Here is a 56,522-nt window from a genome sequence, read left to right on the forward strand (position 1 = left end):
ATGCACAAGGCATCCCGCCTTTCCAAGCTTGTTGTGCGTTCGATACGCCCTAGAAAAGACTCCAATTGCTGAGCAGATCCATGGGAAAGAGTCCAAATACCAGAATCGCGATGGACACCAATCCAAGGAACAGCAGATTGGTCATGGATGCAGACGCAAACACCTTGGGTTCCGGTTTCTCCTCATCGTCGAGCTGAACGACTTGCTCCCGCACATAGATTTCCCGTATCCATTTGAAATAATAATAGATCGAGACCGCAACGCTGACCGCCCCGATCCCGAGCAACACCAGCAGTCCACTCTGGAATGCAGCAACAAAGAGTGAGAACTTCGCCATGAAGCCCACCAATGGCGGAATGCCGGCCAGGGAACCGATACCGATGGTCAAAAGTGCCGCCAACACCGGACGCTGCTCACCCAACTGCGTGTAGTCATACACATCCTGATCCGCATCCTCGGGGATCGATAGGATCGACATCACACCAAAAACCACCAGGGAAGCCAGGAGATAGGCAAACAGATAGAAGAGGATGGATCCGCTCACCCAGCTCACCGAATCCGTATTGAGCATGACCAGAATGCCCATCATTAGAAAACCCGCGTGGGCAACTCCGGACATGCCCAGAAGGCGTTTCAGGTTTGTATAACCCAACGCCACAACATTCCCGTAAATCAACGTCACCGCAGTCACCAGCAAAAGGATCGGTGAGACAAATGCAGCAAGCGGAGCAAACGCACCCGTCGGTGAAAACAAAATCAGCAAAACCGCTACACCCGCTGCCTTTGAGCTGACCGAAAGAAAAGCGGTCGTCGGGGTCGGTGCACCCTGATACACATCCGGAATCCAGATTTGAAATGGTACTAATCCGATCTTGAACGCCACTGAAGCCAGCACTGCCAATGCCCCCATGCGGGCCACAGGATGAGCTGCGTTTTCTGCAAGAAAACTCTGCAAATTGCCAAAAGCGAGCGGATCTGCACTGCTACCCACCAGCATGGGATTTCCACCAATGCCATAGAGCAACGCAATGCCAAGCAGCAGAATTGCCGTATTCGTTCCACCCACCACCAGGTACTTGATGCCAGCCTCAAGTGAGAGCGGACTGTTGCGATCATAAGCCACCATCACATACAAGCCCACCGCGATCGTCTCGAGCGATACAAAGAGAATCACAAAGTGGTTACTGTGCACGAGCAGCATCATCGCTGCCGTAACGATACTGGAAAGGGCATAGAATTCCGTTCGCACGAGTTTGCGATCCCTCAGGTAGTTTCCCGCCAGCCAGAGAATTCCGATATTCGACAGTAGAAAAAAGACACGAAACCACTGGCTCAGCGGTGTGATCACGATCATGCCATTAAAAACGGACTTGGGTTCAATCTCCGTTGGACAGGTACCAGTGCCGCAGCACACAAATGTGAGCACTGCCAGGTTGAGCACAATTCCAATGCGGGGAACCCATCGGTTCAGCCTTGTGGGCAGCATCACATCCAGCAGCAGCAGAAACAATGCGATGCCACAGAGCGTGATTTCGGGAAGCAGCGTCAGCCACTCCTGAGTTGCGGCGATGCGTTGAAAAGTTGAGTAGTCCATGTCGGGCAATCGGTGAGTTTATTCGTTGGGGACCGGAGCAGCAGGTTGCAGGAGCGACTCCGCAGAACGAGCTTCAAGAGTCTGCTGCTGCGCTTCAGGGGCAACACGCAAAACATGAGTTTCCACTGCCCTCGCAATGGGATCACTTGCAAATGATGGGAAAAGTCCAAAAAACAACAACGCTGCCAACAACACAATCGCTGGCAAGCGCTCCATCCCGTTCAGATCACGGATGGGGTGTTCCTTCTTGATTGCTTTCAAGTTCTCCGATACTTCGCCAAAAGCAATGGCAGATACCGCACGAAGTCCATAAATTGCAGAAATCACGATGCCCAGCAGCGCGAGCACCATGAAGAGCGGATTCCAGTCCCACAGGCTGATGAAAATGGTCAGCTCACCCCAGAAATTGGCAAACCCGGGAAGTCCGATGCTCGCCATCGTTGCCGCCATTAGAAATCCGGCCAGAATCGGAGCATCCTTCCCCAGTCCTCCCATTTCATCCATGTAAAAAGTCCGGCAACGATTTTGTACTGCTACCGCCAGGTTAAACAGCAGCGCAGCGGACAACCCATGAGCAAACATCAGAAAAACAGCACCCCCAACACCGATTACAGACAGAGATGCAATTCCCAGGAAAATATAACCCATGTGCATGACCGATGCATAGGAAATCATCTGCTTGAAATCCTTCTGAGCCATCGTCACCAGACCGATCAGCACGATGTTGCCCACCGCAAGCACTGCGAGCAGATTTGACCACTCCAGGGCACCCTCCGCCAGAAGTGGCAACGCAACCTGGATGAGCACGTAAAGTCCAAACTTCTTCAGCACACCAGCATGAAGCATCGCTACCGAAGTGGGTGCTGCTCCATATCCACGAGGTGCCCAGCTGTGAAACGGGAAGAGTGATACCAGAATCCCCAGTCCCACCAACAACAGGGCAAAAAGACTGTTTTGTAGCGTCCCGCTCAGTCCCACAGTTGCAATGTGATCGGACAGCGTGATCAAATCGAATGAGCCAAGGTCATTGCCCGCATAGATTCCAATCAAACCCACCAGTGAAAGCATCGCTCCCAGGGTGAGGTAGATCGTCATTTCCATCGCAGCTGCACGGCGGTGGGTCCCCCCCCAGATGGCGATCATGATGAAGGTCGGGATCAGCGCGAATTCATGAAAAAAGTAGATGTAGAAAAGATCGTATGTGGAAAAAATTCCCATGAGTCCCGTCTGCATCATCAAGAGTAATGCCAGGTAGGTGCGCTTGCGGTCAGCCACCGACAACACTGCGGTGATTCCAGCTGCAAGCCCCACGATGCCCGAAAGCAACAGCAGGATGACGGAAACCCCATTAACGCCAAGTCTCAGAGCAATTCCCAAATTCGACAGTCCGGTATCCACTACTCCCAAAAACTGATACTCACCCGTTCCAGTTGCCAGGTAGGCCAGAAACACCTGGAGGGAAAGCACCGCAGGAACAATGAAACCTGCAAGCCCCAAACCCAACACAAACACGGTTGGCACTTTTTTCGGTAACACCGCAAGCAACAGTGCTGCCGTTGCCGGTGTGAGAATCGAAAGCAATAAAATCAATGACATGGTAAGAGACTTTCCCTTTGGTTCTAACGCATTCCGAAGACCACTGCCCCACACAGGATGAGGCCGACTGCAAACCAGTAAACGTAGTGGTGAACATTTCCCGTGGTCATGAATCGCAGGATCATGCCCAACAACCCAACTCCTCCGGCACTACCCCGCATCCCCAGACCGGAAATCAATACCAGATCGAGCAGAGAGATAAACTCTGCGACGGGTTGCTGGATGCGTCGCACATAAAAGTTGTAAACCTCGTCGAACCATAACTTGCCATCAAGGAAGCGATAAAGCGGGTTTGCATGTTTTTCGAGCATGTCTTCAGTGCTACCGGGTTTGTAGATCATCCATGCGAGAGAAATGCCCGCAAATGCCACTGCAATTGAGAGGATCGGCAGCCAGATCTTGAGGGCACCGTCGGGATGCGGAACCGACTCAAACAGCACCGAGTGCAGGGAATGGGGATACACCCACGACATCCATGCGAATACGGAAAAGAATGCCAGGATGACCAGTGGTAACAGCATGACCCATGAGTTTTCCTTGGCTTCGCCAACATGCTCGGAGCGGGGAACCCCGATAAATACCGTAACAAAAAGACGGGTCATGTAAAAAGCGGTAACCCCGGCCCCCAGCATCAGCAGATAAAAGATGGGAGTGTGGTGCTCCCAGGCAACAAAGAGGATGGCTTCCTTGCTGGCAAAACCAGACATAAAGGGCAACCCACACAATGCCCATACCCCAATGGCAAAGGTCACCGTCGTCACAGGCATGCGTCCCCATACTCCCCCCATGCGAAAAATGTCCTGTTCGTGATGGGCTGCGTGAATGATCGACCCCGCAGCGAGGAAGAGCAGTGCCTTGAAAAAGGCATGCGTTGTCAGGTGGAAAAGCGAGGCACCCACTCCGTAGGCATGACCGTGCGATGCCGCCAAGGTTCCAATGCCAAATGCCGCCACCATGTAACCGAGCTGCGACAAGGTGGAATAGGCAAGCACCTTCTTGATGTCTTTCTGCGTGATGGCACAAAAGCCCGCATAGACGGCCGTGATCGCACCCACCCAGCAAATGACATTCAGCGCCTCCGGCGTGAACAGAAAAACGACCCGGCACATCAGGAAAACTCCTGCGGCCACCATGGTTGCGGCGTGGATGAGTGCCGAAACAGGTGTGGGTCCCTCCATCGCATCAGGCAACCAGACGTGCAATGGCATCTGGGCGGATTTCCCGAGCACTCCGCAGAACAGCAGCAGTCCCATCGCTGTCAGCAATCCAGCCGGGTTCGCATGAGTCAGCTCCTGCAGTTCCGTCAAATCCACTGTGCCAAATGCCCACCAACACCAGATGATACCGATGAGAAAACCAAAATCCCCCACCCGATTCACGATAAAGGCCTTGTTGGCAGCATTGGCAGCCGAGGATTTGTGCTGGTAGTGGCCAATCAGTAGGTAGGAACTCAGTCCCACCAGTTCCCAAAACACAAACATCATCACCAGATTGCTCGAAAGCACGATGCCAGTCATTGAAAACATGAAGATGGAAAGCCCACCAAAAAATCGGCCTCGGCTGGGATCTCCCTTGCTGTATTCCACTGCAAACACATGGATGAGCAGACCGACAACTGTCACCACAAACAACAGAACCGCTGAAGTAGCGTTGAGAAGAAAGCCCATTTCAACGGTCAACGCTCCCATCGAAAACCAGCGAAAGGATGCTTCCAGGCCCTCAGCCGGAAGCATGGCCAGCAGATAAACCGCCTGCGCCGCACAAAAGGTGGCACTGAGCAGTGATACACCAACCGCCAGCTTTCCCTGGCGTCTCAAGAACAATGCGATGATGCCGGATGCCAGCAGTGGAAGCAGCAGCAGGCTGAAAATTTGAACAGTGGGTGACATGATTCTCTAAGCTGAAACGCTAGTTTTTGAGTTCGTTGAAACGACTGATCGTCAGGGTTCCCTTTCGGCGAAACAGTGCGACCATGATCGCCAGTCCAACGGCAACCTCTGCGGCGGCAACCGTGATACTGAAGAAGACGAAGATCACACCGTCCATGCCCATGTTGAAGCGGGAAAACGCCACAAACAGCAGATTTACGGCGTTGAGCATGAGTTCAAGACTCATGAGTACGATGAGCGCATTGGTTCGGAATAGAACGCCAAACAGCCCGATCGCAAACAGCAGGGCAGAAATGATAAGATAGTGAGTCAGTAACATGATGATCTCTCCCTTTTACGAATCCTGATTCGACGATGGTTTCGCTTCAAAACGGCTCCACAGGTCCTTGCTGATCACGATAACCCCAACCATGGCAATCAACAGCAACATGCCCATCACCTGTATGGGGAGCAGGTATTTGCCAAACAATACCGCACCATAGGCAATGGCTCTGCCACTGAATGCCAGAGGATCGGAGGCAGCCTCTGTCGGCATCTCCGGAGCGCTGACAGAAAATTCAGGTGAGAAGGACAGACCCACCAATCCCGCACCCACGAGCACGCAGGCAATCAGTGCCGCCACCAGATTTGGGATGCTGCGCTGTTTCTTCGACTCTTCCTGCACGTCAATCATCATGATGATGAACACAAAGAGCACCATGATGGCACCCGCGTAGACCAATACCTGCAGCGCCGCCAGGAAGTAAGATCCCAGCATGCCAAAAAGCCCCGCAGTGCCAATGAGAGAGAGGATCATGAACATCGCGGCATTCACTGCATTGCGCGATAGTGTCACAAGCAGTGCTGAAGTCACAGTGATCGCAGCGAGAAAATAAAAGAAGAAGGTTTCCATGGCAGAGTAGTTCTGGAGAAGACTTCAGGCAAAGCCTCAGGTATGAGCGCCTCCCTTGAGTTCGGCTTGTTTCTTTTTGTCCCATTTAAAGTGGGAATCTTCGCGCACGCCACCGATCTCGTAGAGTTTCTGTTTCTTGAACTTGAGTTCATCGCGACTCAGTCCGTTGAGACTGTAAACATCCTGCATGAAAATCGCCTCTTCAGGGCAGACTTCCTCACACATGCCGCAGTAGATGCAGCGCAACATGTCGATCTCAAACTCCTGGGGTGCCTTTTCCACATGGATGTTGTCGCTGTCCTCTGAAATCGAGCCTGGAATAATCTTGATCGCCTTGGGTGGACAAACGAATTCACAGAGCTGGCAGGAGACACACTTCTCTCTCCCGTTTGGGTCTTTCACGAGGGCGGGCTGACCGCGATAGTATTCCGGGATCGGGGGCTTCACCTCGGGATACTCCATCGTCACTTTTTTGCGGAAGAAGTTTTTCAGGGTGATGCCCAGGCCACTCACCACCTGGGGAAGATACATCTTCTCCGTGAGCGTCAGCGGCTTTCGTTCCATTACTTTAGATGTGACAGGCATAGGTCAAAATCAGGTTCAGGTTACAGGATCAGGCGATGCGGGGAGTCAGGAAAACCAGGAGCACCATGATCAAGACCAGATTGACAATGGCAGTCGGAAGCAGGATTTTCCAGCCCAGTGTCATGACCTGGTCGTAACGGAATCGCGGGAGCGTCCAGCGAATCCAGATGAAGAAGAAGATCAGTCCACAGGTTTTCAGGATGAACCAGAGCGTTGAAAGCACCGCACCCAGGATACCTGCAGGCCACGGATTTGGCAGGAGTGGCAAAAAGTTAAATCCACCCAGGAAAAGGGTAACAAACAAAGCAGACCCAAAAACAATGTGGGCATATTCTCCGATAAAAAACATGCCAAACTTGAAGGCACCATATTCGGTGTGAAAGCCTCCCACCAGATCGGTTTCCGACTCTGCCATGTCAAAGGGCAGTCGGTTGGTCTCGGCAAAAAGGGTGATCAAGTAGAGGATTGCCGTGAGCGGCTGCAGGTAGAACAGCCAGTGCTGCTCCTGAAACTGCACCACGCTGACAAGGCTTAGTGCGGCTCCCGATCCGGGCTGGTTCACCCACAGGAACACGGGAATGATCGCCAGCGCCATGGTCAACTCATACGAAATCATCTGTGCCGTCGCACGAACACCACCAAGGAAGGGATAGCGGCTGTTGGCTGCCCAACCGGCCAGAACTGTGCCATACACGCCGAGGGATGCCACCGCAAGGATCACCAGGATGCCGATGTCAACGTGGGCGAGGATCATGGCCTTCACCTCACCAGCAGCGTTTTCATAAACACCAAACGGAAGCACGACCACCGGAACCAGTGCCGGAATCAGTACAATCACCGGTGCAAGGTTGTAATAAAACTTCCGGACATGGCCGGGGATGGTTTCTTCCTTGAAGACAAACTTCACCGCATCGGCTACCAGCTGGAAGATTCCCAGGCGGGTCAGGAACCTGCCCAGCACCGGAATCGACCCCAGGATCGGAATCGTGGTGCGATTCGGTCCCAGACGTCCCTGAATGTAACCGCAGACTTTGCGCTCTGCCAATACCGACAAGCCCGCCATCGACATGATGACGCCGATGGCGCCAAATCCGCAGGCAGCTGTGATCAAATAATATGTCCAGTCCATGGCTTCAATCCTCAGGCGTTTGCCGGTTCAGGGTTCACCGCCTGGTAGTGCAGTGATTGCGTTTCACAGAATTTCAGGTGAGCGAATCGGGCAGCATCCATCAGCAATCCCTCATCGGGCAGGTTGCCAAAATGCACCTGTGCCAGTTCAGGAATCTTACTGCGAATGGATTCCCATACGGACTCCATGGAGGCACTGCTTCCCTCACAGCCGATCAATCCCGCAAGATGACAGAGTGTCGACAGGTCGGAAGCGACTCCTTTCGGACCCGGAATCGCCTGTGCAAACTTCTGAATGCGAAAATTCTGATTGATGAACGTTCCGCTCTTTTCAAACACAGTCAGTGAGGGGATGACCACCGTGGCGAGCTGGCTGGTTTCATTCTGCTCCGGACCGATGTAAATCACCTGGACTTGCTCCAGCAAGGAGCGATCCACTCCCGCAGCAATCAAATCCTCTCCCACTACCAACAGGGTTTCCACCGATTTGTGCTCAAGTGCCTCCTTTATCTTAGCGATGTGATCGTATGGAGTTTCCCGGATCAATCCGGTCACAATCGCACCCCGGGTGTTGGGGGTTCGATCATTGGAGATGAGAAATCCGTCTCCCTCTGCCACATGGGGAACCATCCACACCGGTGCCTCAAGTCGGTCTGCCATGTCCTTGAGAAGATGGTGCTCTTCCACCGTGCTGTGCCCACTGACGACCAGGGCAACGCGCTCACCGCGCAGCAGTGCGCCTGCATGTTCCAATGCCTGATCACGGGTAACTGGAGCACCGGCAACTGCGGCTTCAAACAGGCGAAATTCCGATTCAGCCCGGCGGTAAAGGCGACGACCGGAATCGGACATCCAAGTGTCGTTCACGTCATCATTCTGCCTCGGAGTGATGCGATAAATCTTGCCCTCGCGGGACCACACCTCGGTGTTCACTCCCACACTGCTCTCCGTGCAGATGCTCTTCACCGGCTTGAGAAACCACACCCGCATCTTGAAACGGAAATCGTTGTCTGTGAGTGCCCCCACCGGACAAAGGTCCACAACATTGAGGGAATAGTTATTGTCCAGTTCCCTGCCCGGATAACAGGTCAAGGTCGAATAACTTCCGCGATCCACAAATCCAAGGACCGAATCCTTGGTGATCTCCTGGCTGAACCGCACACAGCGCGAACAGAGGATGCAGCGCTCATCGTCCAATGTGATACGCGGTCCGATGCGCGAACGCTTGGGTTTGACGTTTTTCTCCTCAATGTAGCGGCTGTAGCCACGACCATAATCCGTCGAAAACTCCTGCAGGCGGCATTCACCCGCCTGGTCACAGATCGGACAATCAAGCGGATGGTTCAACAAGAGAAACTCCATCACACCATTGCGACACTCCTTGACCATCGGACTTTGGGTGCGGATGTGAAGTCCGGCAGAGGTTTTGGTCGAACAGGCAATCGCAGGTTTGGGCATCCACCCGATCTTAGGTTTGCCCTCCTCCAGGATCACCTCTCCCGAGTCGCGGTCGCGCATCGGCATACCCATTTCCACCAGACACATGCGGCAATTGCCCGCCACGCTCAGCTTGCTGTGATAGCAATAGTGGGGAATTTCCACTTTTGCGTACTTTTTGACCGCATCAATCAGATTCATGCCCACCGGAACATCGACATCCCGGCCATCCACATTGATCGTCACCAAATCGATTTTTACCTCTTCACTCATTGCTTCCTCATCTCCCGGATTTCGCGTGTGGCCCCATCCTCCCTCAGATCAGCGGATATCCCCCATAGGGTGCGCGTTTCACCTCTCCATTCGCCTGGCTTTGAGCCTTGGCGACAAACTCATCCTTGAATTTTGCAATAAAACTTTGAACTGGCCATGAAGCCGCCTCACCAAATGCACAAATGGTCCTTCCGGCGATCTGGTCAGCGATGGATTTCAGGAGATCAGCGTCCTCTTCCCGGGCACCTCCTGTGACCATGCGATGCGTCACCCGCTTGAGCCAGAGCGAACCCTCACGACAAGGAGTACACTGCCCACAGCTTTCATGCTGGTAAAACGCATTGATATTGGCCATGGCCTCCACCATATCCACAGTGTCATCCATCACAATCACTGCGCCCGATCCCGACATGGAGCCTGCGGCCATGGGACCGTCAAAATCGAGCGGAATATCCTCAATACCCCAGTCAAACTCCGTTCCATCCTTTAACGTCCCCTTGTAGCGTTCACCTGCACGGAGAACCTTGGATGAAGAACCCCCCGGAATAACAGCCTTGAGCTTGCGCCCGCCACGGATGCCTCCACAGACGTCATAAATCAGCTCTCCATACGTCAGTGCACCGCACTCAAATTCAAAATAGCCCGGACGTTCAACGTGACCTGAAACGGACCAGATTCGGGTGCCCGTGTTGTTCGGACGGCCAATCTTTGCATATTCCGCTCCTCCCATGTCCACGATGTGCTTGACGTTGCAAAGCGTCTCCACGTTGTTGACCAGCGTCGGGCACTGGTACAATCCCAGCACTGCCGGGAAAAACGGCGGCTTGATCCGGGGATTGGCCCGCTTGCCCTCAAGTGATTCAATCAAGCCGGTTTCCTCACCACAAATGTAGGCCCCTGCCCCACGGTGTACGACAATATCACAACTGTAACCGGTTCCGAGAATGTTTTCCCCTACAAATCCCTTCGCACGTGCCTCTTCGATGCATTTTTCGAGCAAGCGCGCTCCCTCCTGCATCTCACCACGGATGTAGAGAAATGCCTGCGCCGCCTGGATAGCAAAGGCAGTGATCATCATGCCCTCAATCAGCTGGTGCGGGTCCTTGTGAATGATTTGCCGGTCTTTAAACGTGCCCGGCTCCGATTCATCCGCATTACAAATCAGATAGATGGGTTTTCCCGATTTGCGGTCCAAAAACTTCATTTTCATCCCCATTGGGAAACCGGCACCACCCCTGCCCCGCACACCGGACGCCATCACTTCGGAGCAGATGTCCTCGGGCTTCATGCCTACCGCCTTCTGGAGCATGTCGTAGCCACCATGCCGGAGGTAACATTCGATATCCGGAGTGTACCCCTCCTGATCGGCGTGTTTGAGTAAGATTCTTCGTTCTGCAACGGCCATGATGATCCGAAATACGGGTTAAGATTGCTTCGCGAGTGCTTTCAGTTGCTCCACGAATGTGTCCACCTTTTCGGGAGACACATTCTCATGCATGGTTTCATCCACCTGAACCACGGGGCCTGTCCCACAATTGGCAATGCATTCGACAAATTCGATGGTGAAATTGCCATCGGGAGAAGTTTCCCCTAACTTGCACTCCAGTTTTTCCTGCAACTGCTCACAAAGGGAATAGGCGCCGTTCAGCGCACAGGGAAGCGTACGGCAAACCTTCACGTGGATTTTCCCGATCGGTTTGCGTCGGAACATCGGGTAAAAGGTCAGCACTTCCAGTACGGCCATGGGTGGAATGTCGAGCTTCTGCGCGACCCATTCCATGGATGAGTCACAGATATATCCCCGTTCTTCCTGTATGATGTGCAGCAGTGGAAGCACCAGACTGCGTTTTTCCGGATAACGGGGAATCAGCCTTTCGATTCGTTCGAGAGTTTCGGCTTTTAAATCCATTGTGATTCGAAATTCGAGTATTGAGTTACCGGTCGCACTCGCCCATCACGAAGTCGAGACTCCCGAGAATGGTCGTGACATCGGTCAGCATGTGTCCCGGCAACAGCTCGGAGAGGATACTGAGGTTACAAAAACTGGGTCCACGGATTTTCAGACGATACGGAACCCCTCCACCGTGGGACACGACATAGAATCCAAGCGCACCCTTGGGATTCTCCGCTTCAAAATAGACTTCACCCTCTGGAACCTCCGGCCCCTGGGTCACCAGCATGAAATTCTGGATCAATTCCTCCATGCTCGTCAGTACTTTCGACTTGGGGGGAAGGTAGAGTTTCTTCGCATCCTCTGCATACCAGAGTCCTCCGGGCAGCTGCTCAATCGCCTGTTTTACAATGTGCGCACTCTGCTTGACCTCCTCCATGCGCACGAGAAAGCGGTCATAACAATCTCCCGTCGATCCCAAAGGCACCTCAAAATCGTACTTTTCGTATCCCGAATAGGGTTTGTCCCGGCGCAAATCCCAGTCAATTCCGCAGCCTCGCAAATTGGCTCCGGTTAAACCATAGTCGAGCGCCTTTTCTCTGGAAATCACCCCCACCCCCACACAGCGGTCGTAGAAAATACGGTTACGCGATAGCAAACCATCCACCTCATCGAGGGTTCGGCGAAACTCGTCAAGAAACTTGAGCACCTTATCCGTCCAGCCTTCAGGCAGATCCCGCGTCACGCCGCCAATACGCGTATAGCTGGTTGTGAATCGTGCACCCGTGAGTTCTTCAAACAGGTCAAAAAGTTTTTCGCGCTCGGTAAAGCAGTACATGAACGGCGTCCATGCTCCCGTGTCCATGGCAAACACTCCGATGCCCAGCAGGTGGGACGAAATGCGGGCAAGCTCAGCAGTGATCACGCGAATTGCTTCACAGCGCTCGGGCAACTGTATCCCGGCGAGTTTTTCCACTGCAATCGCATAGGCCATGTTATTGGCCAGGGGTGCCAGGTAGTCCAGTCGATCCGTGTAGGGAACAAACTGGTTATACGTCATATTTTCGGCGATTTTTTCATCTCCCCGGTGAAGATAACCCACCACAGGATCCACACGATGAATGGTATCGCCATCAAGGTCCATTACCAGACGAAGCACACCGTGAGTCGTCGGATGAGAAGGACCTACATTGATCGCCATTTTTTCGGAATGCAACGCATCGGCTCTCGCCTGCGCATCTCCGATCGAAATTTCTTTGGTTTCAGCCATGATTTGATCCAGTTCGTATCCTATTCTTGCTGGCCGCTCAATCTTTTGCGTGTTGCTCCGTCCAACTCTGGTCTTTGCCTCGCGGCTCCCGTGCACTCATCGGACCTGCCGAAGCAGCAACAAACGGTCCACCAGCCATCGGAGCAGGTTTGACGACCAGACCGGTGCGTTCCACCACATCCTCTTCCGGGTATTCCTCCTCAATTCCGGCAAGCGGAAACTCCTTTCGCAGCGGAAAATGCGGATATCCGTCCCACATGAGAATGCGCCGGAGATCCGGATGCCCCTTGTAGGTAATGCCAAACATGTCGTAGGTCTCACGCTCATGCCAATTTGCTGCAGAATAAATTGAGGTCACCGATGGAAGTGTCGGAGTTTCATCTCCCTCTGCATCGACACGCAACCGCAGATACTCCCGTGTCTCCATGTTGAGCACATGGTAGACTCCGCAAAACCGTGGAGAGCTGCCTGGACCATTGTCCACTGCGGTCAAATCGGCGAGCATTGCATAGCCTGCACTGTCCCGAAGGTAGGTCATCACCGCAACCAGGTCAGATGCCGGACAACGAAAACTGGGGCAGTCGATGGAAGCGATGGGAACGAGGAATTTGAATTTCTGGTTGAGATTCATATTTGCAGGATGGTGCGTCATTTTGGCGGTTTTGCCACGTCAGCGAGGACCGGTGGGAAGGTGCTCCGGATCGTGGCGTCCCTTTTTCATCTGAAACAGGGATTGCTCGTTCTTAATTTTTTCCTGCAGACGCATCATGCCATCCAACAAGGCCTCAGGTCGGGGTGGACAGCCGCTGATGTAGATATCAACCGGCAAAATGCGATCCACGCCCTGGAGCGTCGCGTAGGAACGATACATTCCCCCCGTTGACGCACAGGCTCCCATGGCTACCACCCATTTCGGTTCTGCCATCTGATCGTAAATGCGACGGACCGCCTGTGCCATCTTGTAGGTTACCGTTCCCGCCACAATCATGCAGTCGCTCTGCCGAGGGGAAAAACGCATGACCTCCATCCCAAATCGAGCGATGTCAAACTTTGACGCACCCACTCCCATCAACTCGATGGCACAACACGCCAGCCCCATGGGCATTGGCCAAACGGAATGTCGGCGAACCCAGTTAATCACCGCATCGGCCCGGGATACGATAACCTCTCCCTCAACCTTGCTGTTGTATGCAATTTCCTGCTTCTCAGCGATCATGATCAAACTCTTTCCTTTTCAGCCCTGAAAATATCACCTGATGTCCTCAGGCACGGACTCTGAGGCATCTTCGTTACTTCTCCCAATCAATAGCCCCCTTTTTGACTTCATAAACCAACCCTACCACAAGGATGGCCATGAAACAAAGCACCGGAGTCAAAATCGGAATGCCAACACTCAAAAAATCGCGATAGATCAACGTCCATGGGATCAGAAAAACGACTTCGATATCAAAAAGAATGAACAGCATCGCTGTCACATAGAATCGAATCGAAAACCTCGAACCCATTTCCTCCAGTGGCCGCATCCCACACTCGTATGCCGAATCCTTGATGCGATTCCCAACCACCTTTTGGCCAAACAGATGACTGATCACAATGATCGCCACCGCAGTACCCACCGCGAGGGAAATCTGGATCACAATCGGTATGTAAGAAGCGTCTCCCATGTCGACCTAGAATCAACCCCGCTTGCCATTACCTTCAAGCTTAAAATACAAATTCTTGAAGGTCAGGTGGATCGATTTCGCGCAGCCTGCAAAGGCGGCTCACACAGTGGTTCAGGGACAAGGTTCAATTTCTACTTTGAGTTCCTTGAAAAAACCAGACCTCGCAACGCCAAAATCCACGATCCATGCAGAATTACAGCCACTGCGTACCAGCGTCGGCTCGACTTCAACCTCACTCCAGGGAAAGCCAAACCCTTTGGCATGAAACACAAAGCGAAGGTTACCGGTATTGGGTGAGTCCAACACCTCGGGTCCACGCCAGCGGATCGAAGGTTCCGTGGACTCCACCTGCACCCGATCTCCACTTCCGTGCAAACGCAGTGCTTCAGGTTCCCTTTCGGTCAGTGCCGATGCCAGATCCAGTTCAATCACCCCCGCACGATCATAAGGGAAGGCAAGCCCTGCGGCAGTCAAACATCCTGCCGACAATACAAGCGTGGGAAACAGCAACCGTCCCTTGGAAACCAGTGGAAACTGTGTCTCAGCCTCACAGCCTTCCTCTCGTTCCCAGCGCACCCAGGGAAGAAAACTGTCCAACACCCACGCCAATCCTACGATCAATACTCCTGAGACCAGCACATCCGAAAGGTAGTGACCGCCCGATGCCATGCGAGCAACGCCAAGATAAGCCCCAAACCCAATGGTCACAACCCACCAGAGATGCGACATCCTGCGGTCATTGCGGCGACGACGATTCCAAAACGCAAATGCACAGAGGGAAACTCCGATGGAACAATGCCCGCAGGGAAAGGATTTCCCCCAGTGATCCGCCCGCACATACGCGGCCTGGAATGCCTCAGTTCCATTAAAGGTAACCGTGTCCCTCGGACGGGGACGACCCCAGTGATCTTTGAGAACCGCATTGACCAGCACCCCCGGCCCAAGTCCCAGCAGTAGCAAACAGAACAGGCTGATGGAACGCCATTTGCGAAATCGGTGACTCCAGTATCCGGCTGCAAATATCGCAATCGTTCCCAGTCCCCAGATGCCCGTGAATATCGGAATGCCATGATAGGCAAGCTTCACCCACCACTGGTCCGCCATCGGCCAGTTTCCAGTCGGCCCCTGCACAAAAAAAAGTGCCGCTACCGATTCGTCCAGTGTGCCATCTGCGAAGAGCAAGTAGATCCACCAGAGGATAACAACAAATGCAACACCCTGGAGGCTCAAGCGAAACGCGCGACTGTACAACAAGCCCAACATGAATCGCACGAATTCTTAAGGTATCTCTTCCCGCAATTGCGACTTTTTTGTTGCCTCAAACTATAGTTTTCGATCCGGTTGAAGTCTTGATTTTACCAAATGGAAGTGCCTTCTCATGCGTTCTGACAGAATCGTAATCACAGGAATCGGACTCACCTCTCCCATCGGAAATTCGCTGATGGAAATGCGGGAAAATTTGCTCGCTGGAAAAACGAACATCCAGGAGATCGACTTGCGCCACATGGGAATGACTCCTGCCGGAGTTTGCGAATTTGATGAACGCAAATACCTTACAAGGCGACATTTGCGAGTATGCACACGCGTCGGAAGCATTGCGGTGTTCTGCGCAAGGGAAGCGGTTGCTGATGCCGGTATCGAGCTGGACCACCTGCCAAAGGAGCGTACCGGAATTTATTTGGGAATCACCGAACACGGCAACGTTGAAACCGAAAATGAAGTCCACAACATCTCCCAGTTTGACTACGATGTAAAATTTTGGACACACCACCACAACCCACGCACGGTGGCAAACAACCCCGCAGGAGAGGTGTCGATCCACATGGGCATCACGGGACCTCACTACACGATCGGAGCAGCCTGCGCGGCAGGAAATGCGGGAATCATCCAAGGCTTGCAGATGCTTCGCCTGGGTGAGGTGGATCTGGCGATTGCCGGTGGTGTCAGCGAGAGCATTCGTTCTTTTGGCATCTTTGCTGGATTCAAGAGTCAGGGAGCACTGGCACATCACTCCGACCCCAACCGAGCCAGTCGCCCCTTTGACAAATCCCGCAACGGCATCGTGGTCTCGGAAGGAGGCTGCATTTACATTCTCGAGCGCCTTGAAAGTGCCTTGTCCCGAGGTGCGCGCATCTACGGGGAAATCGCAGGATATTCGATCAATTCCGACGCAAAAGACCATGTCCTGCCCGATTCCGATGGGCAAATCCGCTGCATGCGACTCGCGCTGGCATCGGCCGGTATGCAACCTCACGACATCGACATTCTCAATACCCACGCAACCTCCACTCCGCAAGGTGACATTCAGGAAGCCGGGGCAGTGCGAACAGTCTTTGAGTCCTCCGACCGGACCTGCGTCAACAACACCAAAAGCTTCATCGGGCATGCCATGGGTGCTGCTGGAGCACTTGAACTGGCTGGCAACATTCCCGCTTTCGACGATGGCATCGTGCACCCAACGATCAATGTGGAAGATCTTGACCCCGAATGCGAATTGCCCAACCTTGTGATAAACCAGCCTTTGCAAACCTCGGGTATCCGGACAATTTTTAACAACTCGTTCGGGATGTTGGGGATCAATTCATCTTTGATCTTGAAAAAATTCGAAGCTGGTTCATAAAAGCCCCTTTTTGCAACACAGACCTTTCATAACCTAATGACTGCAGACGAAGTAAAGAAAATCATCTTGGAAATCATCGCGGAGATCGCACCCGACGAAGATCTCAGTGACGTGAAGCCGGACGTACGGCTGCGGGATCAGCTCGATCTCGACTCCATGGATTTTCTCGATATTGTCATGGAGTTGCGCAAGCAACACGGGATTGAAGTTCCCGAATCCGACTACCAAAAGTTAGCCTCTCTGGATAGCTGTGCGGATTACCTTGGACCCAAGTTCAAGGAAACAGCAGCCTGAGGCTGTCTCCACCTGATCGACCGCACCCGCTCACGCTCTCTTGGCAAAGCTCAACGGAAATCATTACGACGTCGTCGTTATCGGAGCGGGCATGTCAGGCCTGGCCGCCAGCATACGGCTCGCGATGTTTGACAATCGGGTGCTGCTGCTCGAGCGTCACAATGCCCCCGGTGGACTCAACAGTTACTACCGCCTTGGAGGCTATGCGTTTGATGTGGGACTGCACGCCCTGACCAATTGGGTACCACCGGGAACGCGAGGGACTCCCCTTGGCAAAATCTTTCGCCAACTTCGCATTTCACGCGATACTTTTGACCTGTGCGAACAGACTCGCTCCGCCATCCGCTTTCCATCGCTGACCCTGGAGTTTTCAAACGATTTTGAACTGTTTCGCTCTCAGGTCGCATTACACTTTCCCCGCGAAATCGATGCATTTGACCGATTCACGCAATTCGTGAGATCCTACCACGCCGTCAATCTGGCTCCCGACTCAAGTTCTGCCCGTGAACAGATTCGCCAATACATCGCAAATCCTGACCTGATCGAAATGCTGATGTGCCCCCTGCTTTATTATGGTAGTGCACGGGAGAACGACATGGATTTCGGGCAATTTGTCGTGCTTTTCCAAGCCATCTTTCTCGAGGGATTCTGCAGACCCTACGAAGGTGTACGACCGATCTTGCGCACACTGCTCCGCCGGGCAAAGGAAGTCGGAGTCGAACGGCACATGAGTCTTGGTGTCAAGGAACTCGAGAGTGATGGCCAGCGGGTGCGCTCCATCCTTCTCGACAATGGAGAGGTCGTCACCGCCAATCACATTGTATCGACGATTGGCTCCAATGAAACTGAGTGCATCTGCTCCGATGCAACAACCTCCATATCAGCCGATGCACCCACCGTCGGCAGGCTTTCCTTCTCCGAGGTGATCGCGATTCTGGATATCAATCCACGCGAACTCGGGTTTGAGCACACCATTGTATTTTTTAACACGGACCCTGTCATGCACTACGAGCGTCCTGGGGGTCTGCTCGATGAGCGAAGCGGGGTCATCTGCGTACCCAACAACTACGATTTTGGGGAGAGGGAACTGCCTGATGGAGTGCTGAGAGTCACCGCACAGGCCAACTATCCCCTGTGGACCGCGCTCGACGAAGCATCCTACCAGGAACAGAAAAATGTAACCACTGAGCGACTTCTTCAAATTGCCGCACAGGTCACACCGAAAGTTCAGCCAGATCTGCTTCGACAGCACATCCGCTTCACAGATTGCTTCACCCCACGCACGATCACGCGCTTCACAGGCCATTTTTCAGGAGCAGTCTACGGTGCTCCAGTGAAGGTAAAGGACGGGCAAACCCGCCTGAAGAACCTCTATCTCTGTGGAACGGATCAGGGATTTCTGGGCATTGTCGGATCCATGCTCAGTGGAATCTCCATTGTGAACTATCACATTTTAAAAGGATCCTGATTTAGAAAATTTTCCCTCCCCTCAGCGCTGTTCCGCCCGAGCACGTTCATATTCCTCCAGGGCACGCGGCATCAATGCCTGCAGACGCTCAATTCGAGTCTCGTGCGCAGGATGAGTCGAGAGGAACTCCGGCACGGATCCCCCACCGAGGTCTCGCATGCGAGTCCAGAAGCTCACTGCAGCTCGCGGATCGTATCCGGCACGCGCCATGTAAAGCAACCCGATCTCGTCAGATTCATTCTCATGCAAACGACTGTATGGTAACGTGGCACCCAAAGTCGTGCCTACCCCATAGGCCAGAAGAATGGCCTGTTGAGTGGATTCAGATTCTTCCCTTACAGCATATCCAAGTGCTAAACCTCCTGTCGTAAACAGCATTGCCTGAGACATGCGTTCGTTTCCGTGGCGGGCCGACACATGAGCCACTTCATGCCCGATGATCGCTGCGAGTTCATCATCACTCTTCGCCACACGAAGGATACCGGTATAAACACCCACCTTGCCACCTGGCATCGCAAAGGCATTGATCACTGCATCATCGTCAAATACGACAAATTCCCACTGATCTGCAGGCGGAAGGTTTCCGGTACTTGCTGCAGCCGCAAGGATGCGCCGCCCCACCCTTTGAACCCGCTCGTTAGGACCGCGGTCAGTTGAGACTCTGGCCTCTTTGCGCATTTCAGCAAATGCCATCGCTGCCTGCTCGGAAAGCATCGATTCCGGCATGAAATTCATCGTCGTACGTCCGGTCTCAGGAACCGTGTAGCATCCCGACAGCAACAGAGCGGACAAGCCCGCAGCCAGTGTGATAAGCTTGGAGTGATTCATGGCATTCAAAAGGTTCACCTCCAAAACATGCGGCGAAGCTGAAAAACTTCAATCGCATTCAAGCAACTCCAAACACTTGAAATGGGCTTGCAGTTCACCACACACCAAAAGTCACTCACAACACTGCAGTTTGCCCATTTCCTCCATTTTGCATTTCCCTCATCATTTGTCTTGAAATAGCCAGGTATCCATACTCGATTGCAGGCGTCGAAACTTGGTTCACTGAGTTTCCCCTTCCACACGGTCCGTACCGAATCTTAACCCATTCATGACTGATTCTCTGCCAAAGTCTTACGTATTGGATACCAACGTTTTGCTGCATGATCCCGACTCACTGCACAAGTTTCAGGAACACACGGTGGTTCTACCCAGTGAAGTGTTGGTGGAAATGGACCGAAAAAAGACGGCGGAAGGTCAGCTCGGCGCGAATGCAAGACGGGTTCACCGCATGCTGCGGGATCTTTTCGACTCGCGGGATCCCAAGGAATGCGCAAAGGGGAATTCGGTGCTCGAAGCACCTCTGCCAAACGGAGGACGCATCCGCTTTGTCATTACGGCAGACAACGAATTTTCGGAGCAGGAAAACCAACACCTTGATGCCGCGCTGATGGACCGTAAGCAACCGGACCACCGCATCCTCGCTTCAGCCTACCACCTTGCACAAATCAGCAGCAATCCCGTCGTACTGGTCACCAAGGACGCAAACATGGCGCTAAAGGCGAAGTTGCTGAGCCTCAGTGTAGAAGACTATCGCAATGATCGCATTTCAACCGTTGAGAAAGAGGGATATCGGGAGGTGTTGCTCGATGCCGATGCATTTGAGGCACTCTCCAACTACGAATGGGATCATCCCGAAGCCAATGGCATCGAACTCGAACTCCCGGCTGATGCCTACATCAATGAATACTTCCTCATCCGCTGCAGTGATCCCTGTTACCAGGGCATTGTTGAACCCGTTCGCCATCTCGGTGACGGACTGGTCGATTTTCTCCCCCTTTACCGACAGCACTTGCGGCAGGACGTCAACCGCATGGACCGGAACGGCCTGCAAATGCCCTACGGGATACGCGTGATCCCCCGAAATGTTGAACAGTGGATTCACCTCGATGCACTGATGGACCCTGCGATAAGCCTGGTCACCTGCAAAGGCAAAGCCGGAACCGGAAAAACCTTCCTTGCGATGGCGGCGGCTCTGCATGAAGTGCTTTCCGAGCACAGCCACTACCAGCGTCTGCTGGTCGCACGTCCCGTCGTGGAAATGGGCCGCGGCATCGGATACCTGCCTGGCAGCAAGGAAGAAAAGATGGCACCTTACATGCAACCTTACTTTGACAATCTTGAGGTGCTCTTCCCCGCTCGAAAAAAGGATGCAAAAAAGCCTCATGCCAACGGAAACGGAACCCCTCCGCTAAAGGCGTGGGAACGCTTTCAGCAACAGGGTATCCTTGAAATTGAAGCCCTCACCTACATTCGCGGACGCTCAATACCCAATTGCCTGATTGTCGTCGATGAGGCCCAAAACCTCACTCCTCATGAGGTCAAGACGGTCATCACTCGCCTCGCCCAGGGATCGAAGCTGATCCTGCTGGGAGATCCCCAACAGATTGACAATCCATTTCTGGACGCTCGAACCAACGGACTGGTGTACGCCAGAGATCGGTTGCGCGGACATCCCATTGTCGCGCACACGAAGTTGGTCGAAGGCGTTCGCTCAGAGCTTGCAGAACTCGGTGCAAATCTGCTCTGAGTGGAAAGCGTCTATCCTTCAGATCTTATTTCTCCATTAGGCTCACCCACCTCAACATCCGTGGGTGGCTGTTCATGCTTTCCCTCGTCACTCTCGATCTCTTCACCGGAAAAATAGCGTAGATATTTGCGTTTGGCCAAACGCCAGGCCACCACAACAAATGCGGTCAACGGGATTGCGAGCACCATGCCCAGCAAGCCATCCAGTGCGACCCCCCAGAAAAAGATCGCGATGATGATGGTCAGGGGATGCAGTCCCGTTTGCTTGCCCATGATTTTTGGGGTCAGCACATAACCCTCGAGCATCTGGGTCAGGATAAAGACCAAAAGCGTCAGCGAAGCGAGCAGCCATCCTCCATCCGGTTGAAAATAGGCAATCGGCAGCACAGTCCCCAAACCAATGATGGTCCCCAGATAGGGAATGATGTTGAGTGCACCGATCAACAATCCGAGTCCGATGCCAAAATTCACACCGACTGCGGAAAATCCGATGGCCAGCAGGATACCAATGATCAAACCAATCAGGATTTGCCCCCGGAAAAACGCCTCGAGGCTGCCAACAAATTCACGGATAAGAAACAGGATGTCCTTCCGCCATTCCGACCTGAGAAAACTGAGCTGGGATTCGAGATCTTGTCCGAGATCCCGATCCGAACTCAAAAAAAAGAACAAATACACTGGAATGATCGCCAGGCCAGTACCAATCGCCAGAACCTGCCCTACCTTGGCAAAAACATCCTGCGCAGCAGAGGGAACTGCCGTCAACGACGTCTGAATCTGATCCAAAATCAAGGTCTTGCTCTGCTCAAAATAGGACTCCCCTAACAAGCCGACCATGTATTCCTGTATCATCGGAAATGTATTCGTGAGGGCTTCCTGAAGGTTGGCCCCAATTTCCGGTAAACGCTGCACAAACTTCCCAGTCTGATCAAAGAGTAGGGGCAGTCCCCAACCCAGTATCAAACCGATTACCATCAGCGTAAGCAGGTAAATGACAATGATCGCAGGAATGCGACCCATGCGCAACGGACCCTGTAACCAACTGACCACTGGTCTGAGTATCATGGCAATGATGCCCGCAACCGCCAATGGCCACAACACACTGGCAAAGGTCGCCACAAACAGTTTCAGCAGCAGAAATACGCCAAAGAAAAACCCCAGAATGATCACACTTGCCACGAGGGCAACCGCCGAGGTTAGCAAATTTTGCTGATAGGGTTTCAGGCTCTGAATGAAGGAACTCATGCGATCCGTCTGTGTGGAGATCAGGAAAACTCTGAACGCAGCGTTCCTTTTCCGTCCGTCGCTTTTACCGTCCTGGCGAGATCCCTGCCCACATCCTGAAATCCAGGAGCTTGGGTCGCTGTCGTTACTTCACCACGAGCCTGTAATTCACGATGGATGGCTTCCAGATTCGCGTTGTAGCGTTTGGTAAACAGTGCCTTCTGCAGCAATTCCCCCGAACGGTCGCGAAACGCAACTCCATGACAGAAAAATCCGGGTTCAACCGTCACATCAACCCCTTCTCCGCTCAGCTGTATTTGCTTGTTGCTGCGGAACCACCGGGATTTGACAAAATAAGTCGCCCCTCCGGAATGCACAAGAAATCCACGGGTCTTTTTCTTAAATCCACGTGCCTTTTTCCCCAGAAATGCCTTCAGGACTACCGTTGCATCCGGCAATTCACGCTGCACCGATGCCGGGAGACGAGTCGAGTTTACCGTCATGCGTCGCAGGCGCAGCATTGCTTCACCGATCCACCCAAAAATGGGATCTGCAAGCACGCAGCGCATGAAAACAACACGCCGGTAGGTCCAGGAAAAGACCATCAGTGAAATCAGAAAAATCAGCAGATTGAGCAGGGTCGCCAGCCACGGACTGATGAGATAAACCGCCACCAGAATTCCAGTAAAGGCTTTGTTGAAGGCCTCAAAAAAGGCATCCACAGTGGGAATCGGGGAAATGAGAATCATCACTTCGCAGAAAAACTTCACCGAATTGATCACAAAAATATTGATGGCGGAAAACACCATGATGAGCGTTGAATAACTCATCGAAATCAAGCCGGCACTGTAAACCATCGCCACTTCCGCTGTAGCGGGTTCGTCCATGCTGACCCGGGACAACACCTGCACAGCCAGTGCCGCAATGATGCCGGAATACGCCTCAACCTGATCGACAGCCTGCGCAAATGGCTTGGATACCTTGGTCAGCTTGGGTGCCGCTGTGAGCAGCGTCAGTACCAACAGACCGACAAACACAGTGCTGTTGTTGAGCGGGCTGCTCGTGCTCATCATGAAATTGTTTCCCACACTCTCCGGAAGCAGTCCGGCCTCTGACATCAGCGATGCTCCCGAAAGACAGGTCAGGGCAAAAAATGGAGACAGTGCGATCGGCGCGAGCGCTCCAAGCACATCTTCCACAGGCAGAGCGCCCACCAATGCCTGCGCCCGTCGCTGATCATCGGTCAGGTCAAGCCCCATGATTTGTGCCACCTCGACCGAATCGGTCGATGCAGCCGCATCCCCTATCGCATGCGCGTGGTTGTGGGTCGATGTCATCGACGTATATAGCATGACCCCAGCCATCAACAAGGCAGCAAGGAGTGTCGGGAGAGAAGGATTGATTTTCATAGCGTATGAGACTTGCAGCTAGTGCCCCACTATTCATTGAAAATGAAAATTTTTCAATGCCTCAGCCCGAATTCATCATGTTCACTGCCACACACGTCTGAGCTGCACCCATTTCTCCAATTCTCCCGCAGAGTCAGGCCTCATTGAATGAAACAGTAATCCGTAAGAATCCGGTTGAAATACAACTGCTTTTCTCAATGCTAACCCTTGCATGGAGGAAGCGCTCGACAAATCATTGGAAGCCACCCTGATCGAATCGGTCAAACAGGGAGACCAGCGAGCCTTCAACCGACTGGTAACCCACTATTACAATCGCGTTTTTCGCACCGCCTTTGGTGTCACTCGAAATGAAGAAAACGCGCGTGAAGTGACTCAGCAAACCTGGATCAAGGTTTGGAACAAAATTAAAACGTTCAAAGGAGAATCTGCCTTTTCCACCTGGCTCTACCGGATCACCACTTTCACTGCTCTGGATTTCCTGCGCGCCAACAAAAAACACCAGCGTCTGGATTCCATCGAAGCCAGCCAGGAAAACGAAGGAATAAAAAGCATACAGCTCACGTCTGACCATGCAGATGATCAACCGCGTACAGCCCTCAGAAAAAAGGAAATCATGGAGGGGTTTCAACGAGCACTCGAAGACCTCGGCGAAGCCCACCGCACCGCGCTGGTGCTTCGCGAGATTGAAGGATTGTCTTACGAGGAGATTGCAGATATCATGCAATGCAAGATCGGCACTGTAATGTCCCGCATTTTTAACGCACGAAGAGCGATACAAACTCAAATGGAGGATTTCAGATGAAAACATTCACGTTCCTAATCACCATGCTGCTGACAGCTGTTGCAGTCGAAGCTGTGCCACCCGGTGGCACCGTCGGCGTCCGCGGCACACTGATCCTCGCCAGCAACGAAGGGCAGGGATTCGATCCAAGCCTTCAGCCCTACGAACGCCAGCTGCGTCGCCTCAATTTCAGCTCCTACCGCGCGATTGGCAAAGGAGCGACACAAGTCAAGGTGCCCGGGGAGAATGTGATCCGTCTGGGTGGCGATTTTGCGGTCGAGGTTCGAGTGCAACCCGGCCCGGGGAATCGAATCCCGGTACAAATTCGCTGGCTCGATGACAAGAAGACTCTGATTCACACCAGTGGTACACTTCCTCTCGTCCTCGGCGGCCCACGTCACGGGGGTGGCACGCTGATCCTCGTTCTCGATGGACGCTAATTTTTTTTGCATGCCCTCTGAATAAAGCAATAAGAGCAACCGTCACATGATGCATTCCAAGAAATTGTAAACAACATCAACCAAGGATGACATCATGTGGAAGCACACTACCATCGCACTTATCGCACTGACAGCCCTCGCTGCAAGTGCTCATGCCCGCCCTTCCCACCCTCATGATGTGGCAAAAGCGGCCATTGGAGGCATCATCACTGGAGCGATTCTCTCCGAACTGATTGACGATGGCAACGTCAGCGTCCATCTCGCCGGACATCGCGGGAACAGCTGGCACCGCTACGATTCCGACTTTCGCGATTATGACCGTCACTACCGCAATGATCGATATGGTCGTTACGACCATCACAGCCGAACAGGAAACTACGTTTGGGAGAACCGCAAGGTATGGATCCCCGGTCACTGGGACTACACTCGTGACCGCTGGGGCAATAAAATCAAAATCTGGGTCAAGGGCCACTACGAAACCCGTCGGGTGAAAGTATGGGTCCGAGACTCCTACTCCAGGCACCATCGCCCCGATCCATATTGCCGATGAATTCAACTCCTGCAGCGATATGCAATGCTTCAACAGAGAGAGTGCTTCGGGACTCTCTCTGTTCCCGTGTTCGGAATCTTCACACCACCACTGATTTTCAAACCCTTTGTTCCCATGAAACCGTCTGACCTCCTGAATCGCTTCCACGATCAAGCTCTTTCGGAAGAAGAAATCATGCGCCTTGAAGCCATGATCGATCAAGACTCCGAACTGGCTGAGGCATTGGCGTCCCTGCAGTTCCACACCGAACTCCATCGCGAGAGCATGCCGGATCCGAAGGATGCAGACTTCATCCAAGCAGAGTGGAATGCAATCCAGTCCCAACTGCCTTCCCGTCGCATAGAGGAGAATACGGCCAGTGCGCAGAAGGACCGGACATCAGATGCAGGGCGCAGCTTGATTCCCTTTCTCTCAATTCCCTGGTTGAGCGGCACGTTGGCCGCAGCAGCCGCTCTTGCCGTTGCCGTTACGGGAATTTGGATGTGGAGCAACTCCTCTGCCGACTCCCTTGCGCCGTCACAGGGTCAGATCGATTTTGTTCAGACCGATATCGACGGTGCCAGCTCAATGATCTTCATGGACGAACAGTCCGGTTGGACCTTTGTCTGGATCGATGAACCTTTAAACGCTTCGGAAGCAGCTGGTTGAGAACCAGTTTCTCTCAGGTGGCGGCCTTCCGCTGCTCTTCATCCTGCGACCAGCGTGCGAGGTGGCTTTCAATGTGTTCCACAATTCTGGCCTGCTGAGCGTTTCCATTGCCTTCAATTTCCATGGGCGTTCCAAAAGCAAAGCGGACCTCCCGTTCAGGGTGCACAGCACCAAAATCCTTGAGAATGCGACCGTTCGACCAAGCATCAGTTTTCAACGCAAGCGGGACCACTGGCACTCCCGCTTTTTTTGCGATTTTCACACCGATGGAATTGAAGTGCTGTGCATCGAACTTAGTCATGCGCGTTGTTTGAGGAAAAACCACAATGGATACTCCAGCTGCGAGACGATCCAGACTCCCCTGTATCATGGTTTTGAGATCCTCCCTCGGATTTTCCCTGCCAACCACAATTGGATCCCGTGACAACATCACATGCTTGAACACCGGGTATTCCACCAGCCCTTTCTTGACCACGAAGGTCATCGCACGGCGGGGAGCAATCAGGTAAGGCAAGACAAACGTCTCCAGCGTACTCATGTGGTTTCCAACAATCAGACAGGGACCCTTGACCGCCTGCACCGCATTGAGGTTCTCAATCGTCACACGCACACCTACCCTCTCCAACCCTCTGAGGATGTCGTGCGAACTCTGGCACCATGCCACGTCGTCGTACCGCCCCCGCTTCGCCAAACTGGCTGCCGTGAAAACCACCCTCGCAGCCCGGGCATAAAACGAGATCGAGGGAAAGGTACGGTGAAACCACGCTGCCCGCTCTGACGGGCTTTCATAACAATCGGGCAATTCTGGAAGATCGAGCTGTAGACGCATCATGGTTTGAAACAAAAGGTATTGGGAGTCGCTCGCATTCTTCCGGAAAATCCATCAACTTCACATGGCGAGTACCCTTGTCCTCCAATCGGTAACAAAGTCCCGAAATTGTCAATTCTGTTAACAGCTGAGGTGCGTCTCAACTGGCCACCCATGCCAACATCGGGTTTGCATTGCTACTCGGGATGACTCATGCTCTCGATCCATGAATTTCTGTATTTTACCCGCCGGCGCATGGGGAACTGCCATGGCCATTCACCTCAACCGCCTGGGACATCAGGTCTCCCTGCTGCCGCGCACTCCCGAAGAGGCTCTCGACATGAGTACTCATCGGGAAAACCGCCAGTTTTTCCCGGGATTCCAGCTGGATCGCTCGATTCAAATTGGTATGGAATACAAACCCGCTTTGATGGAGGCCGATGTGCTCATCATCGCCTGCCCGGCAAAGTTCCTTCGCTCGGTATGTCAGGAACTCAAGGATGCCCTTCACCCGGACAACGCACGGCAAATTAAACTGGTCGTTGCACTGTGCAAGGGTCTCGATCCGTCCACACGGGAACTTCCGCTCAACGCAGTGCACGATGAACTGCCCGACATCCCCTGTGGCCTGCTTTCAGGTCCGACCTTCGCTTCGCAGGTTGCATTGGGGCAGCCCACTGCCCTCGTCTTCGCAAGTCGATCCAAGGATCCCTTTGTGCTGAATTTCCAGGAAGCCATCAGCGGCACCAATGTCCGGGTCTATACTTCCGATGATGTGGACGGAGTTGGGCTGGGAGGCTGCCTCAAGAATGTCTATGCCGTCGGAGCCGGGATATGCGATGGCCTCGGATTCAAGGACAATACCAAAGCTGCACTGCTCACACGCTCACTTGCAGAAATGGTGCGCATCGGAAATGCACTCGGAGGCAAGATGGAGACCTTTTTTGGGCTTTCCGGCTTTGGAGATCTTATCTTAACCTGCAATGGTCAGGAGAGCCGCAATCGAACCTTTGGGGAACTCTTTGCAAAAGGTGAAAGCATTCAAAGCCTTATCGAAACCAAGGGCATGACTGTCGAAGGATACTGGACCGCCAAAAGCTTCTATGAAATCTGTCGGGATCGTCAGATTGATGCGCCCATTTTGGAACAAATCTACCGCATCCTCTATGAAGGACAAAACGTGCACGAGGCCCTCATTTCCCTGATGAACAGGGATCTAAAACACGAGCGTTTCTAGAAAAAACAAAGCCACCCCACAAACGGGGTGGCTTTGCACATCAAGGGATTACGTGAATCCCGGAAATCAATACAGCCAGAAGCTGAAGTAGAGATACATGCCCAATACAAGGCCAAGTACCACAATCGTGAGAATCACGTCAAACTTGTCCCAGCTTGCACGCACCTCAGCCTTATCCTCTGCAGAGAGTGTCGCATAGGTGATGCCTTGCAGCTGCGCATCGTCCATGCGCTCAGTCATCAGCGACAATCCGATCACCAGAACAAAGGAGATCACCAGCAAGACTCCCGAGTAATACAGCCAGTTGAATTCTGCAATGTAGATCAGCAGGGAGCTGTCGATGGAACCATTTGCAACAAACGCTTCAACAGTGAGCTTTGCCAGTCCCAGAACCACCCCGATGATGAGTCCCCAGAATGAACCCGTGCTGTTGCAGCGACGCCAGAACAGCCCCAGCAGGAATACAGCCGCAATCGGAGGTGCAATGTAGCTCTGCACACTCTGCAGGTAGCGGTAGAGTCCTCCACCGGCCATGTTGTGCATGATGGGAATCCAGATGATTCCGAGTATGACAACAATCGCAGTCGCAACGCGTCCGACAAAGACGAGATGCCGTTCGGGCATGCCCGGCTTCAGCTTTTCATAGATATCAACCGTAAAGAGGGTTGCACAAGAATTGAAGAGCGAAGCAAGCGAACTCATCAGCGCCGACAACAGTCCTGCTACCACAATTCCACGAAGTCCAACAGGGAGCAGATTGGCTACCATCGTCGCGAAGACCTGGTCACCATCAATTCCACCTTCCGCCTTTGCGGGAATGACCATCAATCCTTTCTGATGCAATGCCCAACCGATCAAGCCCGGAACAAGGAAGATCATCACTGGCCACACTTTCAACAGTCCTCCAAAAAGTGCGCCTCGACGTGCATCCTTCAAGCTCTTTGCAGCCAGCGTTCGTTGAATGATGTATTGGTCAGTACACCAGTACCAAATACCGATCACAGGGGATGCGATCAGGATGCCAAGCCAGGGGAAGTCCGGATCTGACAACGGGCGCCACAGCGCAAAATTTTCTGCGTTTGCAGCACAAGTTGCCTGCAATTCACCCCAACCCCCAAGTTGACCCAAGCCAATGGTTGTGATGAAAACGGATCCCAACAACAGCACCACCGTCTGAGCCACTTCGGTGTAGAGCACGGCGCGCAGCCCTCCAAAAATCGTATAGATCCCGGTCAGCACCACCGTTGTGAACGCACCAACCCAGAACGCATTGTCCGGAGAGCCAAAGGTATCTGGAAGTAGGGTTTTGAAGACGAGCGCTCCTGCGTAAATGGTCACCGATACCTTGGTGAACACATAAGCGATCAGACTGACGATCGAGAGAACCCAACGCGTTCTTGCGTCAAACCGGCGCTCCAGAAACTCGGGCATCGTGAACACACCAGATTTGTAATAAAATGGAACAAACACCCAGCCCAAAATGATCATGACCCAGGCGTGAAGCTCCCAGTGGGCCATTGCCATACCACTGGTTGCACCGTTTCCGGCCAGACCCACAATGTGTTCCGAGCCGATGTTGGAAGCGAAGACAGACGCACCGACTACCCACCAGGCTGCATGTCGCCCAGCCAGAAAATAGTCAGCCGTTGTCTGTTGTTTTTGGGAAGACCAATAGACGATCGCAACGAGTCCAAGGAAATAGACTCCAACGACAATCCAATCGATTGTAGTAATGGTACTCATAGAATTAGGATTCAGTGTGGGACGGTGCGATGGAAAATCCTCCCATCGCAGGGGTTCAGGTTTAGGGTTTCAATTCAGGCCATAAGCCAGGGAAATGAATAGGATTAAACGTTAAATGAAAAGCTACCCGCAAGCCTCCCATTTTCCTGAGTATGGACCTCAGCGGGAAGACTTGCGCTCCTGGGTTTCAGATCATCAGCGCGTGGAAAAACGATGCACGGTTTGGGTTTGGTAGGTCTCCCCCGGATGCAGAATGATTGAGGGAAATTCAGACTGATTGGGTGAATCGGGAAAATGCTGGGTTTCCAGACAGAATCCAGTGCGATGCTCGTAGGGAACTCCGCCCTTTCCAACATTGGAACCATCGAGGAAATTGCCACTGTAAAACTGCACTCCGGGTTCTTCGGTATAGATTTTCATCACCCGACCCGATTCCGGCTCCACAACTTTTGCAGCCAGTGTCAGACCTTGCTCTGCTGAATTGAGCACCCAGTTGTGGTCGTATCCCAATCCAAATTCCAATTGCTCATTGGAATCATTAATGCGTTCTCCGATAGTTGTGAGTTCGCGAAAATCAAAGGGCGTTCCTTCTACGGGTGCCAACTCACCTGTCGGAATCAGTCCTGCGTTGACCGGGGTGTAGTGGTCCGCATTCAGCATCAGTTTGTGCGAGAGAATGTCTCCCTTTCCGGCACCCGCCAAATTGAAATAGGAATGGTTCGTCAGGTTGACCGGGGTGGATTGGTCAGTCGTAGCCCGATACTCACACACAAAGGCATTGTCATTGGTGAGGGTGTAGACCACTTCCACCTGCAGATTTCCCGGGTAGCCCTCTTCGCCATCCACACTCAGGTAATGGAGCGTCAAACTCGCAACTCCACCATCGAGCGAGGGTTTCGCATCCCAAACGACCTTGTCAAATCCCTTCACACCTCCGTGCAGGTGCGCGGGTATGCCGCCGGGTTCATCGTTGGTCGCGAGTTGGTAGTCCGTTCCATTGAGCGTGAATTTTCCGTGTGCAATGCGGTTTCCAACCCGACCGATGAGCGCACCAAAGTAAGGATTTGAAGCCACATAGGCCTCCAGATTGTCATAACCCAGCACAATGTCATCGAGCTTTCCCTCACTGTCAGGGACCCAGAGCTGTGTAACAATGCCGCCATAGGTGATCACCTCCATTTTCAAACCATTGGTATTGGTGAGCAGATAGGCGGTAACGGATTTGCCATCCACTTCACCGAAGGGGCGCATGGAAATGGTTGCATCACCCCCTGCACAACAGGAAGGCATGGGTTTCGAGGTGTCCGCTGCGGACACGGATGCCGCGAGCAATACTGATGCAAGCAACGATGTCGTTTTGAGTAATTTCATAACAGAATAGGGTTAATTTGGGATGTTGATGATCGGTTCAGGGGAACGCTAAGTTGTAGCCTCACAGAAAGCAGTCACATTTTTCAGCTCTGTCCATAATAGGCGCCTTCCCCATGTTTGCGAAAAAAGTGTTTTTTCAGGAGATAGGATGGAACCTGAGGGGCATCTGGGCGGATCAAGGTGGTTTTCCATGCCATCTCGGCGATCACTTCCAACGCAACCGCAGTTTCCACGGCCTTTTCCCCGCTCGGACCCCAGGTGAATGGTCCATGGTTGCGCACGAGTACCGCCGGACACTCCATCGGATCTCTCCCTTCAAATGCCTCGATGATGACTTTTGCGGTGTCCCACTCATACTCGCCCTTGACTTCGACTTCGGTCATGTCACGCGTGACCGGAACCGGCCCCAGAAAATAGTCGCAGTGTGTTGTGCCAAAACAGGGAATTTCCCGACCTGCCTGGGCAAAGGATACCGCATTCCGGGAGTGAGTGTGAACCACCGACCGAACCCCTGCTCCACCAAACGCCTGGTAAAGGCGCCGGTGAGTCGGTGTATCTGACGATGGACGCAGTTTTCCTTCCACAATCTTGCCTTCCAGATCGAGAATCACCATATCCGCCGGACGGAGTGCGTCATAGGAGACACCGCTCGGTTTGATTGCAAACACCCCCGAATCGGGATCATAAACACTCACATTGCCAAATGTCAGATCAACCAACCCAGTTTGCGGGAGTCGTAGATTCGCATGGGTACAAGCTTCTCGAATTGCTTCAAATCGCATGATCGCTACAGGTTTTGATTAACGCCTGAGGGTATGAAAGGCCTCATTCCACTGCAATGTTTGTTTGAAGCTGCGCAGTTCAGTGTTTTCATCGATCACAACCAGCTCGACTCCAGCCATTTCGGCAAAATCCGCCATATTCTCCACCGAAGCACTGTAGCTGAACGCGGTGTGATGCGCACCTCCTGCAAGGATCCAGGCAGCAACTCCAGTCTTGAGATTCGGTTTTACATCCCACAGAACGCGCGCAACTGGCAACTTGGGGAGCGCTTTCTCAGGACGGACCGCATCCAGTTTTGCCACCAGCAAGCGGAAGCGATTGCCCATGTCCACGAGTGAAACATTGATCGCCGGACCCGATTTCCCATTAAACACAAGGCGAACCGGATCTTCCTTCCCTCCGATGCCGAGCGGGTGGATTTCACAGCTGGGCTTGGCATCCGCAATACTCGGACAAATCTCCAGCATGTGCGATCCGAGGCATCGCGGTGCTGCCGGATCAAAGTGATAGGTGTAGTCCTCCATGAAACTGGTGCCTTGATCCCGTCCAAGATTCATGACTTTCATCACCCTGAGCAGCGCAGCATGCTTCCAGTCGCCCTCGGCTCCAAAACCATAGCCGTCAGCCATGAGGCGTTGCGATGCAATTCCCGGCAGTTGTTTCAGTCCGTGCAGGTCTTCAAAAGTATCGGTATATGCACCGTATCCACCCTGTTTGAGAAACTCGCGCAAACCCAGCTCGATGCGCGCTGCATCCTTGAGGGATACATGACGTTCTCCGCCTTTACCCAGAGCTGGAGCCAGTGTGTAAGCACTCGCATATTCCGCCACCAGATCCGTCACATCCGACTCCGAAACCGCATTGACTACCGCAACGAGGTCTCCAATACCATGGGTGTTCACCGACATTCCAAAAACGGATTCGGCCTCAACCTTGTCTCCACAGGTTACCGCGACGTAGCGCATGTTGTCACCAAAGCGCACCACCTTGAGTCGCTGCATTTCGTTCCATGCGGCAAGCACCCGCATCCACTCCGCAAGATCCGCACGAACATCTGCATTTTCCCAGTGTCCCACGATCACCTTGCGATCAATGCGCATGCGAGAGCAGATGTGACCAAACTCCCGCCCACCATGCGCCGATTGGTTGAGATTCATGAAATCCATGTCGATTTCGTCCCATGGAATATCGCGGTTGAATTGCGTGTGCAGGTGGCAAAATGGTTTCTTCAGCTGATTCAAACCGCGAATCCACATCTTGGCGGGAGAAAATGTGTGCATCCAGAAGATGACTCCTCCGCAGGAGGGATCGTTGTTAGCCTGAAGACAGATCGACAGAATTTCGTCGGGCGTGGTCGCCACTTGCTTGAAGCTGACGTTCGCCGGGATAACCGAATCCGCCTGGAGGGCATCTGCGATCACCTGCGAATTTGCAGCCACTTGCTTAAGGGCTGCCTCGCCATAGAGGTGCTGACTTCCGGTCACGAACCAGACATCAAGGTCTTGATAAATTTTCTTCATATACAGGGTTATTTTGGGAAATAGATCGGTCTTAGGTCTTAACGGGATCCCTCATGACTTTCGTTGACGCTCCTTGATATCGAGCAAATCCTTCATCAGATTCCCGAGATCGGGTTGTGCCACACCGCCGAAGGCATCGTGCAGTTTTTGATATAGGTGGAACAGCTCCGTATAAACGGAATGGTTGTCGGCATCAGGCTTATAGATCGTGCCCTTAACGCCCGTCATGAGCGCCTTTGCTGTCTCAAAATCCTCATGGCCTCCCTCAGACTTCCCGGCCAGCACTGCAGCGGATATCGCCGCACCCAGCGCGCAGGTCTGCGCTGAGCGGGAAACACACATTTCACAGCCCGTAACATCAGCGTAGATCTGCATGAGCATCGCATCTTTCTCGGCAATGCCACCGCAACAGACAATGCGCTCCACCTTCACTCCATGAGCAACAATGTGCTCGAGTATCGTACGGGCACCAAAAGCAGTTGCTTCCACCAGTGCACGGTAAATTTCCGCACGTGTGGTGTGCAGGGTTTGCCCGAGAATCAGACCGGTCAGACGCTGATCCACAAGGATGGTTCGATTACCATTGTTCCAATCCAGCGCAAGTAAGCCGCTCTCTCCCGGTTTTTGCGATTCCACTTCGGCGCGCAGTTCCTTGTGAAGGCTGCCCTCACCCTGCAGTACCCGTTCGACGTACCATTTGAACAGATCGCCGACCGCCGACTGCCCGGCCTCAACACCATAATACCCCGGAAGGATGGAACCTTTCACAATGCCGCAAATGCCGGAAATATCCGGCACCTTCTCACTTGCCGAAATCACCGAACAATCGCAGGTGGAAGTACCAATCGCCTTCACCAAGACACCATCGGTTACGCCGCTGCCAATGGCACCATAGTGAACATCAAACTCTCCTATGGCGATCACGATTCCCTCCCGAAGTCCCAGCCGATGGGCCCACTCGGCGCACAGATTGCCCGCCTTTTCGGATGCATCATAGGCACGCTCATAGAGGCGATCCCGTAGATCCGCCAGCTTTGGATCGAGCATGGCCAAAAATTCCTTGTCCGGCAGACCGCCCCACTCATCCGAATAAAACGCCTTGTGCCCCGCTGCGCAGACACCACGCCGAATCTCCAGCGGATTCGTGACTCCTGCCAATACCGATGGCACCCAGTCGCAGAGTTCCACCCAGCTGTAGGCAGCGTCGAAGACTGCAGGGTCAACGCTCAGGCAATGCCAGATTTTGCTCCACCACCACTCCGAAGAGTAGGTATTACCGACCTTCGCCATGAATTGAGGACGGTGTGCTCGTCCCAACTCTGTAATGGTTGCTGCTTCCCGATAACTGGTGTGATCCTTCCAGAGCCAGCACTGCGCATTCAGATTTCCCTGAAAATCGGGCAGAGTAGCAAGTGCTGTGTTTGAGGCGTTGACTGGAATCGGACTTGATCCGGTCGTGTCCACCCCAATTCCGATGATGTCCATCGGATCAAAGGAAGGATGTGCCTGCTGCGCCTGCCGGATGGCATCCATCACCGTGTGTTCCAGACCGTCAAGATAGTCCTGCGGACTCTGGCGCGCGACATTTGCGTCCTTTGCATCTCCCATCACCCCTTGATCTCCGCTCGGATAAGGAAACACCGACGTTGCCAGTTCGCTGCCATCCGCACAGCTCACAATCAGTGCCCGCACAGAGTTGGTTCCATAGTCAAGTCCCAGGGTATATTTCATCCCCTTGGAATGCCGGAAAAGTTGACAAACCAAAACCTTGCGACAGCTTTACAGTAAAGTCATGGAACGTCGTGCATCAATGAAGGATATTGCCCAGCGGGCAGGAGTCTCGAAAACCGCAGTTTCTCTTGCGCTTCGCAACGATCCTCAGGTGTCGGAATCACTGCGCAACCGCATCCAGAAGATCGCAAGTGAGCTGGGTTATGTGCGCAATCCAAAGATCGGCGAACTCATGTCGCAGATGCGCAGCTCCAGCACACGCAATCAACATGGCACACTCGCCCTGATCAACGGAAATCAGGACCCCAAGGCGCACATCCAGCATCCCACGATCCCGACCTACTACGAGGGTTGCAAACGTCGGGCTGAGGCACTCGGTTACGCCACCGACAAGTTCTGGCTCTATGAACCCAACATGTCCTCCCAGCGCTGGGTATCGATTCTCAAGTCCCGGGGCATATCGGGCATCGTGATCATTGGCATGATGCGACAAAACCGTATTCCAGAGTTCTTCAAACCCGTCATTGAACAATTTCCCACGACCGTCACCGGAGTGCGCACCCGAAAACCTGCGCTCTCCTTCTCCTGCGCGGACCATCACATGCTTACGCTCCAGGCCTTTGAACGTGCCATCGCCTGCGGTTATCAACGACCAGGACTGGTCATGGAAGCCACCATCGACAACCTCGTCGAACACCGCTTCACTTCAGCATTTCGCACGGGTCAGCAAAAGTACATTCCTGCCGAAGAACACATTCCGATCTTCAATCGATTCGATGAGGCCAAGACCGATCCGCAAATCTTCTTTGAGTGGTTTGAATCCGCACGTCCCGATGTCATTCTCACCCTCTTTCATACCGTTGAGCGTTGGCTAAAGGAGTCTGGCGTTTCCATTCCCAACGAAGTAGGACTCATACAGCTCGAACACCGCAAGCAGCACCCAGACTGGGCGGGCATGGATCAGCACAATGACATCTGCGGCGAAGCCGCAGTGGACATGGTCATCAACCTGATCTACAATGGAGAAAAGGGCTTTCCGGAATACCCACGGGCAACCCTCATCGGCTCCACCTGGGTGAACGGAACAACAGTCAAAAGCATCCCTTCCGACCTGCTCCCAGCTCCGTTGATTTGAAGCGACAATTCCCGCAGCGTGAGTGTTAGATGTTACCCGCTCGCCTTACTGCGCCAACGCCGCATCGGAAGCAAGCCACCGAGCAGCATGATTGCGACCTGTGAGGCGCAGAACAGGACCAGCCAGAAGAACGCTGCGCTCATGAATCCATAGGAGTGCAAGCCAACTCCCAACATATTTGTTCCAAACCAGGACCAGCTGGTGACCACGTTTCCAAAGATTGTCAGGTTCATGAATCCAGGTGTGCGAACAATGCCGCCACGCTTGGCATGCAGAACAAGCGCAATCCAGATCACGATCATCAGCGCTCCATTTTCTTTGGGATCCCACCCCCAGAAACGCCCCCAGGACTGATCCGCCCAAATACCTCCCAGCACGGTCCCCACAAAGCTGAAAAACAGGGAAAAACAGAGAATGCCGTACACCATGCGCACCAGAGAGCGGCTGGTCGCCTCGTCCAGTCGGGTCGTGCAAATGCCCAGCACAAAATACAGAATCGCTAAAAACCCGGCAAGATAGGTTGCCGAATAGCCAAGCGAGATCGTGATCACGTGAGTTGCCAGCCAGAAGTTGGAATCCAGCACTGCGCGCATCATCTCCATCGTGTCACCACTGGCCATCAGGTGATTCGCCACAATCAACGTCATCAACCCAATGATCGCCGAAACCGCTGATCCGAGTCCGTTCCTGTAAATTCGTTCCAGTATGACTCCGAGTGCTACCGCTCCCCAACCCACAAAAATGGCAGACGAATACAGATTGGTCACCGGAGGACGCCCCTGGATCATCATGCGCGCAAGCAGCCCTCCCGTGTGAACAAGAAAGGCGAGCAATACGATCCAAAATACCCACTTGAGCAATCGCTCGTCCAAGGTAAGCCAGGCCACCAGAACACCGATAAATACCCACACATAAAGTGCCATCGCAATGCCAAAGGGCTGAAGGTGATTTACCACCAGCTCGGCGTGAACCTTGTCACTGGGCAAACCACCCCCCAATGAGGCATAGTGTGTTTCAATTTCTTGCAGAGTCGCATTGAACACTTCAACATTCCCCGCTGCATACGCATCCGACAATTTCGCAAAATCGAGCGTCAACTCAGGGATTCGCCCCAGCTGCATTGCGTGCATCAGCGACTCACTCAAGTTCAACCAGCCCGAAGCAGTTCCATCCGTTGGAACAAACTTGACCGCACGGGTATCCGACAGACTCGAATAAGTCCGCAAATAGCTCGAAACCTTCGCCAGCGCGGGCTCATCGGGGTCGGCCTTCGAATCCTCGCCCACGACCTTGGCCGCATCTTTCAATGCCTGCATAAAGGCACCATATTCGGCCTGAACACTATCCTTGAGTAACGGCACCCGGTAAGTGAACGCCAGGCGCTGATAAATGATCAGGTTGTTGAACAACTTCAACATCTCACGTTGGCCTGCATTCTGCAGGGATTGCTCCTGCGGAATGGTTTGCACCAGTTCCTGCAACTTGCGCGCATGGGGAACAATCTCTGCGTAACTGTAATGCTTCTGGTTTGCATTGCTTGTACCAATCAGCTCTTTGACGTCCTCATGGTGAATCAGAAATACCGGATAGCTGGCCGCGCTCTCTGGTTGAAGGGTCAACCGCATCATCCACTCTGTAGCTGGAATGCGATCACCTGAGGGACTCAGTGCAGTCTGCTTCCCGCGAAACAGCAGCAAGGTGGTGCGGGCCACACTGTCGATGGGTTTGAAGCGCCCACCCTCCAGAACCGGCAGTGCCGCAAAGCGATCTACATCAAAATCAGATTCATTTCGGTCCGGCAACACCGCCAGGAGCAATATGGCAACAGCAACTGCTGCAAAAATAATGGGGACAGCTTTTTTCATTTGCGCATCCTTCCTGCAAATTTAACGAGGGTCCAACCAAACTGGTAGAGCAAGCCAAGGGACATGATCACACAGGAGATGTAGGGGATCAACCATCCCGGATTGCGCACGACCTGCAACATCGATGACGTGTCTTCGTTTGCAAACGAAGCCTGGTAAAAGGTATATCCACCATATCGCAGCGGGTGATTCATGTAAATCAGGGTGTCGCGTGTTTCCCCTGTTTCATGATTGTCGACGTGAACCAAACTCGAGAAGTTCTTCGGAATCTCGGTTCCGGGATACCGGTCGTGAGAAAATTCGATCAAGTGAACCGAAAAGGGAAAATAACGGCGCTCAAATCGCATCGAAAGGTCAAAGCGATGCCCATCCACCTCGAAGCGCTGGGCTGGAAGATTTTCATCAAAAACATTGGACACCAGCCAGGTTCCCAGACTGCTTCCCCGATGTAGAATTTCAACCACCGCCGTGGTAACGTTGCGCTGATTGTGCGCATAGGTTGGTGGAGCTTCCAAAACTCCAAGACGCATGCGGCTGGCAACGCCCTGACTCGTCTGCATCAAACCCGTACTCTGATTCGGTTGCAGCTGCATGATCCTCGCATTCACATAGAATCGCTGGATTCGAATAGAAAGCGGCAATTCGGGATGCTGAAATATCGCTCCGGTCTTCAGAAGGTCGTCCGGGATGGACCACACCCTGTCAACATCAGGATCGGATTGATCCACCAGTGCGATCTCATTGTTGAAGAAACTTTCCGCATAGTTTTTCTGGCTACCCTCATCAATCCACATCTGGAAATCTTCCTGTGCCAGATCCGTGAGCAACTGGCCGACCAACAGCAAGCCCAGGCCACCGTGAATCAGCACAATTCCAATATTTCGCAGCCTAGGGCGGAAGTAACGAAAATGCGCACAGGCAAGATTTGCCATGAACAACGGCCCCAGCAGATATCCTCCTGGCATGGGCAATACCAACCAGCGCAGCACTTGGCTGCCAGGCCACTCGAGCGGGTATTGCCAAAAGGCGATCACCGCCTGGAAATAGCGACGCTGCGTCTCGTAAATCCCAAAATGCACTTGGTCAAGTGTTCCGAAAAACACCAGAATCAGCGAAAAGCCCAGGAGATAGACGGTTAAGCGCAGGGACGAAAGAACCGCATAAAGTTGGCGAAAGAAGAGTTTCATGAATCCGATGAACCGGGTTGAATGGAACGCAGAAAATCCCGGAAACGGGCAGATTCGGATTCAACCGTCTGCTGCACTCCGGTTACTTTGAAGAACCAGGAAAACCCGTTGAGTTCAAGGATTGCGACTTCAGTCGCCATGGGTGGGTTGGCAGTGTTTGCCATGCGGAAAACACTGAATTCGAAGGCATCGTTCGCTACACGCTCTTCATCAGCCCTCGCTTCAGCTTCCGAAGCATAGGGAGCAAGCCCCAACTGCGAGCGCCATCGATTCACGTTTGAGAACAGCCCGCCCACATCACCCGGAAAACGAGTCACGGCAAAATCCCATTGAGAACGATCCGATCCCTCCAGCACAAAACTGGCAATGCGTACACTTGACGTCGGTCCCTCGACCCAGCCTTCTGGCACTGACCACTGCAACTCGGTTTGATTGCGCGGTGCCTGAAAACCCGGCAAACTTCCCATCGCCGAACTGGAGGCACTGCCATCCGAAATAGGTGGATGCCCAGCAGGCAACCCGTCCTGCGACGCTTCTTCCGCCACCTTCTCCTTGGGCACTTCAAAATAGCTTGTTTCTGCTTTTTTACAGGCTGAAAACAGGCTGAACAAAGCCAAGAACAACAGGTAGGGAACAAACTTCAGGATCATGTCAGTTCAGAAATATCGTTGTGGACAGAGGCAGATTCAACGCCTGAGTCGAAAAGGGGAAACAGATGTTATCCCACTGCAGAACGAAGTCACTCCAGTAGGGATTTCACCAGTATGCACGAAAATACAGATTGCATCAAGCCGATGCGGAAAGCTGCTGCGAATGGTGTTGTTTGACCGCCTGATAAAAAGACTCAAAGTGCGGGATTGCATCATTGGGTCCAGGTCCAGCTTCTGGATGGTACTGCACCGAAAACGCAGGAAATTCCTTATGACGCAGACCAGCAACGGTGTTGTCATTCATGTTGACTTCCGTAATGAGTGCATCACACCCGTCAAAATCCTCCCGTCGCGACGCAAACCCATGATTTTGGGCCGTGATCATGACTTTACCGGTTTCAATGTTTTGAACGGGCTGGTTGCCTCCACGATGACCAAACTTGAGCTTAAAGGTCTTCACTCCAAGTGCCAGCGACAGAATCTGATGCCCGAGACAGATCCCGAAAATCGGGTATTTGCCCACAAGCTTGCGCACGGTCTCCTGCGCATATGTCAACGGTTCCGGATCACCCGGTCCGTTTGACAGAAAAATTCCGCTTGGCTTAATCGCCTCAATCTGCTCCGCCGATGCCGTTGCGGGAAACACCGTAATGTGAAACCCATGCCGCGCCAGATTGCGGAATATCGACCGCTTGGCCCCAAAATCGATGGCGGCAATGCGCATCAGCTGACGCCCTTCACGGCGGTCGAGATGATCGTCCAAGTGCGTTCCAGGCACAAGAAAGGGATTGTTTTCCTCAGCATCCAGATCCCACTCATATTTGGCCTGAGTGGTGACTTCCTTCACAAAATCCATACCAACAACGCCTTCCCATTCCCGGGCGCGCCGAATGGCTTCTTCATCCGAAATATCCTCGGTCGAGATGCAGGCTTTCATGGCACCTGCAACACGCAGTTTTTTGGTAATCGCACGGGTATCGACTCCAGTAATACCGGGAACATCGTGATCCTTAAGATAGAGATCAAGCGATTGCTCACTGCGCCAGTTACTGGTGACCGGACTGAGTTCGCGCACCACAAACCCCCGGACCTTGGGTCCGTCCGATTCCACATCAGAAGCATTGACGCCGTAGTTTCCGATCTGCGAAGCCGTCATCGTGACGATCTGTCCGTAGTAGGACGGGTCGGTCAAAATTTCCTGGTAGCCGGTCATGCTGGTGTTAAAAACCGCTTCTCCAACGACCGTTTTGCAGGCTCCAAATCCCTCTCCGCGAAAGACGGAACCATCTTCAAGTGCAAGTATTCCGGGCAGTGTTTGAGTATCCATAAATGTCAAATTCGTCAGGCTCGCCACAAACTAACAAGCACTCCCCACCCGTCAAGCGATAAGCCCCAAATGCCTGGAAAAGCAGGCAGATCCACCGCTTACCGGGCAGATCGACTCTCATCTGTCGGTGCGATGACCACCCGCAGCTGATTAACAATCCGTTTTCCGGCAGCTGCATCAATCGAGTAGTAGCAATCCCGACAGTGCTTTGATTTCCTGACGATGCCCGCCTGACGCAGCACCCGCAAATGATGGGAAATCGTCGGTTGTGGGATCTGAAGGCGCTCTGAGAGCGTTTTCACATTGGAACGGGAGGCACAATCCTCGTCATACGGAAGCGCATCCAGAATGCGCAAGCGCACGGCATCCCCGATCGCCCACAACTGCACCGCCAACTGTTCCGAGTCGTTCATTGAGAAATTTATTAATTTAAAAATTTGAATATATCGAAGAATCTGTCAAATTGAAAGTCTTAAACGTTGATCATGTATCCAAACGATTCACGAACGAACTGGTTCCACGGACAAGGCCTGTGGGAAGAGGTCCCTTCAAAGGACTGGAATAACTGGGTGTGGCAATTGAAGAACCGAATCACCACACTCGAACAGCTGGAAACCTACCTCGATCTGACCGATGAAGAGCGTCGCGGTTGCCTGTTCGCACGCAACAAGCTCGCCCTCGCCATCACACCCTACTTCTTCAACCTGATTGATCGCAGCGATCCTCACTGTCCCATTCGCCGTCAGGTCATCCCGCGCGAGGGTGAGATGTTTGTCAATCAGGATGAACTGCTCGATCCCGTCGGCGAGGAAAACACGATGCCCGTGAAGGGACTCGTGCACCGCTATCCTGATCGCGTCCTCTTCCTGGTGACGGACCGCTGTGCCGCCTATTGTCGCTATTGCACACGCAGCCGCCTGGTCTCCAACGCTCAGGACTACAATTTCCACCCAAGCTATCAGGAGGGTCTCGACTACATCCGCAACCATCCGGAAGTGCGGGATGTGCTGCTGAGCGGGGGAGACCCTCTGCTTCTGAGCAACAAGAAACTGGACCACCTGCTCGGGGAACTGCGCAAGATCCCTCACGTTGAATTCATTCGCATCGGCTCCCGTATTCCGGTCTTCCTGCCGCAGCGCATCACACCTGAGTTAACTGACATTTTTAAGAAACACGGTCCAATCTGGATGAGCATTCATGTCAACCATCCAAGGGAATGCACCGAAGCACTTTTCCAGGCAACCGAACAACTCAGCCTCGCTGGAGTGCCGATCGGGAACCAGTCCGTCCTGCTCAAGGGCGTCAACGATGACGCAGAAACCATGCGTTCCCTCATCCACCGTTTGCTGATGATGCGCGTTCGCCCCTATTACCTCTATCAGTGCGACCTGATCACGGGTTCGGCCCACCTGCGCACCAGCGTTACCAAGGGCATCGAAATCATGAAGGCCCTGCGCGGAAATACAACGGGTTATGCGATACCTCAATACGTGATTGATGCCCCCGGTGGAGGTGGAAAAATTCCCATCACCCCCGACTACGTTCGCGAAATCACAGACCATGAAATCATTCTCACAAACTTTGAGGGCAAGGAATATCGCTACCCGCTCTTCCCTTCAAAGCAGGTGACCAATCGCACTGAAGTTGAAGCCGAACTTCTCGGTTCGGTTATGGTTGATTAAACCTCCGTTACCCTGTCTTTGAAGCGGATTTCATGGCTAAAATCCGCTGCACTGCAGTTGATTTTCAGTTGAAAGGACTCCATATTCGGCGCTTTAGGGTTGAACCTCCCATCGATCCATTCATCTTCACACTCACTGCTTCATCCAACACCATGACAACTGAAATCATTTTTCGTTACGTTCACTTCCTATCCATTCTCGGAATCTTCGCATCTCTGGTCGCCGAACACCTTCTGATCGCCAAATCCATGACACGCGCCCAGATTCGTCGGGTTTCCACCATCGATGCGATCTTTGGCCTTTCCGCTTTGCTGGCACTGATTTCGGGTCTGCTGCTTTGGTTTGTTGTGGGAAAACCCGCAGAAGTGTACACCCAGAACGGTGTCTTTCATGCCAAGATCATGCTCTTTGTCATCGTGGGACTCGCCTCTATCTATCCCACATTGTTTTTTGTCAAAAACCGCAAGGGTGACGCCACACAAACCATTGACCTTCCCAAGCCTCTGATCATGGTCGTGCGCCTTGAGTTGCTGATCGTTGCCCTCATGCCTCTGCTCGCCACCATGATGTCGCGCGGTATCGGGTATTTTGGCGGCTGACCCCTCTGAGCGGACTTCCTTTTCTCTGACCACGCAAACACCGGGAACTCCACCCGGTGTTTTTCTTTGGATTTTCATCCAAAATTGACTGCCATTGCCGTTGACAAGCGATGCAATCACGATTTTCTTTCCTCTTGAAAACACTATCGGAATAACGACATCCCCTCTTCGCATCCTATCACTCTCCGCTTCTCGTCATGATATTCCGATCTTTTCGATTGTTACCACAGGTAACTGTACCCTCCCTCCAACCTGCCCAAGCATGTCCAGTGACGCCGATGTGGCGTAAATCTATTGCTCACTTTTCATACCGCTTCCTTCCATCCGCGTTCGTGGAATGAGCGTTTTCAGAATTCAGAACGCACTGTAACGACAAAGCAATATGGACATCTATGTAGGCAATCTTCCCTACGACACCGATGACGCAGCCGTTAAGGCCGCTTTTGAAGCATTTGGTGCCGTGGATAGTGTGAAGATGATCATCGATCATGAAACCGGGCGCTCCAAGGGCTTCGGATTTGTCTCGATGAGCAACGAAGAGGAGGCGATGAATGCCATCGCTGGCCTCAATGGATCCGAGATCAATGGCCGCGAAATCAAGGTCAATGAGGCTCGACCCAAATCTGATGCACCCCGTGGAAATGGCGGAGGACGCCAGTTCGGAAACAGCGGCGGTCCGAGAAAAGGTGGTTTCCGTGGCGGAGACAATCGCGGCTTCCGCAATAAGGAACGCGGCGATTTTCGCGGCAAATCACAGGGAAGGGACAATTGGGGACGCTCCGATGGTGGGGCTCGCCGTTCCTTCGGTGAAGGAGAATCTGACTGGCGCTGACATCGATCCATATGCATCGGAAGCCATAGGTTGGCCTCCATTTTCCCCGGAATGGCCTCACCGCTCATAACCGGGTCCTTTTCAAAACGCAACCGGGCGTCTACCCGTTTGCGTTTTTTGCGATTCAGGGATCAGCGCATGCTGATGGTCTGGCTGACCTCAAGCACGCTCAGTACCATGCCAAGTGCCGCAAACATCACCATGATGAAGGCCGTTGCCATGGCTCCGGATGAAATCAGCACTGTCAGCAGCTTCAGCTTTTCATCCAGCAGGCTGCGCACACTGCGCGTGATTTCCCGCAGCCCGCGTTCCAGACTACCCGTATTTTCACCCACCGTGAGCACGTCAATGGATGCGTCCGTGTACAATTCGTGCTGCTTGAAAGCGACTGAGAACGAAGCCCCTTCAATGATCATGGTCCGTGCGTTCCCAAATTTCTGCTTCAGCCAACGATTCTGTATCGTGCGTTCGGACAATTTCAGATTTTCAGAAGTGTTGATTCCGCTTTCCATCAACGTGGTCATCAGATTTGAAATCTGATACATCGCCGAACTCTCAACAATCAACCCGATTAACGGCAACTTCAATACCCAACGATCCGTGATCAGTCGACCTTGCGCGGAGCGTCGCCACTGCACCAGTAAGACCCCAAGCAGGGTCAGCAGAAGCAGGATGAAGGGACCCCCTGTCAGGAGAAAATGCGAAAAGGAAATCAAGGTCTGCGTGAAAAAATTCATTTGCCCACCCATCGACTCGATCATCGCCTGAATCGTGGGCACCAGAAAATACATGAAGCCGATCAGGATGACGAGCACCAGGCAGATCAAGACCGCAGGGTAACTCAGACTCGACAGGATTTGTTTGCGCAAAGCGCGTCGCTCTTCGATGAATTCGATGCAGTTGCGCAAAATGGCCTTCATGTCTCCCGATGCCTCACCCGCTTCAAATAGGGGAAGCATCGCCCGCGGAAATAGATTGGGGATCTGCTCCACTGATTTTGCAAAGGATCTTCCTTCCCGCAGCTGTCCCCATATCAAGACAGTGATGCGTTTGAGCTTGGGTTCATTCAAGCGCTGACTGAGCAAATAGATCGCATCTCCCAGTGACATGCCGCCGGAATGCAGATCGAGCAAACGCTTGGCCAGTTTCAACCCGAGCGTTTCACTGCCTTTCACCCCTTTGGTGGAGGCATGGCGCTCCGTCACCCGCTGACGCTTCTTGGCTTCTTTTGAAGCAGTTGTGGACGCAGGTAGCGAACGGACTCGCCCCCCTGCTGCCGGAGCAGTCGCTTTTGATTTCACCGCGATAGGGGTGATGCCCTTGGCCTGAAGCAGGCGCAGGGCTGACCGGCGGTCCGCAGCCTCGAGAACATTGCTGATGCGTTGGCCCTTTGCGTCGGTTCCGGTGTATTGAAAGACTTGCATGCTCAAAAACGCGGTGAGGGTTCACCCGTTGCAGATTGACTGATTCGAAATGGTCGCTCGCTCATTGCTCAGACCCAATCTCCGCAAATTTCATGATTTCACTCAGGGATGTGCGCCCGCGCTTCACCTGCTCCCAGCCACAGGCCTGCAGGGTTCGCATGCCCTGATGCATTGCGACCTCCCGCATCTCGCGCGCCGTCGACTTGCGCACGATCAACTCGTGCAGTGCGTCGTTATTGGTCATCACTTCAAAAATCCCAATACGGCCAAAATATCCGAAGTTGTGCATGGCACCCCCACTTCGCTGGGGTTCACGTATGAGATCCTTGTGCCTCAGCTCGCTCGCTGGGATTCCCAGTGTGCGCAGGCAGGTTTGCAAATAGGCCTCATCAATGACTGCCGGAACCGCCATTGCCGGATCCAGACGCCGAACCAGTCGCTGGGCCAGCACCTGTTCCACTGCAGAGGCGATCAAAAAGGGTTCGATCTCCATGTCAATCAGTCGCGTCATGGCTCCAGCAGCATCGTTGGTGTGGATCGTGCTCAGCACCATGTGTCCGGTCAGTGAAGCACGAATTCCGATCTCAGCAGTCTCGCGGTCGCGAATTTCCCCCACCATGATGACGTCCGGATCCTGACGCAGTATGTGGCGCAATGCCGTCGCAAAGGTCAGCCCGATTTCCGGTTTAATCTGGGTCTGATTCACTCCTTCCACCTCATATTCGATGGGATCTTCCACGGTAATGATGCGACGTTCCGGGGTATTGATCTGGCGAAGGAAAGCATTGAGCGTGGTGGATTTTCCCGATCCGGTCGGCCCAGTCACCAGCACGATGCCGTGCGGTCGCGAAAGCACACGCGATACCTTCTCCTGATCGTCTTCCAACAGCCCAATCTCGGTCAGCGTGAGCGGTTGCTGGCGCTGATTCAGCAAGCGCAGGCTCACGCTCTCGCCATACATGGTCGGAAACGTCGAAATGCGGATGTCGAGGTCATGACCACCGGCATGGTAATTGATGCGTCCATCCTGCGGACGTCGTTTTTCCGAAATGTTCAGCCGCGCCATGATTTTGATGCGCGAGATGATCGCACCCTTGATGCGCACAAGATTTTCCGGAACCGTCACAAACACCAATTCTCCATCAATGCGGTAGCGAATCTGAAGGTTGTCGCGGCCCGGCTCAAAATGAATGTCCGTTGCGCGGTCACGTACCGCCTGCTCGATGATGTCGTTGATGAAGCGGATCACAGCCGCATTCTGATCTTCATCGTCTTCTTCACTGGGATCAAATTCGCCAAAGTCGTCAAAGCCCCCTTCCTGAAGACTGCCCGACCCCACTCCGAAACGCTGCTGAATCATGCGGCTGATGGCAGACGGTTCGCCTAAATACCATCGAACACGCAGCTGGCTGACCGCATGGATCCACTTTGCCATCCGGTAGTCAGGCAACCACCCGACCACCACTGCAATCTCGTGCATCTCCAGGGTTTCCGGGGGCACAATTGGCAACAACTGGTATTCATTGATCAGGCGAAAGGGAAGGCATTCTGTCGGGTTTTCAAGCACTTCAAAGCGTTCAAGCAATTCGATTCCGGATTGCTCGGCGAGTTGGCGAAGCGCAACATCGGAAGTCACATTCCGCGCCTCTGCAAGCCATGCCAAACGGTCAGCCCGGGGAAGGCTGTTCAGCTGCAGGGATTCTTCTTCTGACAGGGAAACCATGGTCATGTCTAACGGGTCTGAGGTTTTGGAGGGTTATTGCTCTGCGCCTGTTTTTCCTGCGCATCCTGCTGGTCCAGGCGCGCCTGCTCACGCCGTAGCTTCTCCATGAGTTGTGTGGGCTTGGGCAGTGATGGAGGTGGCGATGGATAAGTCGTTGGAGCCTTGGGCGCGACGGGATTGAACATGGGTGCAATCACACGATTTCCCCCGCTCCGCTTCATTTCCTTGAGTACCAACATCTCACGCTTTCCATTTTCAGTAAGGATGACTCCCTGCTTCTGCGGATCCCATGACTCCACCTGAATGCCTTCAATGCGTTCTCCGATTCCGACCCAGTAGGGCTTGGAATTGCGCTGATCGCGTATGCTGAACTTGACTTCCGAACCGTCGTCAAAATACCCCGAAAACTCAAATCGCTCGTTCAAACTACCCTGAGTGGCAACCGGTACCGACGTGTCGCGCGATGCGCCCCGATCCACCGTTTTGAATGGTGGATTCAACACCAGACTCTCCTCCTGCCCATTGAGGTTCATGGATGCGATTATCGCTAGTGCAAACGCCCCGAGAACTGCCTGCTGCAGCCCACGATTCACAGCCATGCACAATCTCGCGGCCAAGGCCTGTACCCGTGAAATAATCATCACTCTTCCTTGTTCGGGATGCGCAGATTCTCCAGATAACCATCGATCCGGGACTGCTGAACATTGTCACGAATGATCTCGCGACTCAGTTGATTCGCTTGCTCGGTAGTGTAGATCACTTGCGGACGAATGAAAATCACAAGGTCCAGGCGGGTATTCTCCCGCCGCTTCGATGAAAAAATCCAGTCACCCAACAACGGAATCTGCCCCAACAGAAACATCCGACCCTCAATCAGGCGTTCCCGTACCTCCTGCAGTCCACCCAGCACAATGACATCACCATCGCCAACGCTCACATACGAGGTCGCGGAACGGGAACCGATGATTGGCTGTTCGTTCCCATCGATCAACGTGGTTCCATTGACCGTGCCAATAGTCTGTTCAATCTCCAACTGCACCACACCATTGGAACCGATCAGCGGGGTGACATTGAGTTCGATACCAATGTCTTCCAGTTTGACTTCGCTTCGAATGCTCGAACCCGTCGTATCTGTGCTGGAACCCGTAATCACTGGCCGTTTCTCTCCCGCACTGATTGTTGCTTTTTTGTTGTGAGTGGTGACCAGCGTCGGAGCGGAAAGGATGGTGACGTCAGAATCTGTGGCAGCGGTTTGAAAAACGGTGGACAGGGTGAAGTTCTCAAGCGTTGCCCCGATTCTCACGGGCAAATCAGAGATGATATTGCTCACCTCACCTTCTGAGTTGAGCAGCTGATTGATCCCGATCGTGATTTCATCGGTTTCGTCGAGAATCACTCCAAAACTGTCAATGCCCCGGTTGTATTTATCTCCAATGTTTACCTCCGCAATGATCACATCGATCTTCACTTGCGCGAGGATGACGTCAACCTTCTCAATCAGGTCCGAAATGTACCGGATATCACTGGAGGTTCCGAAGGCGATGATCGCATTGCTGCGCTCATCGGACTCGATCGTGATGTAGGGACTGAACTGGTCCGTTGTTCCTTCAACACCTGTCGACCCCCTCACGATTTCTGTAGCATTTCCCTCTGCGCGTGGCACGACGGGACGACTGCTGTTACTACTGCTGCGGGTGGCTGAAGACTGTCCGGAAACCAGAGCATTAAGCAGAGACGCCACTTCCTCCGACTTTGCGTGTTTCAGATAAAATACTTCGGTGCGCGTCAGTGGTGCTGCATCCACATCCAAGCTTGAAATCACGGATTCGATGATCTCAACATTGGACGGATGAGTGAGGATAATGATCTGGTTCGTACGATCATCCGACTCAAAGAACGTTTCTCCGTCCAGGTAACGGGCAAGTGGTCCACTGGCCATGGTGCTCAGGCGCTGTTTCAGATCCTCCGCCGAAATGTAGTTCAGCGTGCGAAAGATCATCTGCGTATTCATCTTTACTGGCACATCAACCCGGTTCAGCAGGCGTTCGATCTGTTGCAGGTTGGTCAGACTGTCCGTGACCATAATGGCATTTGCCTTGCGCAGCACCAACTGTGTGGAAAGCCCCGGTGTCTGCAGGTTGTTCACGATCTGGGTCACTTCGTCCAGATTCAAATGCTGGATATCAAATACCTTGGAGTAGTGTCGCTGTGTGGGTGGCAGCGCGAGCGTAGAACCCACGAGGATATCCGGTGACTGATAACGGATGCTCGCCGTGGGGACCGCTTTGATGAACTTGTCGCCTAGAGAAGTAACCGATACTCCGTTGAGCGTCAGGATTGTCTCAAGTGCCTGCACCGCCTCTGCGCGCGTCAAGCTGCCACGGCTGTTGAAATTCAGCAATGGCGTCGGGAGCGATTCCTGCTGAAGCACCGTCTTGCCGGTCAGTTCCTCCAGGTAGCGAAACACGCTCATAACGGGTTCATCCACGAAAACAATCGCGTTGACGACATCATCGGCGTTGAGTCCAGGAGCAAAGCGCGTGCTGTCCCTCAACTCCGGCGGAAGCGGTGGTGGTGTAAAATTGGGCGGTGGTGACGATGGCTGAGCGATCAAGGTTGTATTAAAGACGCAGCCAAGGACAAAGTAACCGAAGGTTCTGCAAATGTTCCTGCCTGCACGACGGCGAGTCAGGTGAATTGACTTGGCTTGCATCAGCCCGGCGAATCGATTGCGAATAAATGTCACGGTCAGCATTAGCGATTGAGTTCAAAGGATGTCACCCGAACTTCACCGCGCAGGAGTTCCGGTGCGGCGGGTTCAGGTTGGATTAACATATAGTCCATTCCCAGATAAGGATAGTGGGACTTCACGGCATTTTCAAAATCGATGAGCGTGCGCAACGTGGCCCGGGATACCGGAACCGTCAGTACATGCTCGGTGAACACGTTGCCACGGCGGGATACAGGACGCGCAATCGAGGTCTGCAGTCCCACCTGTTTTGCGATTTGGTCCATCACTTCCAGCATCTGGTTGACTGAGTAGGTTTTGGATGCATCCAAATCGCCCAGTGCCCGTTCCAGGCGCTCATCGAGGGCAGATTCCCTGTCGAGCCAGAGCTGTTGGGTTTCAAATTCCGCAGCGGCGACACGCGATGTCTGCACCGAGGATGCCAGCGCTTGAATGGCATCGGTAAACAACCAGAGGAAGGCGATGCTCACGATGCCACACAACAGCAACTGTTCCCGCAATGTGCGCCGGTCAAACCACACTTTCGAACGAGTCAAAATGCTTCTCAGTTGCTTCATTGATGCTCCCCTACTGCTGCCACTTCCATCTCATCAAAGCTGAGATTTGCACGAAAAAAATACGCAACCCCCTGATTGATGCGCGTGATCTCTACGGTGACCGACTCCAAACGATTCAGTTCGTTCAATGCATCACGAAACTGGTTAATGAGTGCCGTTCCATTTTCCTCCGCAAGTCCGTCAATCTGGAGGTGGTTTCCATCGTATGCACGCACCTCCGAAAAGAATATCCCGTCCGGGCGCACCCGGTTTACCACATCGAGCATCGCCAGCGGTTGCAGTCGGGCAGCCGAGCCACTCTCAAAGACCTGAAGATTGCGTTCCTTGCCTTCGATGACCTCCACTCGCTGCTGCCGCTCAGCAAGGGTTTGCAATTTTGCCTCAAGGGTACCCGACCACAGGGCATTCAGGCCAAGCAATGCCAAAGCCAGCAGTAAGCCGATACAACTGCCTGCCGTCGTCATCCACAGCCATTGATTCCAGCGTGCTCCCTGGTAAGCCCTCTGTTTGACGAGCGGATCCCGCACATCGGCGCGGGCGGCTTGGACAGCGTTCAACTCCAGGCGGACTTCCGCTCCATCGCCATCGATGCACGCCCACGAAAGTTGGTTTTTCCAGTTTCGCTGCAAATCCTTCCAGCGATAGATTCCCGGATGCAGCGGTAGATCCAGCCAGGGTAAATCCCGGAACAGATCCGCACGCAGGCGCTCCACCCGTGCGATGTCATCCGTCTCACCCTCAAAGCGAACACAGTGCACTTCCTGCGGAAGTTTTCCCGCTTGATCAAATACCAACAAGATCAGCTGCTGGTCGCAAACCGCCGTTACCACACAAGGCTTTTCAACGGACAGCCCCAGAAATGGAAAAAAACTCGGGTAGGCTGCCTCGTCCTGTGCAAGTTCATCAAGGGTTGGTTCAAGACTCTCCCGCTGCGCAGCGTACACCAGTGCCGAGTCACCCTCACCATTGACCCATGCTCCAAAACTCAGGTGTTCGAGCGCAAAGGGAGCGATGGCTTCAAGCTGGGTTTCGATTGCAGTGTCAAGTTCCGCCGTCGTCATTCCTGCCGGGAACGTGATGCGCTCCGTATAAAACGCCTCACCCGGCAGGAATCGAGCGATACGCTCCACCTTCTCTGATAACTGCGGTGCCTGTGGTTCGGTTTGCGTCATTGGAGCCATGAGTGTTTCAGCTGCGACCATCCTACATATTTTCCCTGATGACAAGAACTTCAAAACGACTACCACCGGAATCACTGGAGCGGGGTGCGGTCACTTCGGTGCGAGTCTCGTCTTCCGCATCCGCAGAGTCCGGTTGCGCCGGGTCGGATGCAGGCAATGTCGGTGGAGTGGCACCTCCCTGTTGCACCCAAACCTCCAGCCGATAGCGGTAACTCTCGAAGCGTTCCAATTCGATGCGAATGCGGAGCAGGTTTGTCGATGTGGCATACAAGGCGTTTTCCGGATTGCTTCCCAACGCGGCATTCAGCACTGGCGGTATCCCATGCTCACTCAGATCAACCCAGCGATCATCCATCGTTCCCCGAACGCGATCCTGTCCCGCCAGATAACGTTCCAGTCCCAGTGGATTGAGATCGTGCAGCAGCTCATAAAACCGCAACAAATCGGGTCCTGCTACGTTGAGATTCGGACGTTCGCCATGTGCAACGGTCAGCATGGAGGTGAAGCGTTCAAAAAGTTCTGGCTGATACGCTCTGCTTTCGGGATCCAGCCAATCCCGAAATCCCATCATGTACTGAAATTCAGAGATATCCTGCAAACTTCGATTGACAGGCGTCAGCAACAACCGCGTCCGGTCATTCTCATACTCCCTCGCCTCTGCACCCCTCACCCGCGTTTCATCATCGGCATCGATCCAGTCAAAATACACATCGCGCAGCCGCATCGCTGTAAAACCGTCAATTCCCAGACTCTCGAGCAACAGGGCAAAAGTGGATTCATCCAGCAGGGAAAGCGGCAGTTGTGTTGCCAGATCTTCGACGACCACCACCGCGCGCAAGCCCTCGTACGGAATCGGAAAGGGTTCATAAAGCAAAGGATCACCCCACCCCTGCAATGCCGACACAAAGTCACTGTCAAACTGCTCAAATTCCTCAAGCACCCCTAGCGTATGAGTCAGATAATCCCGTGCGATCCTTCGCATGTCTTCATTGCCCGCGGTCTGTGCACGGTAGCGTACCCGATCCTCTACATCTCCCAGAAACAGTACCACGATCACGGTCAGGATGAACAGAAAGACCAGCGTGGCGATCAGCGCCACACCGCGCTGATGTGAGGGTCGTCCGCTACGCTGAAGTGTTTTCAACGGAGTGAGAGTCATGAGGATACCTCCGGATTCAAGGATAACTCTTGATTCAGGTAGAGCGTTCGCCGGGTTAACTCCCGTCCCTCCACTTCAAAGATCAGCGCATCCGGCACACCTCGCTCGCCTGGATCATAGTTGCGAAGGTGGGGTTCGATCTCCCATCGCTTCTGCTCAGCATCCCAGTAGGCATAGCTCAGGCTGATCCAGTCAAGGGCCAACGGGAAGCGGTAAAGGTGATCCTCGACCCGATAATTCGTAAACCCCATGCGCTCCACTTTCGCATCATCCGGGTGCCAAATCAACGAGACTCCTTCCCGTGTATCAAAGCGCAAATACATTCGGGTAACGGTGTGGTCCGTCCATCGACCCGTCATCAGAAATGCTGGGGGTTCGGGCGTCAGCCATGAGAGATACACCGGATCGTATGCCGAGGCTCCCGGCAGAGATTGCCAGCTGAGCGAGCCATCTACGCTTCCGGGCAACTGGGATGGTAAGTTGGGCTGAATCACCCATTCCTGTTCCAAAAACGCAAAGATCGAATGCTCGTGCTGTAGTTCAACATCTCCCTGACGATGATCAATCCACGCCAGTGCAATCGAATAATACAGCATGCCGCACGCCGTCATGACCATCACTGAAACCACCAGTGCCAGCAGCACTTCGATCAGCGTGAAACCACGCTCAGCGCGATTGGCACGACCCTTTCGAGAAATGGGATAACTGCGTTTCATCGCCGTGCCCTTTCTTTCTGCATCGCTTCAAAACGTCGCTCCTTGTCCTCCACGAGCTGTTCCCGCTCCCGATCCGATTCATACCATTCCGGATTGCGAATCAATCGACTTTCGCGAAAGGGTTCTGAGCTGCCTTCAGGTCCCATCACCACACCCTCGATTTCAATGACAAACACATCCAGCACCAACGTCGGGTAAGCGCGTGCCTTCCACTCCAGTCGCATTCCTTCCGGGGAGCGCAGCGATTCATCCCCGGTTTCCAGCGTTTCGCGATCCATTTCTGAAAAATCAAGTGTCGCGAGAGCCCAGTTCCGAAACTCATGAACTTCACTGGACTGTTCCCAGTTGAGCAACGCGGTTTGGCCATTGTTGAATGCAACCGCCAGCACGTAACCCGTTACCCCGAGCACTGCTGCTGCAAGCAGGGCTTCGAGCAGCGTGAACCCCCGCTTGCGTCCATCAATTGTCCTGCATCGCTCCGGTTTCATCTAGCCAGCTCTCCTTCCAGCTCGGCACTTGAAAACGGATCCATGATCATCCAGAGCGGATCACTGACTCCTGGAGTGTATGCCCACTGCACCGCCACAAAGTTGCTGATGCCACTGGGTTCAAAGCGCACCGCAGAAAAGGGCTGATCCAGCACACGAAATTCGAGCAATTCGCGTGGGTTTGCCCGCTCAGACCAGGGTTCAATCGGCCAGAACCGAACCGTATCGATGCTTTCGCGGTCTGCCTCATCCAGTGCATGGAATGCAACGGGCTGAACCCATGCGAAGGGTTCAGTCCGCAGTTCGAAGCGCGACAGTTCCTCATCAAAACTTAAATAAACCGGACGTTTCTCAGTCACCGCGAGCAGTCGGGCGTCGCGAAAACTCTGCAACAGCACCTCCGTTGGTGATTGGCGCTGCACACCTTCAATCGCATTGTCAACGTTAACCACAAACAACCCCACTCCGAGCAGCAGAATGGCCAACACCATCAACAACTCAATGATCGTAAATCCAGGCACTTCCTGCCGGAATGCCGCCTCGCGAGGGTTACGCATGATCGAGCTGGCGCCCATCCACCACCACATCAATCGGACTTTTGCCAATTTCCGATGTCATCCTCCGTATTCAGGATCGTATCCGGTCCCGCCGAACGGATATCATAAGCGTCCGGATTCTGAACACCGGGAAAGCGATAGTCATAGGGCGTCTTCCAAGGGTCCAGCGGAATGCTGTCCACATACGGTCCTTTCCACAGGTGCTGCCGTTCGGCAGGTGCTTTCAGCAACGCCTCCAGTCCCTGATCTGTGGTCGGGTAGCTTCCCATATCAATGCGGTATTTCAGCAGTGGCCCCTTGAACGTCTGATTGACCTGAAACTCCGCTGCCTTCACTTCCGCATCTCCCAAAACACCGCCCAGTTTGACGATGACAAAACCTGCAAGCAAGCCCAGCAGGGCGATCACAAGCACGAGTTCAATGATGGTAAAACCATGGGAGTTACCGGAAAGTCGTCGGACGGAAGCTGGAGTTCTCTTGTTCATCATAGGAAGCTCTGATATAGAACGAATAACCCCTTAGAGTCCAACTTTATTCCAGCGTTCAAGATGAGTAAACAACCCGTGATTTCCGTAGAAGACAGTGCCATTGATGTGGCCGGAAAAGCCATCGCCGGTCTCCAGGCTGACGGTGTTGAGATCGATGGTCGCACGCTCCATCTGTTTTCCATCCTGCAGCAGTCGCCACCGGGTTCGCACACCCCCGGGCACGACTGGCTCGAACTTGCCAGTGCACTCGGCCTGCATGGCCCTTCACTGCTCGCACTTGCACAATCCGAGGAGATCCCGAAGATCCCACTTCCCGCAGGCTGGCAACAATGGGTGCTGCCCTTCGGACCCTACACAGTCAACAGTTACAAAATTCCCGTAGCCCCCAGGCAATGCCTGCTCGTCGATGCAGGATTTCAAACCGCTGATTTTCTTCAGCAACTCGAACAGAGTAAGGATCACCCCGTCGCACTGCTGCTCACCCACGGCCATCGCGACCACATCGGCGCATTGAGCGAACTGATACGCCGATTTCCGCACCTACGGGTGCATGCCATGAATCCATCCCACTGTCGCAATACTGCTGCCCTTCGCGAGGGTGACAACTTCTCCGTCGAAGGAATCCAGATTCGCGTTCTGCACACCCCCGGGCACGCCCAGGACAGTCTCTGTTATGAGATTCGACATGCACACGGTGCACCCGTTGCCATCGCTGCGGGCGACACGGTGTACGCGCGCTCTGCCGGAAAAATCCCACAAGACTATCGGCATTCCCTCGAACTG

54 protein-coding genes are annotated in these 56,522 nt (G+C 53.4%); 14 read left to right on the plus strand and 40 right to left on the minus strand.

Features of this window, described 5'->3' with window-relative positions; all coding sequences use genetic code 11:
* Window positions 1–49 precede the first annotated feature (49 nt).
* From ABQ298_10215 to ABQ298_10285, 15 genes are all read right to left on the minus strand, one after another.
* Window positions 50–1,594 (minus strand): NADH-quinone oxidoreductase subunit N, encoded by a 1,545-nt coding sequence (locus ABQ298_10215; GenBank protein ID MEQ9824746.1) that lies wholly within the window; start codon window positions 1,592–1,594, stop codon window positions 50–52.
* 18 nt (window positions 1,595–1,612) lie between these two features.
* A complete protein-coding gene (locus ABQ298_10220; GenBank protein ID MEQ9824747.1) occupies window positions 1,613–3,190 on the minus strand; it encodes an NADH-quinone oxidoreductase subunit M in 1,578 nt (525 codons plus the stop codon).
* 23 nt (window positions 3,191–3,213) lie between these two features.
* Window positions 3,214–5,079 carry an NADH-quinone oxidoreductase subunit L gene (nuoL, locus tag ABQ298_10225; protein ID MEQ9824748.1) on the minus strand — a complete coding sequence of 622 codons (1,866 nt, stop codon included), beginning with the start codon at window positions 5,077–5,079 and terminating at the stop codon, window positions 3,214–3,216.
* Between the two features lie 19 nt (window positions 5,080–5,098).
* Window positions 5,099–5,398, minus strand: a complete 300-nt coding sequence (gene nuoK, locus ABQ298_10230) for an NADH-quinone oxidoreductase subunit NuoK (GenBank protein ID MEQ9824749.1) — start codon at window positions 5,396–5,398, stop codon at window positions 5,099–5,101.
* Window positions 5,399–5,413: 15 nt separating this feature from the next.
* Window positions 5,414–5,971 (minus strand): NADH-quinone oxidoreductase subunit J, encoded by a 558-nt coding sequence (locus ABQ298_10235; GenBank protein ID MEQ9824750.1) that lies wholly within the window; start codon window positions 5,969–5,971, stop codon window positions 5,414–5,416.
* 36 nt (window positions 5,972–6,007) lie between these two features.
* Window positions 6,008–6,556, minus strand: coding sequence for an NADH-quinone oxidoreductase subunit I (locus ABQ298_10240; GenBank protein ID MEQ9824751.1), 549 nt, complete (start codon window positions 6,554–6,556; stop codon window positions 6,008–6,010).
* Window positions 6,557–6,584: 28 nt separating this feature from the next.
* Window positions 6,585–7,685, minus strand: coding sequence for a complex I subunit 1 family protein (locus tag ABQ298_10245; GenBank protein ID MEQ9824752.1), 1,101 nt, complete (start codon window positions 7,683–7,685; stop codon window positions 6,585–6,587).
* 11 nt (window positions 7,686–7,696) lie between these two features.
* Window positions 7,697–9,394, minus strand: a complete 1,698-nt coding sequence (locus ABQ298_10250) for a 2Fe-2S iron-sulfur cluster-binding protein (GenBank protein ID MEQ9824753.1) — start codon at window positions 9,392–9,394, stop codon at window positions 7,697–7,699.
* A gap of 43 nt (window positions 9,395–9,437) precedes the next feature.
* Window positions 9,438–10,799, minus strand: coding sequence for an NADH-quinone oxidoreductase subunit NuoF (gene nuoF, locus ABQ298_10255; GenBank protein ID MEQ9824754.1), 1,362 nt, complete (start codon window positions 10,797–10,799; stop codon window positions 9,438–9,440).
* A gap of 18 nt (window positions 10,800–10,817) precedes the next feature.
* Window positions 10,818–11,303: an NAD(P)H-dependent oxidoreductase subunit E gene (locus ABQ298_10260; GenBank protein MEQ9824755.1), complete on the minus strand. Its 486-nt coding sequence runs from the start codon at window positions 11,301–11,303 to the stop codon at window positions 10,818–10,820.
* 25 nt (window positions 11,304–11,328) lie between these two features.
* Window positions 11,329–12,558 carry an NADH dehydrogenase (quinone) subunit D gene (gene nuoD, locus ABQ298_10265; protein ID MEQ9824756.1) on the minus strand — a complete coding sequence of 410 codons (1,230 nt, stop codon included), beginning with the start codon at window positions 12,556–12,558 and terminating at the stop codon, window positions 11,329–11,331.
* Window positions 12,559–12,592: 34 nt separating this feature from the next.
* Window positions 12,593–13,186 carry an NADH-quinone oxidoreductase subunit C gene (locus ABQ298_10270; protein MEQ9824757.1) on the minus strand — a complete coding sequence of 198 codons (594 nt, stop codon included), beginning with the start codon at window positions 13,184–13,186 and terminating at the stop codon, window positions 12,593–12,595.
* Between the two features lie 39 nt (window positions 13,187–13,225).
* Window positions 13,226–13,771: an NADH-quinone oxidoreductase subunit NuoB gene (nuoB, locus tag ABQ298_10275; protein ID MEQ9824758.1), complete on the minus strand. Its 546-nt coding sequence runs from the start codon at window positions 13,769–13,771 to the stop codon at window positions 13,226–13,228.
* Between the two features lie 73 nt (window positions 13,772–13,844).
* The gene (locus ABQ298_10280) at window positions 13,845–14,219 is read right to left on the minus strand and encodes an NADH-quinone oxidoreductase subunit A (protein ID MEQ9824759.1); all 375 of its coding nucleotides are present in this window, start codon (window positions 14,217–14,219) and stop codon (window positions 13,845–13,847) included.
* 111 nt (window positions 14,220–14,330) lie between these two features.
* A complete protein-coding gene (locus ABQ298_10285) occupies window positions 14,331–15,482 on the minus strand; it encodes a phosphatase PAP2 family protein (protein MEQ9824760.1) in 1,152 nt (383 codons plus the stop codon).
* A gap of 115 nt (window positions 15,483–15,597) precedes the next feature.
* On the opposite strand from ABQ298_10285, the gene ABQ298_10290 reads away from it, so the two are divergent.
* Genes ABQ298_10290 through ABQ298_10300 form a run of 3 tightly spaced genes read left to right on the plus strand, consistent with a single transcriptional unit; the run spans window position 15,598 to window position 18,601 of the window.
* Window positions 15,598–16,839, plus strand: a complete 1,242-nt coding sequence (locus ABQ298_10290; protein ID MEQ9824761.1) for a beta-ketoacyl-[acyl-carrier-protein] synthase family protein — start codon at window positions 15,598–15,600, stop codon at window positions 16,837–16,839.
* Window positions 16,840–16,875: 36 nt separating this feature from the next.
* Window positions 16,876–17,133: an acyl carrier protein gene (locus tag ABQ298_10295; GenBank protein MEQ9824762.1), complete on the plus strand. Its 258-nt coding sequence runs from the start codon at window positions 16,876–16,878 to the stop codon at window positions 17,131–17,133.
* A gap of 40 nt (window positions 17,134–17,173) precedes the next feature.
* The gene (locus tag ABQ298_10300) at window positions 17,174–18,601 is read left to right on the plus strand and encodes an NAD(P)/FAD-dependent oxidoreductase (GenBank protein MEQ9824763.1); all 1,428 of its coding nucleotides are present in this window, start codon (window positions 17,174–17,176) and stop codon (window positions 18,599–18,601) included.
* A gap of 21 nt (window positions 18,602–18,622) precedes the next feature.
* On the opposite strand, the gene ABQ298_10305 is transcribed toward ABQ298_10300, so the two are convergent.
* Entirely contained in the window at window positions 18,623–19,429 is an 807-nt protein-coding gene (locus tag ABQ298_10305; GenBank protein ID MEQ9824764.1) for a M48 family metallopeptidase, read from the minus strand.
* Between the two features lie 268 nt (window positions 19,430–19,697).
* On the opposite strand from ABQ298_10305, the gene ABQ298_10310 reads away from it, so the two are divergent.
* The gene (locus ABQ298_10310; GenBank protein MEQ9824765.1) at window positions 19,698–21,176 is read left to right on the plus strand and encodes a PhoH family protein; all 1,479 of its coding nucleotides are present in this window, start codon (window positions 19,698–19,700) and stop codon (window positions 21,174–21,176) included.
* Between the two features lie 11 nt (window positions 21,177–21,187).
* Here the strand turns inward: ABQ298_10310 and ABQ298_10315 are convergent, their stop codons facing one another.
* Complete coding sequence (locus ABQ298_10315) at window positions 21,188–22,420, minus strand: AI-2E family transporter (protein MEQ9824766.1); 1,233 nt, start codon at window positions 22,418–22,420, stop codon at window positions 21,188–21,190.
* Window positions 22,421–22,440: 20 nt separating this feature from the next.
* Window positions 22,441–23,808, minus strand: coding sequence for a hypothetical protein (locus ABQ298_10320; protein MEQ9824767.1), 1,368 nt, complete (start codon window positions 23,806–23,808; stop codon window positions 22,441–22,443).
* A 211-nt stretch (window positions 23,809–24,019) separates the two neighbouring features.
* Here ABQ298_10320 and ABQ298_10325 point away from each other — a divergent pair, with 211 nt between their 5' ends.
* The 4 genes from ABQ298_10325 to ABQ298_10340 all read left to right on the plus strand — a co-directional run bounded on the left by ABQ298_10325 (window position 24,020) and on the right by ABQ298_10340 (window position 26,227).
* Window positions 24,020–24,610, plus strand: a complete 591-nt coding sequence (locus ABQ298_10325) for a sigma-70 family RNA polymerase sigma factor (GenBank protein MEQ9824768.1) — start codon at window positions 24,020–24,022, stop codon at window positions 24,608–24,610.
* Window positions 24,607–25,029, plus strand: a complete 423-nt coding sequence (locus tag ABQ298_10330; protein ID MEQ9824769.1) for a hypothetical protein — start codon at window positions 24,607–24,609, stop codon at window positions 25,027–25,029. The genes ABQ298_10325 and ABQ298_10330 overlap by 4 nt, the downstream gene beginning before the upstream one ends.
* Window positions 25,030–25,123: 94 nt before the next feature.
* Window positions 25,124–25,579, plus strand: a complete 456-nt coding sequence (locus ABQ298_10335; protein MEQ9824770.1) for a hypothetical protein — start codon at window positions 25,124–25,126, stop codon at window positions 25,577–25,579.
* A gap of 114 nt (window positions 25,580–25,693) precedes the next feature.
* A complete protein-coding gene (locus ABQ298_10340; protein ID MEQ9824771.1) occupies window positions 25,694–26,227 on the plus strand; it encodes a hypothetical protein in 534 nt (177 codons plus the stop codon).
* A 13-nt stretch (window positions 26,228–26,240) separates the two neighbouring features.
* Here the strand turns inward: ABQ298_10340 and ABQ298_10345 are convergent, their stop codons facing one another.
* Window positions 26,241–27,059: a lysophospholipid acyltransferase family protein gene (locus ABQ298_10345; GenBank protein MEQ9824772.1), complete on the minus strand. Its 819-nt coding sequence runs from the start codon at window positions 27,057–27,059 to the stop codon at window positions 26,241–26,243.
* A 202-nt stretch (window positions 27,060–27,261) separates the two neighbouring features.
* On the opposite strand from ABQ298_10345, the gene ABQ298_10350 reads away from it, so the two are divergent.
* Window positions 27,262–28,272: an NAD(P)H-dependent glycerol-3-phosphate dehydrogenase gene (locus tag ABQ298_10350; GenBank protein MEQ9824773.1), complete on the plus strand. Its 1,011-nt coding sequence runs from the start codon at window positions 27,262–27,264 to the stop codon at window positions 28,270–28,272.
* Window positions 28,273–28,338: 66 nt separating this feature from the next.
* On the opposite strand, the gene ABQ298_10355 is transcribed toward ABQ298_10350, so the two are convergent.
* The 5 genes from ABQ298_10355 to ABQ298_10375 all read right to left on the minus strand — a co-directional run bounded on the left by ABQ298_10355 (window position 28,339) and on the right by ABQ298_10375 (window position 35,420).
* Complete coding sequence (locus ABQ298_10355) at window positions 28,339–30,006, minus strand: sodium:solute symporter (protein MEQ9824774.1); 1,668 nt, start codon at window positions 30,004–30,006, stop codon at window positions 28,339–28,341.
* Window positions 30,007–30,210: 204 nt separating this feature from the next.
* Window positions 30,211–31,266, minus strand: a complete 1,056-nt coding sequence (locus ABQ298_10360) for an aldose epimerase family protein (GenBank protein ID MEQ9824775.1) — start codon at window positions 31,264–31,266, stop codon at window positions 30,211–30,213.
* Between the two features lie 203 nt (window positions 31,267–31,469).
* On the minus strand, window positions 31,470–32,168 hold the full coding sequence (araD, locus tag ABQ298_10365; protein ID MEQ9824776.1) for an L-ribulose-5-phosphate 4-epimerase AraD: 699 nt from the start codon (window positions 32,166–32,168) through the stop codon (window positions 31,470–31,472).
* A gap of 18 nt (window positions 32,169–32,186) precedes the next feature.
* The gene (araA, locus tag ABQ298_10370; protein MEQ9824777.1) at window positions 32,187–33,689 is read right to left on the minus strand and encodes an L-arabinose isomerase; all 1,503 of its coding nucleotides are present in this window, start codon (window positions 33,687–33,689) and stop codon (window positions 32,187–32,189) included.
* Between the two features lie 51 nt (window positions 33,690–33,740).
* Window positions 33,741–35,420 carry a ribulokinase gene (locus ABQ298_10375; GenBank protein ID MEQ9824778.1) on the minus strand — a complete coding sequence of 560 codons (1,680 nt, stop codon included), beginning with the start codon at window positions 35,418–35,420 and terminating at the stop codon, window positions 33,741–33,743.
* Between the two features lie 61 nt (window positions 35,421–35,481).
* Here ABQ298_10375 and ABQ298_10380 point away from each other — a divergent pair, with 61 nt between their 5' ends.
* Complete coding sequence (locus ABQ298_10380; GenBank protein ID MEQ9824779.1) at window positions 35,482–36,555, plus strand: LacI family DNA-binding transcriptional regulator; 1,074 nt, start codon at window positions 35,482–35,484, stop codon at window positions 36,553–36,555.
* A 32-nt stretch (window positions 36,556–36,587) separates the two neighbouring features.
* Here the strand turns inward: ABQ298_10380 and ccsA are convergent, their stop codons facing one another.
* The 5 genes from ccsA to ABQ298_10405 all read right to left on the minus strand — a co-directional run bounded on the left by ccsA (window position 36,588) and on the right by ABQ298_10405 (window position 41,997).
* Window positions 36,588–38,420 carry a cytochrome c biogenesis protein CcsA gene (gene ccsA, locus ABQ298_10385; protein MEQ9824780.1) on the minus strand — a complete coding sequence of 611 codons (1,833 nt, stop codon included), beginning with the start codon at window positions 38,418–38,420 and terminating at the stop codon, window positions 36,588–36,590.
* Window positions 38,417–39,607, minus strand: a complete 1,191-nt coding sequence (locus tag ABQ298_10390) for a cytochrome c biogenesis protein ResB (GenBank protein MEQ9824781.1) — start codon at window positions 39,605–39,607, stop codon at window positions 38,417–38,419. Before ABQ298_10390 ends, ccsA begins: the two co-directional genes overlap by 4 nt.
* Window positions 39,604–40,257 (minus strand): hypothetical protein, encoded by a 654-nt coding sequence (locus ABQ298_10395; protein ID MEQ9824782.1) that lies wholly within the window; start codon window positions 40,255–40,257, stop codon window positions 39,604–39,606. The genes ABQ298_10390 and ABQ298_10395 overlap by 4 nt, the downstream gene beginning before the upstream one ends.
* Window positions 40,258–40,393: 136 nt before the next feature.
* Window positions 40,394–41,584, minus strand: coding sequence for a glutamine-hydrolyzing carbamoyl-phosphate synthase small subunit (gene carA / locus ABQ298_10400; GenBank protein ID MEQ9824783.1), 1,191 nt, complete (start codon window positions 41,582–41,584; stop codon window positions 40,394–40,396).
* 98 nt (window positions 41,585–41,682) lie between these two features.
* On the minus strand, window positions 41,683–41,997 hold the full coding sequence (locus tag ABQ298_10405) for a metalloregulator ArsR/SmtB family transcription factor (GenBank protein MEQ9824784.1): 315 nt from the start codon (window positions 41,995–41,997) through the stop codon (window positions 41,683–41,685).
* Window positions 41,998–42,069: 72 nt separating this feature from the next.
* Between ABQ298_10405 and ABQ298_10410 the strand changes: the two genes are divergently transcribed.
* The 3 genes from ABQ298_10410 to ABQ298_10420 all read left to right on the plus strand — a co-directional run bounded on the left by ABQ298_10410 (window position 42,070) and on the right by ABQ298_10420 (window position 44,697).
* Window positions 42,070–43,266 carry a KamA family radical SAM protein gene (locus ABQ298_10410; protein MEQ9824785.1) on the plus strand — a complete coding sequence of 399 codons (1,197 nt, stop codon included), beginning with the start codon at window positions 42,070–42,072 and terminating at the stop codon, window positions 43,264–43,266.
* 32 nt (window positions 43,267–43,298) lie between these two features.
* On the plus strand, window positions 43,299–43,865 hold the full coding sequence (locus tag ABQ298_10415; GenBank protein ID MEQ9824786.1) for a DUF2214 family protein: 567 nt from the start codon (window positions 43,299–43,301) through the stop codon (window positions 43,863–43,865).
* Between the two features lie 382 nt (window positions 43,866–44,247).
* Window positions 44,248–44,697 (plus strand): RNA-binding protein, encoded by a 450-nt coding sequence (locus ABQ298_10420; GenBank protein MEQ9824787.1) that lies wholly within the window; start codon window positions 44,248–44,250, stop codon window positions 44,695–44,697.
* 131 nt (window positions 44,698–44,828) lie between these two features.
* On the opposite strand, the gene ABQ298_10425 is transcribed toward ABQ298_10420, so the two are convergent.
* The 11 genes from ABQ298_10425 to gspG form a co-directional block, all read right to left on the minus strand.
* Window positions 44,829–46,121: a type II secretion system F family protein gene (locus ABQ298_10425; GenBank protein MEQ9824788.1), complete on the minus strand. Its 1,293-nt coding sequence runs from the start codon at window positions 46,119–46,121 to the stop codon at window positions 44,829–44,831.
* A 61-nt stretch (window positions 46,122–46,182) separates the two neighbouring features.
* A complete protein-coding gene (locus ABQ298_10430; protein MEQ9824789.1) occupies window positions 46,183–47,850 on the minus strand; it encodes a GspE/PulE family protein in 1,668 nt (555 codons plus the stop codon).
* Window positions 47,851–47,852: 2 nt separating this feature from the next.
* Window positions 47,853–48,443 carry a hypothetical protein gene (locus ABQ298_10435; GenBank protein ID MEQ9824790.1) on the minus strand — a complete coding sequence of 197 codons (591 nt, stop codon included), beginning with the start codon at window positions 48,441–48,443 and terminating at the stop codon, window positions 47,853–47,855.
* 41 nt (window positions 48,444–48,484) lie between these two features.
* A complete protein-coding gene (locus tag ABQ298_10440) occupies window positions 48,485–50,557 on the minus strand; it encodes a secretin N-terminal domain-containing protein (GenBank protein MEQ9824791.1) in 2,073 nt (690 codons plus the stop codon).
* A gap of 41 nt (window positions 50,558–50,598) precedes the next feature.
* Window positions 50,599–51,150, minus strand: a complete 552-nt coding sequence (locus ABQ298_10445; protein ID MEQ9824792.1) for a hypothetical protein — start codon at window positions 51,148–51,150, stop codon at window positions 50,599–50,601.
* A complete protein-coding gene (locus ABQ298_10450; protein MEQ9824793.1) occupies window positions 51,147–52,331 on the minus strand; it encodes a hypothetical protein in 1,185 nt (394 codons plus the stop codon). The genes ABQ298_10445 and ABQ298_10450 overlap by 4 nt, the downstream gene beginning before the upstream one ends.
* 22 nt (window positions 52,332–52,353) lie before the next feature.
* Entirely contained in the window at window positions 52,354–53,490 is a 1,137-nt protein-coding gene (locus ABQ298_10455; GenBank protein ID MEQ9824794.1) for a hypothetical protein, read from the minus strand.
* On the minus strand, window positions 53,487–54,206 hold the full coding sequence (locus tag ABQ298_10460; protein MEQ9824795.1) for a prepilin-type N-terminal cleavage/methylation domain-containing protein: 720 nt from the start codon (window positions 54,204–54,206) through the stop codon (window positions 53,487–53,489). Before ABQ298_10460 ends, ABQ298_10455 begins: the two co-directional genes overlap by 4 nt.
* Complete coding sequence (locus tag ABQ298_10465) at window positions 54,203–54,694, minus strand: prepilin-type N-terminal cleavage/methylation domain-containing protein (GenBank protein MEQ9824796.1); 492 nt, start codon at window positions 54,692–54,694, stop codon at window positions 54,203–54,205. The genes ABQ298_10460 and ABQ298_10465 overlap by 4 nt, the downstream gene beginning before the upstream one ends.
* The gene (locus ABQ298_10470) at window positions 54,691–55,251 is read right to left on the minus strand and encodes a prepilin-type N-terminal cleavage/methylation domain-containing protein (GenBank protein MEQ9824797.1); all 561 of its coding nucleotides are present in this window, start codon (window positions 55,249–55,251) and stop codon (window positions 54,691–54,693) included. The genes ABQ298_10465 and ABQ298_10470 overlap by 4 nt, the downstream gene beginning before the upstream one ends.
* Window positions 55,252–55,280: 29 nt before the next feature.
* Window positions 55,281–55,739: a type II secretion system major pseudopilin GspG gene (gspG, locus tag ABQ298_10475; GenBank protein ID MEQ9824798.1), complete on the minus strand. Its 459-nt coding sequence runs from the start codon at window positions 55,737–55,739 to the stop codon at window positions 55,281–55,283.
* A 60-nt stretch (window positions 55,740–55,799) separates the two neighbouring features.
* Between gspG and ABQ298_10480 the strand changes: the two genes are divergently transcribed.
* On the plus strand, window positions 55,800–56,522 hold a 723-nt coding region (locus ABQ298_10480; GenBank protein MEQ9824799.1), incomplete at its 3' end, for an MBL fold metallo-hydrolase.

It is taken from the genome of Puniceicoccaceae bacterium, from assembly GCA_040224245.1.
Lineage (GTDB): Bacteria > Verrucomicrobiota > Verrucomicrobiia > Opitutales > JAFGAQ01 > JAKSBQ01.

What these genes read in the sequence shown, in the direction of transcription:
- ABQ298_10405 (MEQ9824784.1), bottom strand. Translation starts at nt 41,997, where the DNA reads ATGAACGACTCGGAACAGTTGGCGGTGCAGTTGTGGGCGATCGGGGAT.
- ABQ298_10345 (MEQ9824772.1), bottom strand. Translation starts at nt 27,059, where the DNA reads ATGATGCGTCTACAGCTCGATCTTCCAGAATTGCCCGATTGTTATGAA.
- ABQ298_10325 (MEQ9824768.1), top strand. Translation starts at nt 24,020, where the DNA reads ATGGAGGAAGCGCTCGACAAATCATTGGAAGCCACCCTGATCGAATCG.
- ABQ298_10290 (MEQ9824761.1), top strand. Translation starts at nt 15,598, where the DNA reads ATGCGTTCTGACAGAATCGTAATCACAGGAATCGGACTCACCTCTCCC.
- ABQ298_10350 (MEQ9824773.1), top strand. Translation starts at nt 27,262, where the DNA reads ATGAATTTCTGTATTTTACCCGCCGGCGCATGGGGAACTGCCATGGCC.
- ccsA (MEQ9824780.1), bottom strand. Translation starts at nt 38,420, where the DNA reads ATGAAAAAAGCTGTCCCCATTATTTTTGCAGCAGTTGCTGTTGCCATA.
- araD (MEQ9824776.1), bottom strand. Translation starts at nt 32,168, where the DNA reads ATGCGATTTGAAGCAATTCGAGAAGCTTGTACCCATGCGAATCTACGA.
- ABQ298_10310 (MEQ9824765.1), top strand. Translation starts at nt 19,698, where the DNA reads ATGACTGATTCTCTGCCAAAGTCTTACGTATTGGATACCAACGTTTTG.
- ABQ298_10415 (MEQ9824786.1), top strand. Translation starts at nt 43,299, where the DNA reads ATGGCTAAAATCCGCTGCACTGCAGTTGATTTTCAGTTGAAAGGACTC.
- ABQ298_10335 (MEQ9824770.1), top strand. Translation starts at nt 25,124, where the DNA reads ATGTGGAAGCACACTACCATCGCACTTATCGCACTGACAGCCCTCGCT.
- ABQ298_10280 (MEQ9824759.1), bottom strand. Translation starts at nt 14,219, where the DNA reads ATGGGAGACGCTTCTTACATACCGATTGTGATCCAGATTTCCCTCGCG.
- ABQ298_10465 (MEQ9824796.1), bottom strand. Translation starts at nt 54,694, where the DNA reads ATGAAACCGGAGCGATGCAGGACAATTGATGGACGCAAGCGGGGGTTC.
- ABQ298_10260 (MEQ9824755.1), bottom strand. Translation starts at nt 11,303, where the DNA reads ATGGATTTAAAAGCCGAAACTCTCGAACGAATCGAAAGGCTGATTCCC.
- ABQ298_10320 (MEQ9824767.1), bottom strand. Translation starts at nt 23,808, where the DNA reads ATGAAAATCAATCCTTCTCTCCCGACACTCCTTGCTGCCTTGTTGATG.
- gspG (MEQ9824798.1), bottom strand. Translation starts at nt 55,739, where the DNA reads ATGATGAACAAGAGAACTCCAGCTTCCGTCCGACGACTTTCCGGTAAC.
- ABQ298_10440 (MEQ9824791.1), bottom strand. Translation starts at nt 50,557, where the DNA reads ATGCAAGCCAAGTCAATTCACCTGACTCGCCGTCGTGCAGGCAGGAAC.
- ABQ298_10240 (MEQ9824751.1), bottom strand. Translation starts at nt 6,556, where the DNA reads ATGCCTGTCACATCTAAAGTAATGGAACGAAAGCCGCTGACGCTCACG.
- nuoL (MEQ9824748.1), bottom strand. Translation starts at nt 5,079, where the DNA reads ATGTCACCCACTGTTCAAATTTTCAGCCTGCTGCTGCTTCCACTGCTG.
- ABQ298_10380 (MEQ9824779.1), top strand. Translation starts at nt 35,482, where the DNA reads ATGGAACGTCGTGCATCAATGAAGGATATTGCCCAGCGGGCAGGAGTC.
- ABQ298_10270 (MEQ9824757.1), bottom strand. Translation starts at nt 13,186, where the DNA reads ATGAATCTCAACCAGAAATTCAAATTCCTCGTTCCCATCGCTTCCATC.
- ABQ298_10375 (MEQ9824778.1), bottom strand. Translation starts at nt 35,420, where the DNA reads ATGAAATATACCCTGGGACTTGACTATGGAACCAACTCTGTGCGGGCA.
- ABQ298_10455 (MEQ9824794.1), bottom strand. Translation starts at nt 53,490, where the DNA reads ATGACTCTCACTCCGTTGAAAACACTTCAGCGTAGCGGACGACCCTCA.
- ABQ298_10425 (MEQ9824788.1), bottom strand. Translation starts at nt 46,121, where the DNA reads ATGCAAGTCTTTCAATACACCGGAACCGACGCAAAGGGCCAACGCATC.
- ABQ298_10470 (MEQ9824797.1), bottom strand. Translation starts at nt 55,251, where the DNA reads ATGCGTAACCCTCGCGAGGCGGCATTCCGGCAGGAAGTGCCTGGATTT.
- ABQ298_10360 (MEQ9824775.1), bottom strand. Translation starts at nt 31,266, where the DNA reads ATGCGCCCCTTCGGTGAAGTGGATGGCAAATCCGTTACCGCCTATCTG.
- nuoF (MEQ9824754.1), bottom strand. Translation starts at nt 10,799, where the DNA reads ATGGCCGTTGCAGAACGAAGAATCTTACTCAAACACGCCGATCAGGAG.
- ABQ298_10420 (MEQ9824787.1), top strand. Translation starts at nt 44,248, where the DNA reads ATGGACATCTATGTAGGCAATCTTCCCTACGACACCGATGACGCAGCC.
- ABQ298_10295 (MEQ9824762.1), top strand. Translation starts at nt 16,876, where the DNA reads ATGACTGCAGACGAAGTAAAGAAAATCATCTTGGAAATCATCGCGGAG.
- ABQ298_10245 (MEQ9824752.1), bottom strand. Translation starts at nt 7,685, where the DNA reads ATGGACTGGACATATTATTTGATCACAGCTGCCTGCGGATTTGGCGCC.
- ABQ298_10315 (MEQ9824766.1), bottom strand. Translation starts at nt 22,420, where the DNA reads ATGAGTTCCTTCATTCAGAGCCTGAAACCCTATCAGCAAAATTTGCTA.
- ABQ298_10435 (MEQ9824790.1), bottom strand. Translation starts at nt 48,443, where the DNA reads ATGGCTGTGAATCGTGGGCTGCAGCAGGCAGTTCTCGGGGCGTTTGCA.
- ABQ298_10410 (MEQ9824785.1), top strand. Translation starts at nt 42,070, where the DNA reads ATGTATCCAAACGATTCACGAACGAACTGGTTCCACGGACAAGGCCTG.
- ABQ298_10215 (MEQ9824746.1), bottom strand. Translation starts at nt 1,594, where the DNA reads ATGGACTACTCAACTTTTCAACGCATCGCCGCAACTCAGGAGTGGCTG.
- ABQ298_10445 (MEQ9824792.1), bottom strand. Translation starts at nt 51,150, where the DNA reads ATGAAGCAACTGAGAAGCATTTTGACTCGTTCGAAAGTGTGGTTTGAC.
- ABQ298_10235 (MEQ9824750.1), bottom strand. Translation starts at nt 5,971, where the DNA reads ATGGAAACCTTCTTCTTTTATTTTCTCGCTGCGATCACTGTGACTTCA.
- nuoK (MEQ9824749.1), bottom strand. Translation starts at nt 5,398, where the DNA reads ATGTTACTGACTCACTATCTTATCATTTCTGCCCTGCTGTTTGCGATC.
- nuoB (MEQ9824758.1), bottom strand. Translation starts at nt 13,771, where the DNA reads ATGATCGCTGAGAAGCAGGAAATTGCATACAACAGCAAGGTTGAGGGA.
- ABQ298_10460 (MEQ9824795.1), bottom strand. Translation starts at nt 54,206, where the DNA reads ATGAAACGCAGTTATCCCATTTCTCGAAAGGGTCGTGCCAATCGCGCT.
- ABQ298_10285 (MEQ9824760.1), bottom strand. Translation starts at nt 15,482, where the DNA reads ATGTTGGGCTTGTTGTACAGTCGCGCGTTTCGCTTGAGCCTCCAGGGT.
- ABQ298_10250 (MEQ9824753.1), bottom strand. Translation starts at nt 9,394, where the DNA reads ATGAGTGAAGAGGTAAAAATCGATTTGGTGACGATCAATGTGGATGGC.
- ABQ298_10395 (MEQ9824782.1), bottom strand. Translation starts at nt 40,257, where the DNA reads ATGATCCTGAAGTTTGTTCCCTACCTGTTGTTCTTGGCTTTGTTCAGC.
- araA (MEQ9824777.1), bottom strand. Translation starts at nt 33,689, where the DNA reads ATGAAGAAAATTTATCAAGACCTTGATGTCTGGTTCGTGACCGGAAGT.
- ABQ298_10430 (MEQ9824789.1), bottom strand. Translation starts at nt 47,850, where the DNA reads ATGACCATGGTTTCCCTGTCAGAAGAAGAATCCCTGCAGCTGAACAGC.
- ABQ298_10330 (MEQ9824769.1), top strand. Translation starts at nt 24,607, where the DNA reads ATGAAAACATTCACGTTCCTAATCACCATGCTGCTGACAGCTGTTGCA.
- ABQ298_10450 (MEQ9824793.1), bottom strand. Translation starts at nt 52,331, where the DNA reads ATGGCTCCAATGACGCAAACCGAACCACAGGCACCGCAGTTATCAGAG.
- ABQ298_10220 (MEQ9824747.1), bottom strand. Translation starts at nt 3,190, where the DNA reads ATGTCATTGATTTTATTGCTTTCGATTCTCACACCGGCAACGGCAGCA.
- ABQ298_10340 (MEQ9824771.1), top strand. Translation starts at nt 25,694, where the DNA reads ATGAAACCGTCTGACCTCCTGAATCGCTTCCACGATCAAGCTCTTTCG.
- ABQ298_10390 (MEQ9824781.1), bottom strand. Translation starts at nt 39,607, where the DNA reads ATGAAACTCTTCTTTCGCCAACTTTATGCGGTTCTTTCGTCCCTGCGC.
- carA (MEQ9824783.1), bottom strand. Translation starts at nt 41,584, where the DNA reads ATGGATACTCAAACACTGCCCGGAATACTTGCACTTGAAGATGGTTCC.
- ABQ298_10305 (MEQ9824764.1), bottom strand. Translation starts at nt 19,429, where the DNA reads ATGAATCACTCCAAGCTTATCACACTGGCTGCGGGCTTGTCCGCTCTG.